General features: G+C 59.6%; 57 protein-coding genes, 2 tRNA genes and 1 pseudogene (1 of these 60 only partly in view). 34 read left to right on the forward strand and 26 right to left on the reverse strand.

Translation table 11 applies throughout. From position 1 onward, the window contains the following. The 4 genes from CKW19_RS16155 to CKW19_RS16170 form a co-directional block, all read left to right on the forward strand. Window positions 1–486, forward strand: the final stretch of a protein-coding gene (locus tag CKW19_RS16155; protein WP_095058744.1) for a colicin E3/pyocin S6 family cytotoxin. The gene continues 741 nt to the left of window position 1, outside the view; only the last 486 of its 1227 coding nucleotides appear in the window; its start codon lies off the left edge, out of view; its stop codon occupies window positions 484–486. A gap of 7 nt (window positions 487–493) precedes the next feature. Further along, on the forward strand, window positions 494–748 hold the full coding sequence (locus CKW19_RS16160; RefSeq protein ID WP_095058745.1) for a colicin E3-like toxin immunity protein: 255 nt from the start codon (window positions 494–496) through the stop codon (window positions 746–748). Between the two features lie 101 nt (window positions 749–849). Beyond that, a complete protein-coding gene (locus tag CKW19_RS29115) occupies window positions 850–903 on the forward strand; it encodes a hypothetical protein (protein ID WP_256580346.1) in 54 nt (17 codons plus the stop codon). Window positions 904–922: 19 nt separating this feature from the next. Next, window positions 923–1177, forward strand: a complete 255-nt coding sequence (locus CKW19_RS16170) for a pyocin S6 family toxin immunity protein (RefSeq protein ID WP_095058746.1) — start codon at window positions 923–925, stop codon at window positions 1175–1177. Between the two features lie 62 nt (window positions 1178–1239). Here the strand turns inward: CKW19_RS16170 and CKW19_RS16175 are convergent, their stop codons facing one another. Next, on the reverse strand, window positions 1240–1704 hold the full coding sequence (locus CKW19_RS16175; RefSeq protein ID WP_095058747.1) for a glycine zipper 2TM domain-containing protein: 465 nt from the start codon (window positions 1702–1704) through the stop codon (window positions 1240–1242). 167 nt (window positions 1705–1871) lie between these two features. On the opposite strand from CKW19_RS16175, the gene CKW19_RS16180 reads away from it, so the two are divergent. Then, window positions 1872–2108, forward strand: a complete 237-nt coding sequence (locus CKW19_RS16180) for a hypothetical protein (RefSeq protein ID WP_095058748.1) — start codon at window positions 1872–1874, stop codon at window positions 2106–2108. Window positions 2109–2113: 5 nt separating this feature from the next. Here the strand turns inward: CKW19_RS16180 and pdxH are convergent, their stop codons facing one another. The 5 genes from pdxH to dinG form a co-directional block, all read right to left on the reverse strand. Beyond that, on the reverse strand, window positions 2114–2761 hold the full coding sequence (gene pdxH, locus CKW19_RS16185) for a pyridoxamine 5'-phosphate oxidase (protein WP_095058749.1): 648 nt from the start codon (window positions 2759–2761) through the stop codon (window positions 2114–2116). Window positions 2762–2785: 24 nt separating this feature from the next. Next, window positions 2786–3865, reverse strand: a complete 1080-nt coding sequence (locus tag CKW19_RS16190; RefSeq protein ID WP_095058750.1) for an OmpA family protein — start codon at window positions 3863–3865, stop codon at window positions 2786–2788. 112 nt (window positions 3866–3977) lie between these two features. After that, entirely contained in the window at window positions 3978–5123 is a 1146-nt protein-coding gene (locus CKW19_RS16195) for a serine hydrolase domain-containing protein (protein ID WP_095058751.1), read from the reverse strand. A gap of 161 nt (window positions 5124–5284) precedes the next feature. Further along, window positions 5285–7768, reverse strand: coding sequence for a beta-galactosidase (locus CKW19_RS16200; protein ID WP_095058752.1), 2484 nt, complete (start codon window positions 7766–7768; stop codon window positions 5285–5287). 96 nt (window positions 7769–7864) lie between these two features. Further along, the gene (gene dinG, locus CKW19_RS16205; protein WP_095058753.1) at window positions 7865–10009 is read right to left on the reverse strand and encodes an ATP-dependent DNA helicase DinG; all 2145 of its coding nucleotides are present in this window, start codon (window positions 10007–10009) and stop codon (window positions 7865–7867) included. Between the two features lie 99 nt (window positions 10010–10108). Here dinG and CKW19_RS16210 point away from each other — a divergent pair, with 99 nt between their 5' ends. Beyond that, the gene (locus tag CKW19_RS16210; protein ID WP_095058754.1) at window positions 10109–10573 is read left to right on the forward strand and encodes a CopD family protein; all 465 of its coding nucleotides are present in this window, start codon (window positions 10109–10111) and stop codon (window positions 10571–10573) included. Between the two features lie 162 nt (window positions 10574–10735). Here the strand turns inward: CKW19_RS16210 and CKW19_RS16215 are convergent, their stop codons facing one another. The 4 genes from CKW19_RS16215 to CKW19_RS16230 form a co-directional block, all read right to left on the reverse strand. Then, complete coding sequence (locus CKW19_RS16215; RefSeq protein ID WP_095058755.1) at window positions 10736–11494, reverse strand: hypothetical protein; 759 nt, start codon at window positions 11492–11494, stop codon at window positions 10736–10738. Then, window positions 11487–11765, reverse strand: coding sequence for a DUF1145 domain-containing protein (locus CKW19_RS16220; RefSeq protein ID WP_095058756.1), 279 nt, complete (start codon window positions 11763–11765; stop codon window positions 11487–11489). Before CKW19_RS16220 ends, CKW19_RS16215 begins: the two co-directional genes overlap by 8 nt. Window positions 11766–11913: 148 nt before the next feature. Beyond that, window positions 11914–12636 (reverse strand): OmpA family protein, encoded by a 723-nt coding sequence (locus CKW19_RS16225; protein ID WP_095058757.1) that lies wholly within the window; start codon window positions 12634–12636, stop codon window positions 11914–11916. Between the two features lie 89 nt (window positions 12637–12725). Beyond that, window positions 12726–13412 carry an OmpA family protein gene (locus CKW19_RS16230; RefSeq protein ID WP_095058758.1) on the reverse strand — a complete coding sequence of 229 codons (687 nt, stop codon included), beginning with the start codon at window positions 13410–13412 and terminating at the stop codon, window positions 12726–12728. A 189-nt stretch (window positions 13413–13601) separates the two neighbouring features. Here CKW19_RS16230 and CKW19_RS16235 point away from each other — a divergent pair, with 189 nt between their 5' ends. From CKW19_RS16235 to CKW19_RS16250, 4 genes are read left to right on the forward strand one after another with little or no spacing between them, the layout of a single operon-like run. After that, a complete protein-coding gene (locus CKW19_RS16235; RefSeq protein ID WP_095058759.1) occupies window positions 13602–14099 on the forward strand; it encodes a DUF6231 family protein in 498 nt (165 codons plus the stop codon). Between the two features lie 4 nt (window positions 14100–14103). Next, complete coding sequence (locus tag CKW19_RS16240; protein ID WP_095058760.1) at window positions 14104–14580, forward strand: YchJ family protein; 477 nt, start codon at window positions 14104–14106, stop codon at window positions 14578–14580. A gap of 39 nt (window positions 14581–14619) precedes the next feature. Beyond that, complete coding sequence (locus tag CKW19_RS16245; protein ID WP_095058761.1) at window positions 14620–15105, forward strand: LEA type 2 family protein; 486 nt, start codon at window positions 14620–14622, stop codon at window positions 15103–15105. A gap of 5 nt (window positions 15106–15110) precedes the next feature. Then, window positions 15111–15323 (forward strand): SEC-C metal-binding domain-containing protein, encoded by a 213-nt coding sequence (locus tag CKW19_RS16250; protein WP_053155520.1) that lies wholly within the window; start codon window positions 15111–15113, stop codon window positions 15321–15323. A gap of 42 nt (window positions 15324–15365) precedes the next feature. Here CKW19_RS16250 and CKW19_RS16255 read toward each other — a convergent pair whose 3' ends face one another. Then, the gene (locus CKW19_RS16255; protein ID WP_095058762.1) at window positions 15366–15923 is read right to left on the reverse strand and encodes a cysteine hydrolase family protein; all 558 of its coding nucleotides are present in this window, start codon (window positions 15921–15923) and stop codon (window positions 15366–15368) included. A gap of 243 nt (window positions 15924–16166) precedes the next feature. Between CKW19_RS16255 and CKW19_RS16260 the strand changes: the two genes are divergently transcribed. From CKW19_RS16260 to CKW19_RS16285, 6 genes are all read left to right on the forward strand, one after another. Continuing rightward, the gene (locus tag CKW19_RS16260) at window positions 16167–18617 is read left to right on the forward strand and encodes a penicillin acylase family protein (protein WP_095058763.1); all 2451 of its coding nucleotides are present in this window, start codon (window positions 16167–16169) and stop codon (window positions 18615–18617) included. Window positions 18618–19031: 414 nt separating this feature from the next. Then, the gene (locus CKW19_RS16265) at window positions 19032–19814 is read left to right on the forward strand and encodes a transporter substrate-binding domain-containing protein (RefSeq protein WP_095058764.1); all 783 of its coding nucleotides are present in this window, start codon (window positions 19032–19034) and stop codon (window positions 19812–19814) included. A 56-nt stretch (window positions 19815–19870) separates the two neighbouring features. Continuing rightward, window positions 19871–20599: an ABC transporter permease gene (locus CKW19_RS16270; protein WP_095058765.1), complete on the forward strand. Its 729-nt coding sequence runs from the start codon at window positions 19871–19873 to the stop codon at window positions 20597–20599. Further along, a complete protein-coding gene (locus tag CKW19_RS16275) occupies window positions 20596–21306 on the forward strand; it encodes an ABC transporter permease (protein ID WP_095058766.1) in 711 nt (236 codons plus the stop codon). Before CKW19_RS16270 ends, CKW19_RS16275 begins: the two co-directional genes overlap by 4 nt. Window positions 21307–21318: 12 nt before the next feature. Continuing rightward, entirely contained in the window at window positions 21319–22437 is a 1119-nt protein-coding gene (locus CKW19_RS16280) for a succinylglutamate desuccinylase/aspartoacylase family protein (RefSeq protein WP_095058767.1), read from the forward strand. A 13-nt stretch (window positions 22438–22450) separates the two neighbouring features. Next, window positions 22451–23215 carry an ABC transporter ATP-binding protein gene (locus CKW19_RS16285; protein ID WP_095058768.1) on the forward strand — a complete coding sequence of 255 codons (765 nt, stop codon included), beginning with the start codon at window positions 22451–22453 and terminating at the stop codon, window positions 23213–23215. Window positions 23216–23345: 130 nt separating this feature from the next. Here the strand turns inward: CKW19_RS16285 and CKW19_RS16290 are convergent, their stop codons facing one another. Both CKW19_RS16290 and dcd read right to left on the reverse strand, forming a co-directional pair. After that, window positions 23346–23555 (reverse strand): hypothetical protein, encoded by a 210-nt coding sequence (locus CKW19_RS16290; protein WP_095058769.1) that lies wholly within the window; start codon window positions 23553–23555, stop codon window positions 23346–23348. 107 nt (window positions 23556–23662) lie between these two features. Further along, window positions 23663–24229, reverse strand: a complete 567-nt coding sequence (gene dcd / locus CKW19_RS16295; protein ID WP_007904652.1) for a dCTP deaminase — start codon at window positions 24227–24229, stop codon at window positions 23663–23665. Window positions 24230–24582: 353 nt separating this feature from the next. Between dcd and CKW19_RS16300 the strand changes: the two genes are divergently transcribed. Then, window positions 24583–24792: a cold-shock protein gene (locus tag CKW19_RS16300; RefSeq protein ID WP_002554837.1), complete on the forward strand. Its 210-nt coding sequence runs from the start codon at window positions 24583–24585 to the stop codon at window positions 24790–24792. 146 nt (window positions 24793–24938) lie between these two features. Here the strand turns inward: CKW19_RS16300 and CKW19_RS16305 are convergent, their stop codons facing one another. Further along, entirely contained in the window at window positions 24939–25946 is a 1008-nt protein-coding gene (locus CKW19_RS16305) for a DUF481 domain-containing protein (protein WP_095058827.1), read from the reverse strand. Window positions 25947–26107: 161 nt separating this feature from the next. On the opposite strand from CKW19_RS16305, the gene CKW19_RS16310 reads away from it, so the two are divergent. The 4 genes from CKW19_RS16310 to CKW19_RS16325 all read left to right on the forward strand — a co-directional run bounded on the left by CKW19_RS16310 (window position 26108) and on the right by CKW19_RS16325 (window position 30895). Further along, window positions 26108–26461 (forward strand): MGMT family protein, encoded by a 354-nt coding sequence (locus CKW19_RS16310; protein WP_095058770.1) that lies wholly within the window; start codon window positions 26108–26110, stop codon window positions 26459–26461. 44 nt (window positions 26462–26505) lie between these two features. Beyond that, window positions 26506–28065: an AmpG family muropeptide MFS transporter gene (locus tag CKW19_RS16315; protein WP_095058771.1), complete on the forward strand. Its 1560-nt coding sequence runs from the start codon at window positions 26506–26508 to the stop codon at window positions 28063–28065. Window positions 28066–28208: 143 nt separating this feature from the next. Next, window positions 28209–29924 carry a proline--tRNA ligase gene (locus CKW19_RS16320; protein WP_095058772.1) on the forward strand — a complete coding sequence of 572 codons (1716 nt, stop codon included), beginning with the start codon at window positions 28209–28211 and terminating at the stop codon, window positions 29922–29924. A gap of 17 nt (window positions 29925–29941) precedes the next feature. Further along, a complete protein-coding gene (locus CKW19_RS16325) occupies window positions 29942–30895 on the forward strand; it encodes a hypothetical protein (protein ID WP_095058773.1) in 954 nt (317 codons plus the stop codon). 95 nt (window positions 30896–30990) lie between these two features. Here the strand turns inward: CKW19_RS16325 and dinB are convergent, their stop codons facing one another. Then, window positions 30991–32052: a DNA polymerase IV gene (gene dinB, locus CKW19_RS16330; RefSeq protein WP_095058774.1), complete on the reverse strand. Its 1062-nt coding sequence runs from the start codon at window positions 32050–32052 to the stop codon at window positions 30991–30993. A gap of 299 nt (window positions 32053–32351) precedes the next feature. Here dinB and CKW19_RS16335 point away from each other — a divergent pair. The 4 genes from CKW19_RS16335 to CKW19_RS16350 all read left to right on the forward strand — a co-directional run bounded on the left by CKW19_RS16335 (window position 32352) and on the right by CKW19_RS16350 (window position 37091). Then, a tRNA-Met gene (locus tag CKW19_RS16335) sits at window positions 32352–32428 on the forward strand. Window positions 32429–32787: 359 nt separating this feature from the next. Next, window positions 32788–32864 (forward strand) — tRNA-Met (locus CKW19_RS16340). A 280-nt stretch (window positions 32865–33144) separates the two neighbouring features. After that, entirely contained in the window at window positions 33145–35787 is a 2643-nt protein-coding gene (mprF, locus tag CKW19_RS16345) for a bifunctional lysylphosphatidylglycerol flippase/synthetase MprF (protein ID WP_095058775.1), read from the forward strand. After that, on the forward strand, window positions 35787–37091 hold the full coding sequence (locus tag CKW19_RS16350) for a virulence factor family protein (protein ID WP_095058776.1): 1305 nt from the start codon (window positions 35787–35789) through the stop codon (window positions 37089–37091). Before mprF ends, CKW19_RS16350 begins: the two co-directional genes overlap by 1 nt. Window positions 37092–37237: 146 nt before the next feature. Here CKW19_RS16350 and CKW19_RS16355 read toward each other — a convergent pair whose 3' ends face one another. Continuing rightward, window positions 37238–39139, reverse strand: a complete 1902-nt coding sequence (locus CKW19_RS16355; protein ID WP_095058777.1) for a potassium transporter Kup — start codon at window positions 39137–39139, stop codon at window positions 37238–37240. A 291-nt stretch (window positions 39140–39430) separates the two neighbouring features. On the opposite strand from CKW19_RS16355, the gene rimO reads away from it, so the two are divergent. From rimO to CKW19_RS16385, 5 genes are all read left to right on the forward strand, one after another. Beyond that, complete coding sequence (gene rimO / locus CKW19_RS16365) at window positions 39431–40768, forward strand: 30S ribosomal protein S12 methylthiotransferase RimO (RefSeq protein ID WP_095058778.1); 1338 nt, start codon at window positions 39431–39433, stop codon at window positions 40766–40768. A 111-nt stretch (window positions 40769–40879) separates the two neighbouring features. Beyond that, window positions 40880–41353, forward strand: a complete 474-nt coding sequence (locus CKW19_RS16370; RefSeq protein ID WP_095058779.1) for a GNAT family N-acetyltransferase — start codon at window positions 40880–40882, stop codon at window positions 41351–41353. Between the two features lie 96 nt (window positions 41354–41449). Then, window positions 41450–42160: an rRNA pseudouridine synthase gene (locus CKW19_RS16375; RefSeq protein ID WP_095058780.1), complete on the forward strand. Its 711-nt coding sequence runs from the start codon at window positions 41450–41452 to the stop codon at window positions 42158–42160. A gap of 75 nt (window positions 42161–42235) precedes the next feature. After that, window positions 42236–42706 (forward strand): DUF1456 family protein, encoded by a 471-nt coding sequence (locus tag CKW19_RS16380; protein ID WP_095058781.1) that lies wholly within the window; start codon window positions 42236–42238, stop codon window positions 42704–42706. A gap of 177 nt (window positions 42707–42883) precedes the next feature. Continuing rightward, entirely contained in the window at window positions 42884–43654 is a 771-nt protein-coding gene (locus CKW19_RS16385) for an SDR family oxidoreductase (protein WP_095058782.1), read from the forward strand. Window positions 43655–43679: 25 nt separating this feature from the next. Here the strand turns inward: CKW19_RS16385 and CKW19_RS16390 are convergent, their stop codons facing one another. From CKW19_RS16390 to CKW19_RS16400, 3 genes are all read right to left on the reverse strand, one after another. Beyond that, a complete protein-coding gene (locus CKW19_RS16390; RefSeq protein WP_095058783.1) occupies window positions 43680–44915 on the reverse strand; it encodes an RNA polymerase sigma factor in 1236 nt (411 codons plus the stop codon). A 1-nt stretch (window position 44916) separates the two neighbouring features. Next, the gene (locus CKW19_RS16395; RefSeq protein WP_057713581.1) at window positions 44917–45261 is read right to left on the reverse strand and encodes a YciI family protein; all 345 of its coding nucleotides are present in this window, start codon (window positions 45259–45261) and stop codon (window positions 44917–44919) included. 78 nt (window positions 45262–45339) lie between these two features. Further along, window positions 45340–45765 (reverse strand): nuclear transport factor 2 family protein, encoded by a 426-nt coding sequence (locus CKW19_RS16400; protein WP_095058784.1) that lies wholly within the window; start codon window positions 45763–45765, stop codon window positions 45340–45342. A 141-nt stretch (window positions 45766–45906) separates the two neighbouring features. Between CKW19_RS16400 and CKW19_RS16405 the strand changes: the two genes are divergently transcribed. Further along, on the forward strand, window positions 45907–46392 hold the full coding sequence (locus tag CKW19_RS16405; RefSeq protein ID WP_095058785.1) for a GNAT family N-acetyltransferase: 486 nt from the start codon (window positions 45907–45909) through the stop codon (window positions 46390–46392). A gap of 28 nt (window positions 46393–46420) precedes the next feature. Here CKW19_RS16405 and CKW19_RS16410 read toward each other — a convergent pair whose 3' ends face one another. The 3 genes from CKW19_RS16410 to CKW19_RS16420 all read right to left on the reverse strand — a co-directional run bounded on the left by CKW19_RS16410 (window position 46421) and on the right by CKW19_RS16420 (window position 48221). Further along, window positions 46421–46909, reverse strand: a complete 489-nt coding sequence (locus CKW19_RS16410) for a GNAT family N-acetyltransferase (RefSeq protein ID WP_095058786.1) — start codon at window positions 46907–46909, stop codon at window positions 46421–46423. Window positions 46910–47006: 97 nt separating this feature from the next. Continuing rightward, complete coding sequence (locus tag CKW19_RS16415; RefSeq protein WP_095058787.1) at window positions 47007–47492, reverse strand: GyrI-like domain-containing protein; 486 nt, start codon at window positions 47490–47492, stop codon at window positions 47007–47009. Between the two features lie 66 nt (window positions 47493–47558). Beyond that, a complete protein-coding gene (locus CKW19_RS16420) occupies window positions 47559–48221 on the reverse strand; it encodes a LysE family translocator (protein ID WP_095058788.1) in 663 nt (220 codons plus the stop codon). A 139-nt stretch (window positions 48222–48360) separates the two neighbouring features. On the opposite strand from CKW19_RS16420, the gene alaC reads away from it, so the two are divergent. After that, window positions 48361–49578 carry an alanine transaminase gene (alaC, locus tag CKW19_RS16425; RefSeq protein ID WP_095058789.1) on the forward strand — a complete coding sequence of 406 codons (1218 nt, stop codon included), beginning with the start codon at window positions 48361–48363 and terminating at the stop codon, window positions 49576–49578. 155 nt (window positions 49579–49733) lie between these two features. Here alaC and CKW19_RS16430 read toward each other — a convergent pair whose 3' ends face one another. Together CKW19_RS16430 and CKW19_RS16435 are read right to left on the reverse strand one after the other, a co-directional pair. Further along, a complete protein-coding gene (locus tag CKW19_RS16430; protein ID WP_053155456.1) occupies window positions 49734–51086 on the reverse strand; it encodes a GntP family permease in 1353 nt (450 codons plus the stop codon). Between the two features lie 81 nt (window positions 51087–51167). Further along, entirely contained in the window at window positions 51168–51701 is a 534-nt protein-coding gene (locus tag CKW19_RS16435; protein WP_095058790.1) for a gluconokinase, read from the reverse strand. A 214-nt stretch (window positions 51702–51915) separates the two neighbouring features. Here CKW19_RS16435 and CKW19_RS16440 point away from each other — a divergent pair, with 214 nt between their 5' ends. Together CKW19_RS16440 and CKW19_RS16445 are read left to right on the forward strand one after the other, a co-directional pair. Beyond that, a complete protein-coding gene (locus tag CKW19_RS16440; protein ID WP_095058791.1) occupies window positions 51916–52947 on the forward strand; it encodes a LacI family DNA-binding transcriptional regulator in 1032 nt (343 codons plus the stop codon). A gap of 56 nt (window positions 52948–53003) precedes the next feature. Continuing rightward, window positions 53004–53639, forward strand: coding sequence for a glutathione S-transferase family protein (locus tag CKW19_RS16445; protein ID WP_095058792.1), 636 nt, complete (start codon window positions 53004–53006; stop codon window positions 53637–53639). 123 nt (window positions 53640–53762) lie between these two features. Here the strand turns inward: CKW19_RS16445 and CKW19_RS29540 are convergent, their stop codons facing one another. Together CKW19_RS29540 and CKW19_RS29545 are read right to left on the reverse strand one after the other, a co-directional pair. Then, the gene (locus CKW19_RS29540) at window positions 53763–54302 is read right to left on the reverse strand and encodes a methyl-accepting chemotaxis protein (RefSeq protein WP_371856350.1); all 540 of its coding nucleotides are present in this window, start codon (window positions 54300–54302) and stop codon (window positions 53763–53765) included. Between the two features lie 6 nt (window positions 54303–54308). Next, a pseudogene (locus tag CKW19_RS29545) lies at window positions 54309–55082 on the reverse strand (PAS domain-containing protein); the annotation flags it as partial. Between the last annotated feature and the right edge of the window lie 168 nt (window positions 55083–55250).

Genomic DNA, 55250 nt, shown 5'->3' on the forward strand with positions numbered 1-55250 from the left:
ACCAACACACTCGGCATCCCCGCCCTGCAAGCCGCCCCACAAGCGCCGCACATCTGGGTCTTCCCACCGACCAAATCGGCGGACGACATCATCGTCAACCCGGTGTATCCGCCTGACTACAAGGATTTCATTCTTGTGTTTCCGGTGGGGGCGGGGGTTCGGCCGGTTTATGTTGTGGTGAGTGTTTCTGGCAGAAAACTCCCTAATCCAGAACATGGATATCACCCAGCTCCGGAAACAGAAGAAATTACAGGTTTTTCAAGTCTGAAAAAGGTGAAAAACAAAACTCCCAAGCAAGGAGGTGCGGGTCTCCGAGAGCGCTGGACTGATGCCAAAGGTCGAAAAATCTACGAGTGGGACTCACAACATGGAGAACTGGAAGCCTATCGTGCGAGTGATGGAAGTCACCTAGGCTCTTTCGATCACTTAACAGGTAAACAAATCGATCCACCCAAGAAAGAACGCAACATCAAAAAGTATTTGTGAGGCAGCAATGGGACTGAAAGTCAGATTGGATTGGTATAACAGGGACACAGAAATAGCAGAAGGGCAGGAATACTCTGCGGACCTTGGCGACGATTTTTCAATTATCCAAACTTTAGGTCTGCTGGATGAAAAGGAAATCTATGATGGCGGATTTGATGTTTCGGCGGGTTGGGTGGTGGCACTTCAGTGTCTATTCAAGCATCGAATCGATATTTCCACCCATGACTACCAAGTAGCATTTCGTTATCGAAAACCATGGTAGCCGGGAGATTAAAATGCATTCTATAAACTCGCCCCAGACTCAAAAAGCGGCGCTGTTGAGCTTTACGACAATCAGGTATTCACCTAGGTGAGATCAATCACATAACCGGTGAGCAAACTAAAAAAGCGAAGCCCGGCAGAACGACACCAAAGTGACCACAGAAAGAGATCAAAAATGCGCTACCTATCCATCACTGGCTTTTACCCGGATGAGAAACAGGATGACTCATTGCAATTCGAGCTAACTATAAAAAACTACGAATTAAATCAAGCTCTGGCACAACTCACGGAATCGAAGACACTTGAGGAAATAGAGCCCGGAGAGTTAGAAATGACAAAAGTTCAGGTCAGGCAAGCTGCCAAGCTGCTCAATGTCGATTTTCCAGAAGACTTGGAATACTTCATAGGCGCCCGGAACGCCTCCAAATAACTCAAGATAAAAACCCCGACCAGTTACCTGATCGGGGTTTTGTTTTTCACCCTACCTTCCGCTTAGTGCGAAACGCGGCTGGTCCCGTCAACAGTGGAGATGCGTACGCGCTCGCCAACGCGGAACACTTCGTTTTCCTGAACCTGTTGCACGTAGGCGCGCATGCTGCCGTCGTCTTCGCGCACGGTGATTTCCACGCCCTGGGTACGGGTCAGGCCTTCTTCTGCGGCCGAGCCGATCAGGCCACCGGCGACTGCGCCGATGACCGCGGCGACGATGCTGCCACTGCCGCCGCCAATGGTGCTGCCACCAACGCCGCCCACCACTGCGCCTGCTGCACCGCCAATCGGGGTCTTGGTGCCTTCGATTTTGACAGGACGCAGGGCTTCGATGGTCCCCATGCGAATGGTCTGCACGCGACGTGCTTCGTCACGGGAATAGGAGTCACCGGTCAGGCTTGATTGGCAACCGGTGAGCAACATCGCCATCGTGGAAAAGACAGCAACCAGCAGAACAGACTTACGCATAGCATCAACTCCAAAGGACAGGTATTCATTAAACTCCGCAGCTTGACGCCTGTCACGGCACGGCCCGGATAAAGTTGTTTTGATTCAGGCTGTGTTAAGTCGCCTTCACGAACTCACCGCACAGTGCGGCAAAATCGAAAAACTGCGCCACTGGCCCAAGGATTCATATGGACTACTTTATCATTGTCGCCACAACCGTCGCCGGTCTGTACTTCCATTGGTGGTTGTACGTGCGGATCAAACGCTGGATGGACCGCGATCTGGCCCTGTCGTTGGCGGGTACAGACGAGCAGAAAAAAGTCTTCATGCTCGAACAGCTGGCAAACGCTCAGGCGCAGAAGATCAATCGTCGAGACCTGTCGAAGTGGCTTGAGGCCGCTGCGGCAGGTTATCCCGATCGGTAGACTGCTTAGGGTGCCAGACGTTCAAGAATCCAGTTGGAGTCTTGTAGACGGTAGTTGAGGCGGTCGTGCAAGCGGCTCGGGCGCCCCTGCCAGAACTCGATGCGCTCGGGTAACAGGCGGTAGCCGCCCCAGTGTTCCGGGCAATGGGGCTGGGCATCGCTGAAGCGTTGCTCGGTGTCCTTGAGCAATGCTTCCAGCTCGGCACGATCAGCGATGACACGACTTTGCGGTGAAGCCCAGGCGCCCAGACGGCTGCCCAGCGGGCGAACCTGATAATACGCGTCGGACTCCTGCGGCGTGACCTTCACCACCCGTCCTTCGATGCGCACCTGGCGTTCCAGGGCCGGCCAGAAAAAGGTCATGGCCGCGAACGGGTTCGCAAACAGGTGCTTGCCCTTGGCGCTGTCGTAATTGGTAAAGAAGGTGAAGCCCTGCTCGTCCAGGCCTTTGAGCAGCAGAATGCGACAGTGCGGTCGACCGTCGGGGTCAACCGTGGCCAGGGTCATGGCGTTGGCTTCCACCGGTGCCTGTTCGGTTTTCACCGCGTCGGCGAACCACTGGTGGAACAGCGCAAACGGCTCGGCCGGGGCTTGCGCCTCGGTCAGGCCATCACGGGTGTAGTCACGACGCATATCAGCCAGGCCCTGGGTCATGGCGCATTCCTTTTGGTTAACGAATCACTTCTTTGCAGTATCGGTGGTGGCGACTTTCTTGTCAGCCGCGGAGGCCTTGGCCGGGCTGGTCTTTTTCGCCGGGGTAGCAGTTTTGGCAGGGGTTTTCTTGGCCGGTGCCTTTTGTGCCGGGGCTTTTTTCGCCGCTGGGACGCTGGCTTTTTTAGCGGCAGGTGCCGGTGTCACAGGCTTGGCGACGGGTTTGATGTCCTGCGCAGCGACCAGCGTGACGGGGCTCGGTGCTGGCATGTTGTACTTGCTCAGCAACGCAACCATGGTGTTTTGCGGCGTCACCAACAGTTCCACACGGCGGTTCAGCGCACGCCCTTCCGCGCTGTCGTTGGCGGCGCGCGGCGCATCGCTGCCCATGCCACGCAACATCAGACGGTCACGTTGCAGGCCACTGAGACGGAAAATCGCGGCGATAGACCGGGCACGGTCCTGGCTGAGCTTGATGTTGGCCGGCGCTGAACCGGACGTGTCGCTGTGACCGAGGATCAACACCGCAGTTTTCGGATCGACTTCGAGGATTTTGGCGACGCGGGTGAACGGGCCGAGGGTGACCGGCAGCAACATGGCCGGGCGATCCGGATTGAATGAGCCTTCGACCGGCGCCGTCACGACCAGCACGTTTTCGCGGCGTTCGAGTTGCAGGTTGCTGCCCTTGATCGCTTCGCGCAGACGCGGTTCGTAGTCGTCCAACCAGGCCTGGGTAACTTTCGGATCAGGCATCGGCACGGCTTTAGCGGTGCTTTGCTCGCTACCACCGAACGGCCACCACCACTGGCTGCCGGTATCGGCTCCGGTCTTGGCCACGGTGACGGGCTTGGCTTCAGGTTTCACTTCGGCTTTGGTTGCCGGCTGGTCGGAACCGAACGGCCAGTACCACGGGCTGCTGGTGTCAGCCTTGGCCACCGGTGCGGTTGCCGCTGGTTTCAATGGCGCCGGGGCCGATTCTTTTGCTGCGACCTTGTCGGAGGAGCCGAACGACCACCAGCTACCGCCATCGGAATCTTTTTGTGGAGTCTGTGCGCAGCCGGTAATAGCGAAGCACAGGGCCAAGGCGAGGGTTTTATTGGATGACATTGGATATCCACAAAAATGAAGTCAAAAAACATCAGGCCACAGCGGCCCGCTAAACGGAGGTTTGAAACTGAAAAGACGTTCGGGTTCCAATCCTGGAACCCTTGAGCGATTCTTACAGACAGGTGGCCAGAACCCGCACCAGCTTTTGCGCACGCGGGTCCATCAAGACGTACGGTCCCAGGGTATTTGTCACAAAACCGAAGGCCACATCGTGCTCGGGGTCGGCAAAACCGATGGAGCCACCGGCACCCGGGTGACCAAAGGCCCGAGGACCCAGACCGAACGTTGCATTAGGCACGTCAGGTTGATCGAGCATGCAACCCAGGCCGAAACGGGTCCGGGTCAGTAAAGTCTTGTCTTCGCCGAGGCTGTGTTCGCGGGTCAGCTCGTCGAGCATCTCGCTTTCCAGCAGGCTGCCGTCGAGCAGTCCGGCGTAGAAGCTGGCAAGGCTACGGGCATTGCCATGACCATTGGCGGCCGGCTGCTGCATGCGTCGCCATTCCGGTTTGTTGGTGCTGGTCATGATCGACGGCGGATTGGTGAAAGCTCGGGTGGTCATGGCCGTCGGCTCACGCATGGTCACTTGCAGCAGGCGCTGGGCCGCCGCATCGCCGACGTTGCCTTTGCCGCGAGCGATGTGTGCCACGCGATGGAACTCCTCGTCAGCCAGACCAACGTGAAAATCCAGACCCAACGGTTTGGCAACCCGGGCCACAATGGACTCACCCGGCCCACGACCATCAGCACGTCGCAACAACTCGCCGATCAACCAGCCGTAAGTGATGGCCGCGTAGCCGTGGCCTTCACCCGGCGTCCACCACGGTGCTTCGGCGGCCAGCGCATCGACCATGGTTTGCCAATCGTAAAGCGCTTCAGGGGCCAGCAACTCGCGCAGCGCGGGCAATCCGGCCTGGTGGCAAAGCAGTTGGCGCAGGGTGACGGATTCTTTGCCGGCAGCGGCGAATTCCGGCCAGTAGCGCGCAACCGGCGCATCCAGTTGCAGCTTGCCTTCAGCCACCAGTTGCAACGCGGTAACGGCGGTAAAGGTTTTGGTGCAGGAGAACAGGTTGGCGATGGTATCGCTGTGCCAGGCTTCGGCACCGTCCTTGTCAGCGGTGCCGGACCAGAGGTCGAGGACGGTTTCGCCGCCGACCTGGATGCACAACGCCGCGCCACGCTCCTGAGGATCGTCGAACAGCGCCGCGAACGCCTCACGCACCGGCTCGAACTTAAGCTCGTAATGACCCTGAATCTGCACCCGTAACTCCCCGGATTAACGCTCTACAAAGTGGCGGGCATTGTTCCAGCCCTTGAGGGTTTTGGGAACAGGGTTGGGCTGGATGGTCAATTGAGGGCCAAGATCGAAAGATCGCAGCTTGCGGCAGCTCCTCCAGGTGCTGCCGCAGGCTGCAAACGGGATCAATGGCCTTTGCCGGAATGTCCACCCGCGCCCTTCCCCGGTCCTTTGCCGGCATCGGCTTTACGCCCGCCCTCGGCATCGTGGCTGGCTTTGTCGGCCTCGGTCGCCGCTTTCTCGGCTTCTTTACCCATTTTATCGACCGTCGCCAGATTGCTTTTGCGCACACTGTCGACGAAGCCCTGGAACGGCAGGTCGGTGATCCCCACCAGACCGAAGTGGCCGTTTTCCCCATCAAGCAGGCGACCGGTCACCGGTTGGTCGAGGTACTGGAACCAATGCACGCCGACAATCGACGGCTCGCTCATCGCTTGCTTTAGGAAGTTCGCATAGGCCGGGCCACGGTCCTCTTCTTTCGCCAATTGCGTGACACCACCCCAGAACGGACCACGATCAGCCGAACCGAAATTGAACTCGGTAATCAGCACCGGTTTGTCGAGGCTGCGCAATTTGGCGAAGTCATAACCATCCTGGGGTTGCAGCGTGTACATGTTGAAACTCAACACATCGCAATACTGGGCGCAGGATTCGACTGCTTCCGGCGTGGTGATGGCGAAACGGCCGCCGAGCAATAACTGGTTCGGCGCGTGCCACTTGAGCGAATCGGAAATGGTCTTGAAGTAAGCGTCGGCGAAGACCTTCTGGAAGTATTTGAAGTCGGCTTCGATTTCCGGATATTCGGCGCTTGGCATCGGTGGCACGAAACCCGGGTCTTCCATCAATTCCCACGCGGGCAAATCGATGCCCCACGCTTTCGACAGGCCGGCCTGGTTGCGGTACTTATCGCGCAATTGCTTGAGGAACGCACGCTTGGCCGGGACGTCGGTGGTCATTTTCAAGGTGCCGTAGGCCAAGGCATAACGGTCTTTCGGATCATCGCCAGGACCGGCCCAGGCCAGTTCATTGTCGGCGTAATAACCGATCAGCCATGGGTCGTCGCGGTGATCGCGAGCGGCAATGGCCACGGCGCGTTCCGTGGCCATGGCGAAGCGCGGGTCGAACGGATCAGGCATGCCACCCCACCAATCGCTGCCAGTGCTGATGCTGGCGTAATCACCGACGATCGATAACGGCAAGGTGTACGGCACGCGATCGGCATTACCCAGCGCCGGCGCACTCCAGTTTCCGATCGTGTTGAAGCCCCAGGCTTGCAGGCGATCGAGTGTGTGGCGGGCCCAGCGCTGCTCGTCAAAAACCGCCTTGCAAGGCTCGACAGCAATTGGCGCTGGCGCTTTCGCTTCAGTTTGGGCAGCTTCAGCGACACCGGCTTCAGGGCTCGGCGGCACAACCGCTGGTTCAACGGCTTTCTCTGCCGTGGCCTCAACTGCATCAGCCTTGGCCGCAGCAGCGACGCCCGCCTTGGTGTCACTGCCCAGTGCGCAAGGGTCGCCATACAAACGCTGCAAGTTGGCCCCGTAAAAATCGTACCAGCGCCCGGCGTTGTAGCCGCGTCCCAAGTCAGCACCGTTGCCGCCCCGGTTGTCGCCTTCGCCAAAGTGGCTGGCCAGGTTTTCGTCAGCCTTGGGCAGGGATTCGAACATCCACTCGCGACCGGCCACGTAGGTCTGGTTGACGTCCGGGGTGACGGTGTTGACGCCCAGCGAATAGAACGGATGGCCCTCCGGCGTCACCAGATACCAGCGACCGTCGCGCTTCTCGGTGCGGAAAAAGCCGCTAGCCTTGAACGATTGACCTTTGTTCAAGCCGCCAAATTTGTCCAGGGACGACTTTTCGCGCTCGGCCAGCCAGGTTTTCAGTTGTTGCTGTTCCTTGGCGGCGGCGCTTTTCAGCTGCTCGTCAGTGCTGATTTTTTCCGGCCACTTGGCCCGCGTCGATTGACCGTAAGCATCGACCAATCCGCCATACACGGTTTGGGTCACCGACTCGCCGTCCTGCACGCCAAAGCGTTCCAGCAAAATACTTTGCGCGACGTTCGGCTGATCCATCGACACACTCACCGACACCACTTGGCCACGGTCCAGCGCGCCAGCACTGCTGGCCAACAACACACGCTGGCCGTCGATCGTCATCGGCATTGGCGGGCCGGCCTTCATGCCCAGGCTCAACGGTGAAGTCGGTTGCAATGGCACCAACAGCGTTTGCGCGGGGCCGGCCGGCAGGTCGACGCGGCTGACCAGCGTCTTGCCGTCATTGCTCTGGATCGTCACGTACAGGGTCAGGGCCCAGTCCATCGCACTCTGGACCCGCAAGCTCATGAAACCCGATTGCGACCAGTCCCAGGCACCGCTCTGCGGACTCAGGCGCAAGGTCGGCCGCGCGACCGGGTTGAACGTTACCCGCCGCAGCACTTCGCCCTCGGGGGTTTGCTCGGCGTTGGATTGCGGCAGGCTGGCGTCCTGAGTCGCCACCTGAACCACGTCGGCGGGGCGCACAAAGTTGAACAGCGTTTGCTGACCGGCGGGAGCGGCCAGCAAAGGTGTTGCGAACAACAGGGCAAAAACAGCGGGCAACGAACGGCGAATCATGAGAACGAAATTCTCCCTAACGACCTTCAATGGGCCTGTGGAAAAGCGATGGCTGAAAGATAGACAACGCAGTGGGCGAAACCGCCCACCGGAGTCTCAGGAAATTTCGCGGCGGAAAGGAGGCAATGCATTGAGGATCGCCTTGCCATAACGCTGGGTGACCAGGCGTCGATCGAGCAAGGTGATGGTGCCGCGGTCTTCTTCGGTACGCAGCAAGCGTCCGCAGGCTTGAACCAGTTTCAGCGAGGCGTCCGGTACGGAGATTTCCATGAACGGATTACCACCACGGGCTTCGATCCATTCGGCCAGCGCGGCTTCGACCGGGTCATCCGGTACCGAGAACGGAATCTTGGCGATGACCACGTGCTCGCAATAGGCGCCGGGCAAGTCGACCCCTTCGGCGAAACTCGCCAGGCCGAACAGCACGCTCGAATCCCCGCCATCGACCCGCGCTTTGTGCTTGTTCAGGGTTTCCTGTTTCGACAGGTTGCCTTGAATGAACACTTGCTTGCGCCAGTCGCGGTCGAGTCCGTCGAACACGTCCTGCATCTGTTTGCGCGAGGAGAACAGCACCAACGTGCCCCGCGAGCCTTCGACCAGTTCCGGCAAGTCACGAATGATCGCGGCGGTGTGCGCGGCGGCGTCACGGGGGTCGGCGTTCAGGTTCGGCACCCGCAGCACGCCGGCATCGGCATGGTGGAACGGGCTCGGGACCACGGCGGTCACGGCTTTTTTCGGCAGCCCGGCGCGCATGCGGAAGCGGTCGAAAGTGCCGAGTGCAGTCAGGGTCGCCGACGTGACGAGACAGCCATAGGCCACGTTCCACAAATTGCGCCGGAGCATTTCCGCCGCGAGGATCGGGCTGGCGTTGACCTCAATGTCGAACAGCGAACCGCTTTCGGCCAGGGTCAGCCAACGGGCCATGGGCGGGTTGTCCTCCGGGTCTTCAACGGTGAAGGCGGTCCACAATTCCCAGTTGCCCGAAGAGCGGGACAACAGGCTGCCGAACAGTGGATACCATTCTTCGGCCTGATTGCTGGCGATGCCGATGTTGACCTCGCCGTCCATGCCTTCCTTGAGCAATTCGGTGAGGCGCGTGAACAGGTCGGTCAGGCGCGCGAAGCCTTTCTTCAGCTCGATGCCCATTTCACGCATGTGATCGGGAATCACCCCGCCGACAAACCGGTGACGTGGCCGCTCGCGACCTTCGACGTCTTCGCCGGGTTTGAAATCGGCGATCTGCTCGCAGGCCGTGAACATGAATTGCTGCTGGGTCTTGATCTCTCGCGCCAGCTCCGGCACCTGCTCGAGCAACTTGCCCAAGTCGCCCGGCAAGGGATGCTGGGCCAGCAACTTGGTGAGGTTCTTCGCGGTGGTTTCCAGCCAGTCGGCCGTGGAGCGCAGGCGGGTGTAATGGGCGAAATGGCCGATGGCCTTGTCCGGCAGGTGATGACCTTCGTCGAATACATAAATGGTGTCGCGCGGATCCGGCAGCACCGCGCCGCCGCCCAGGGCCAGGTCGGCCAGGACCATGTCGTGGTTGGTGACGATCACGTCGACCTTGCCCATGCCTTCGCGGGCCTTGTAAAAGGCGCACTGGCCGAAATTCGGGCAATGACGGTTGGTGCACTGGCTGTGGTCGGTGGTCAGGCGCGCCCAATCGGCGTCTTCCAGCGCGGTGGACCAACTGTCGCGGTCGCCGTCCCACTTATTGCCGGCGAGCTTCTCGATCATGCTGGTGAACAGCTTCTGACTGGCTTCGTCGACTTCGATCTTGAAGCCTTCTTCTTCGAACAACTGAGCGGTGGCGGTTTGCGCGTGACCTTCCTGGAGCAACATGTCGAGCTTGGACAGGCACATGTAGCGCCCACGCCCCTTCGCCAGGGCGAAGCTGAAATTCAGCCCGCTGTTGCGCATCAAGTCAGGCAGGTCCTTGTAGACGATCTGCTCCTGCAACGCGACGGTCGCAGTGGCGATCACCAGGCGCTTGCCGGCGGCCTTCGCCGTCGGAATCGCCGCCAGGCTGTAGGCCACGGTCTTGCCGGTACCGGTGCCGGCTTCCACCGCGACAATCGCGGGGTCGCCACTGCGCCGGCCTTCGTCGTCGGTGTCGATATCACCGAGGACTTTGGCGACTTCGGCGATCATCAGGCGTTGGCCGTAGCGCGGCTTGAGGCTCTTGGCTTCGAGAAAACGCGAGTAGGCGCCCTGGATCGTGGTTTTGAGTTCAGTGCTGATCATGGATTGTCGGGCGCAAAAAACGCTGGATAAATTTTCAGTGGTTCGGTTCGGCGGCTATCATACCCCGCTAATGAATCCCGCGCAGAACGGAGTACCTCAATGACACCTTTTAGCCTCATTTATAGCCTGCATGTCGTTGCCTCACTGGTGTGGGTCGGCGGCATGTTTTTCGCCTGGATGGTCCTGCGCCCCGCAGCGGTGACGGCACTGGAAGGCCCTGCCCGGCTAAAGCTGTGGGTAGAAGTGTTTCAAGGTTTTTTCCGTTGGGTCTGGGTGGCGGTCGTGCTGTTGCCGGTCAGCGGCGTGGGCATGCTGCACATGCACTTCGGTGGCTTTGAGACTGCGCCACGTTATGTGCAGGTGATGATGGGTTTGTATGTGGTGATGACGGCGTTGTTTATCCGGATTCAGGCGCTGATGCTGCCGGAACTGCGCACGGCCGTGGCCGAGCAGGATTGGCCCGCGGGTGCAGCGGTGCTGGGGCGGATCCGCAAGCTGGTGGGGATCAATCTGCTGGTGGGGTTGGTCGTGGTGGCGATTGGTGCGGCACGGCCGATGTTTTGAATCTATCGAGCGTTTGTGGCGAGGGAGCTTGCTCCCGCTCGGCTGCGAAGCAGCCGTAAACCGGTGAACGCGCTCATCCTGAAAAAAATACATTATCCGGATTCGGGGCTGCTTCGCGCCCCAGCGGGAGCAAGCTCCCTCGCCACAGAGTCCTGGCTGGATTTACAACCGCTGCACAGTCACCGAGCCCGCCGCGCCTTCCGGTCCTGGCTGACCATCCGCTCCAGGTTTGCCGCCCTTGCCGCCGTCGGCCTCGTAAACGAGGCAACCCTTGGCTTTGCCACCCGCCCCCGGTTTGCCGCCAGGGCCGGCCAGGCCACCAGCACCACCGGCCACCTGAACCTTGATCCGATCGGCCGGGTAGTCGCGCGGCAATGTCAGTTTGACCAGTGCCCCCGGCGCGCCGGCCTGACCATTACTGCCGTCGCTGCCATCGGCACCACGACCGGCCTGGCCCCAAGTGCAGCCCGGATCCTGACCGTTGGCCCCGTCGAGGCCCACAAACCCCGGAGCTCCTGCGCCACCGCGAGCGTCCACCTGAAGTTGCGATGCATTCAGGGTCTTGATCTGTAAATCCAGGTTTCGTCCGGAACGGGCAGCCTTCTGATACGTCCCCGGCGCACCGCGCGCCGTGATCTGGCTACCCTCGGACAAATCAGCCCGATGGACCTTCAACGCCAACGTCTGTTCGCCGGGCACAATCGCAATGCGTGCGTCACGCCCCAAACGCAGTTCGCCCACGGAGACTTCGGTCACGTTCGAGGGGATCAGCAAAGTGCCGTAATCGGCGACGTCCAGGCGTTCGAGTTGCAGGGTGCTGGCGGTGTTGGGCAACCGCATCAGCGAGTTGGTTTCGACGCTCACCACCTGTGCGCAGGCCAATGGACTGATGAATACGGCGAGCAGACAGAGTTTACGCATGGGAAGCCTTCGGTGCGGTGGGGGCAGGAATGGTTTGCAGATGGAAAACGCCGAAAATGACAATCTTCAGGCGATCGCGCCAAGGGTGGGCGCGTCCTTTGAGGCTGCGATTGCACAGCAGCACTTCAAGCAGATGAAAGAATGCCAGGAGGCCACCGGCCAGATTGACCAGATGGTGCAGCGGAAATACAAACGGCATGAGCAGATTGAACAGCACCACCAGCCAGAACATCAGGGTCAGTAACTTCCCCAGCCCCCATAACGCCTTCATACGCCCCCCCGATGAGAATTATTATTTGCACGCACAGTAACGGCTTCCACGCAGGATAAGCCAGAGGGCAATAGAAAATTCTTCATGAAGGCCGCCAAATGGCCGTCGCGACGCTCAAAAATATCGTCCGACGGCTCTATTTCAAGGCTCAGCGGTTGACGTGAAGTTCTACGCGACGGTTCTTCGCGCGCCCCTCCTCGGTTTCGTTATCGGCAATCGGCTCGCTCTCACCTTTGCCTTCGCTGGTAACTTTGTTCGGCGCCACACCCTGGCTCAACAGGTATTCCGCCACGCTGGTGGCACGTCGCTCCGACAAGGCCTGGTTATAGGCATCCGCACCCACGCTGTCGGTGTGGCCAACCACTTTCACGCTCACCACGCTGGCGTCCTCCAGCTTGCCCATGATCGCATCCAGCTGGCTCTTTGCCGTAGGGGTCAGATCGGCCTGGTTGAACGCAAACAACACTTCGCCGGCATCGCTCAGGGTGATGACTTCAGATTGCGCAGGAGTGGGGGCGGGAGTCTCGCTAACTGCGTTCTGCGGCAACGGACAACCGCGATGATCGACCGTGGTATTGGCAGGAGTATCGGCACAGCGGTCACGTCGATCGAAAACGCCATCGCTGTCTTCGTCGCCATCCTGTGCATAGCAGATCAAGCCACCGGCCAAGATGCCCAGCGCAGCTCCACCACCGGCCCAGCCGGCACTTTCGATTGCACCAAGGCCTCCACCGACCAGCCCGCCAATAAGACTGCAGATCGGCCAGGTTCGTTGATTGAGGGGGGCAGTGCCATCACTGTGAGTGGCGCAGCCCGTCAACAGGCTGCCAAGTAGCAGAACCGGCAATACGGTCCTTGTGAGAAAGATCATGTTGAAAGCTCCTGTGTCACCGGCCAATACCGGTTACACAGGAGTAAAGACCCGCATCCGCGACTGCACAAGGCGCGGATGCGAAGGGATTAACGCTGGATTTTGATTTCCGTGCGACGGTTCTGTGCACGACCGTCATCGGTTGAGTTGTCCGCTACCGGCTGGCTTTCACCGGCACCGACAACCGACACGAAGTTGCTGCGAGGTACGCCTTGCTCGATGAGGTATTCAACCACCGAGTGAGCGCGTTTATCCGACAGTTTCTCGTTGTAGGTGTCGCTGCCCACGCTGTCCGTATGGCCGGTGACAGTCAATTGAGCAGTCGGAGCTTCGGCTTTCAGGCGAGTGGCTATCTTGTCGAGTACCGCTTTGTCAGACTCGGTCAGTGTGGCCTTATCAAACTGGAAGTGAACATCGCGAATGACGATGGTTTCTTCCTTGACTACAACCACTTCTTCAACCACTGGTGCAGGTGGGCAACCGTCAGCGTCGACCTGTACGCCTTTAGGCGTGCCCGGGCACTTGTCGCGGCTATCCGGCACACCGTCGCCGTCTTCGTCGCCATCACCGTGAACCCAGCAATAAGCCGCTGCCGTACCGCCGACAAGCAGAGCACCATACCCTGCCCATGCCGAACTTTCGGTCGCACCGAGACCGGCGCCCACGACACCACCAACTGCCGCACAGGTCGGCCAGTCGGTTTTCTGCAAACCTGCGCAACCAGTCAACAGACTGGTTAGCAGGACCAAGGGTAATGCTGTCCGAACTATGCTCATCGAGTTTTCTCCTGAAGGATCGGCTTAGAACCGATTCAGCTAGTAAAGACCCGAGTTTTAAACTCCGCCAGCAATGGACCACGCTGTTTATTCTTGTATTAACGAGAGGTTGGCGCATTTGTCGTCAAGCCGCTCTAGGCCCGAACGTTCGAGCAGGCTAGTCTTGACGGATCTGATTGAGGAACTTCGATGATTGCAGGTATTTCTTCACGCACGCCCCAGCAGGCACTGGCCGCTCTACTTGACCGATATGCCCCCGCGCGCCTGTTGCTGATCGGCGCCAGCGAGTTCCCGGCGCTGGCAGCGTTCAAAGCGGCCCACCCGGACAGCTGCGTCGCGTTCGCCGCACCGGGGCCATTGCCTGCCGAGCTGGCGGCACGGCGTTTTGACCTGGCCCTGGTGGTCGATTGCCTGGAGCATCTGCCCAAGCGCGAGGGTCTGAACCTGTTGGGCGGCATCCGCAACCTCAACGCCAGTCGCATAGCGGTATTGGCGGACCTGACGGCCTGCGGCTGGCAGGAAACGGACTTTTTCTCCCTGGCGCTGCAAGCCAGCGAGCGCTTTGCCCGTGACGAACAGGTATTGACCCTGTTCACCTACGATCTGCTTGAATACAAACAAGTGCCCGACTGGCTCAATTCACGCTTTTGGGCCAATCCGGAAAACTTCGGGAAATACTGGTGGTAATGCAATGAGTACATCCATTTGTCCCTGCGGCAGCGGCACCCTGCTCGACGCCTGTTGCGGTCATTATCATACCGGTCACCCTGCCCCCGGCGCCGAAGCCTTGATGCGTTCGCGTTACAGCGCCTATGTGCTGGGCTTGATCGATTATCTGGTGGCCACGACCTTGCCGGCGCAACAGGCAGGCCTTGATCGTCAGGCAATCAGTGACTGGAGCGCCCAAAGCACCTGGCTGGGGCTTGAAGTGGAAAGTTCGGAAGTCCTGGGCGGCCAGCCCGAACATGCCTTCGTGACGTTCACCGCGCGCTGGCATGACAGTCATGGCGAGCACAGCCACCGCGAGCGCTCCTCGTTCGTGCAGAACACCGGGCGCTGGTATTTCATCGACCCCACTGTGCCGCTCAAAACCGGGCGCAATGATGCCTGTCCATGTGACAGCGGACAGAAGTTCAAGAAGTGCTGTGCAGGTTACTTCGGCGCATGAGATGAAGGGACTAGACTGGCCTTAAGGGAGAACCTCGACATGACCAGTCACAGACGTTTCTTGCAGACCTTCACGCTGTTTTTGTTCCTCGGGCTCGGGGGCTGTGCGTCCTGGTTCAGCAGCGACGAGCCGGATCCCGAGGTCCACCTGGTAAAAGTCGAAGTCGTGCGGGCCAGGCTGCTTGATCAGAAATTCATCCTGCACTTTCGCGTCGACAACCCCAACGACAGCGACCTGACGGTGCGCGGCCTGGAATATCGCATTCACCTGGCGGACATCTTGCTGGCCGAAGGCGAGCATGAACAGTGGTTTACGGTCCGCCCCAAACACAGCGTCTACTTCAAGGTGCCAATCCGCACCAACCTGTGGCCCAGGGTCAAGGATCTGGTCAAACAACTCAAAAACCCCAAGCAAGGCATCCCCTATCGTCTGGAAGGTGAAATGGAAACCGGTTTATTCATCGCCCACTACGTGCACCTGACGCGTAATGGCGTGATAATCCCCGCCGATTTAATTCCGGAGTAACCCCGATGACCCAGCAACCCCACGTCCATGGCCCTGACTGCAACCACGATCATGACCATCACCAGCATGATCATGATCACGACCATGGCCATGTCCACGGTCCGAACTGCGGCCATGCCCACCAGGAGCCGGTGCGCAACGCCCTGAAAGACGTCGGCCGCAACGACCCTTGCCCATGCGGCAACGGCAAGAAATTCAAGAAGTGCCACGGCGCTTGATGCCGTCCCTGTAGGAGCGAGCTTGCTCGCTCCTACAAGTGCTTAGTCGGCTGACAGGATCTGCACGCTGCTTGCAACCGTTGCGTATTCGCCATGCAGATTGCCAAGCGACATCGCATGCACCTCCTCGGCTGAATGGGCATGGCCATAGAAGTCAGCCTTGTCGAAGGTAAAGCACGCATCCTCCACCACCCACGCATCAAACCCCAGATTTCCAGCCGAGCGCGCCGTGGACTCCACCGAGTTGTGCGTCGCGACGCCGACGATCACCAATTGCCCGATCCCCGCTTCGCGCAACCCTGACGCCAGCTCAGTTGAACAAAACGCATCCGGCACCTGTTTCTGGATCAATCGCTCACCTGCACCCGGCTGAAAACGCTCCTGAAACTCCACTCCCGATTGCTGCGGCCAGAACACCGAATCCTCTGACCGGGACAGGTGTTGCACATGGATCACCGGCCGACCGGTGCGTCGCCAATGGCTCAGCAACTCCAGCATGCGCTCTTCAGCCTGGGGATTATTCCTGCGACCGAGTCTGGGGTGAAGGATGCCTTTCTGTTGATCGATGATGATCAGTGCTGCGTTTGTCTTGAGCTCCATGCCGACTGTTCTCCAGGATATTGTGCCTGCTGCACTTCAGCATCACCGGTTACAGGCTGGCAAGTCACTTGAGAATCAAAAGATCGCAGCCTTCGGCAGCGCCTACGCGAGATCGGCGTATCACTGCCGAAGGCTGCGATCTTTGACAAATCCAGAAATAACCTCTTGCCCCGCTTGCGCGGCCATCGCCTGCTCACTAACGTAGCGGCTTTATTGCGCCACCACCCCCGCAGGAGCTTTGCCATGGCCTCGCCAGCCCTTACTCATTTTCTACCCCAGTTCGGCGTTGCCGCAGCAGTGGCCGGCGTTTTGAGCCTGACCGGTTGTCAGACTTTCAACGCCCAGGACACCCTCCCGCCGACCTCTGGCATGCAGCCGCTCAAGGGTCTGGCGCAAAACGTTTCCGTGCGACGCAATGCCATGGGCATGCCGCTGATCGAAAGCAACAGTTTCCACGACGCACTGTTCGCCCTCGGTTATGTGCACGCCAGCGACCGCATCACGCAAATGGCCACCCTGCGCCTGCTTGCTCAGGGCCGCCTCTCCGAAATGCACGGCGCGGAACTGCTGGATGCCGACCGCTACATGCGCGCCGTCAACCTGAAGAAAAATGCCGGTGAGTTGTACAAAGCGTCTTCGCCGCGGCTCAAGCGCTTCTTTGAAGTCTATGCGCGCGGGGTCAATGCTTACCTGTTCCGCTACCGCGACAAGTTGCCGGCAGACCTTGCCGCCACCGGTTACAAGCCTGAATACTGGCAGCCGGAAGACTCGGCGCTGATTTTCTGCCTGCTGAACTTCAGTCAGTCGGCCAACTTGCCGGAAGAAATCTCCTCGTTGGTGCTGGCGCAAACGGTGACCACCGACAAACTCGCGTGGCTGTCGCCGTCCGCGCCCGACGAAAAACTGCCTGCGGCCGAAAGCGAAAAGCTGCAAGGCCTCAAGCTCAACGGACAAATCCCGGGGCTGGCGCAAATCAGCAAGGCCACCGCACAACTGTCTGACCTGAACCTGCTGGGCGCCACTTCGTCGAACAACTGGGCCATCGCCCCACAACGCAGCCGCAGCGGTAAAAGCCTGCTGGCCAGCGACAGCCACGGCCCGCTGGGCGTCCCGTCATTGTTCAGTTACGTGCAGATCCGCGCGCCGAAGTATCAGGCATCCGGTGTGACCATCGCCGGCTTGCCGATGGTACTGGGTGGTTTCAACGGCAAAGTGGCGTGGAGCATGACGTCCGTCATGGGTGACAACCAGGATCTGTTCCTGGAGAAAATCAAACGCCAGGGCAACGCCATCACCTACGAAAACGCCGGCAAGTGGCAGCCAGTGATCGTGCGCAACGAGACCTATTTCGTCAAAGGCCAGCGACCGATTCGCGAAGCGGTCTACGAAACCCGCCATGGTCCGCTGCTCAACAGCGCCCAAGGCACCACGCTGGCCAATGGTTTTGGCCTGGCCTTGCAGACGCCAAGCTTCACCGATGACAAAACCCTGGATGCGTTCTTCGACCTGACCCGCGCCCAGAGCGTCGAGAAAGCCTCGGACGCCAGTCGCGAAATCCGCGCCATCGCGTTGAATCTGGTGTTTGCCGATGCCAGCAACATTGGCTGGCAAGTCACCGGCCGCTACCCGAACCGGCGCGAAGGCGAAGGCCTGCTGCCCTCGCCGGGTTGGGAAGGTCGTTACGACTGGGACGGTTATGCCGACCCGATGCTGCACCCCTACGACCAGGACCCGGCCCAAGGCTGGCTCGGCACCGCCAACCAGCGGGTTATCCCCCATGGTTACGGCATGCAACTGTCCAACTCATGGTCGGCACCGGAACGTGGCGAGCGCTTGGCTGAACTGGCCGGCGCAGGCAAACACGACAGCCGCAGCATGATCGCCATGCAGTACGACCAGACCACCACCTTCGCCGCCAAACTGAAGAAAATGTTCGAGGCGCCGGGCATGTCCCAGCCACTCAAGCAAGCCATCGACGCGCTGCCGGTGGCCGATCGCGCCAAGGCACACGAAGCCTTCAGCCGCTTGATGGCCTTCGACGGCAAACTGGGCCCGGCGTCCACCGACGCGGCGATCTACCAGCTGTTCCTGCAAGAAAGCACCCGGCAGATTTTCCTCGATGAACTGGGCCCGGAAAGCAGCCCGGCGTGGAAAGCCTTTGTCGCAGATGGCAAGTTGTCCTACGCGGCGCAAGCGGATCACCTGCTGGGCCGCGAAGACAGCCCGTTCTGGGATGACGCACGCACCGCGCAGAAAGAAGACAAACCGGCGATCCTCGCGCGCAGCCTTGCGGCAGCGATCAGCGCGGGCGACAGCCAGTTGGGCGGTAATCACAAGGCCTGGCAGTGGGGCAAACTGCATCGCTATGAATGGAAGAACGCCGGCGGCCAGACCGTGCGTGGCCCTGCTCCGGCGGGCGGCGATCACACCACCCTCAACACCGCCGCGTTCGCCTGGGGCCAGGACTTCAATACCACGCTGGCACCGGCCATGCGCCTGATCGTCGACTTCGGCCAGTCCGAACCACTGATGGCCCAGAACGGCACCGGCCAGTCTGGCAATCCGGTCAGCCCGAACTACCTCAACAGCGTCGATCCGTGGCTCAAGGGCCAGTACATGAGCCTGCCGATGCAGCCGCAAAACTTCGACAATGCCTATGGCAAGTCGCGGTTGACCCTTACCCCCGGGAAATAACCTCCGCCCTTAGTGGGAGCGAGCCTGCTCGCTCCTACAGGGGACGGTGATGGGTCCCGAAGATGTGTACTGCCCCATCGGGGATTTCTACATCGACCCGCGGCGACCGGTCGAACGCTCGGTGATCACCCGGTTTCACCGCTGGTAGAGGGTTACAGCGGGTTCGACCTGCAGGATCTGCTCGGATAAGCCTTTGGCCCACTTCGGATTCGATTCTTTTCGTGCCAATCCGGTGCGGCCATTTCCTTGCGCCCGTTTTCGTGCATAAATCGTGCTCCGGCCGTTCGTCGCGCACCTTTTAAAACGCTCGTTCGCCACTCTGGTTCGGAAATTGCTACTTTCTTAAGGTCTTACGCGTTCCAGTAACAATAATTCTGCGCCACAAGCGCTCATATTGGTTTTAGGGATTGAATAATGAAAAAAGCATTGCTGACCCTTTCTGCACTGGCGTTGTGCGTGGCTGGTGGCTCCGCCATGGCGAAGGAGTACAAAGAATTGCGTTTCGGCGTTGACCCTTCCTACGCACCGTTCGAGTCGAAAGCGGCCGACGGCAACCTGGTGGGCTTCGACATCGATCTGGGGAACGCAATCTGCGCCGAGCTGAAGGTCAAGTGCAAATGGGTCGAAAGCGATTTCGACGGCATGATTCCAGGCCTCAAAGCCAATAAATTCGACGGCGTTATCTCGTCGATGACCGTGACCCCGGCCCGCGAAAAAGTCATCGACTTCTCCAGCGAGCTGTTCTCCGGTCCAACCGCTTACGTGTCCAAGAAAGGCTCCGGCATCACCGCCGACGTCGCGTCGCTCAAGGGTAAAACCGTAGGCTACGAACAAGGCACCATCCAGGAAGCCTACGCCAAAGCCGTGCTCGACAAGGCGGGCGTGAAAACCCAGGCCTATCAGAACCAGGACCAGGTGTATTCCGACCTGACTTCCGGCCGTCTCGACGCCGGGATCCAGGACATGCTGCAAGCTGAACTGGGCTTCCTGAAGTCGCCAAATGGCGCCGGTTACGATATCAGCGAGCCTGTCGACAGCGAACTGCTGCCAGCCAAAACTGCGATCGGTATTAAGAAAGGTAACACCGAGCTGAAAGCACTTTTGGATAAAGGTATCAAAGCGTTACATGATGACGGCACCTACGCCACCATTCAGAAGAAACACTTTGGCGATCTGAATCTGTACAGCGGCAAGTAATGCCCGGCGCCCATCTCGCGATGGGCGCTTTTTTTATCCGATCAGGTTGCTGATTTATGTTCGAAAACCTCTTACAAAATCTGGGGCTCTCCGCCTTCAGCCTCAAGGGCTTCGGTCCGCTGTTGCTGGAAGGCACCTGGATGACGATCAAATTATCGGCGATGTCGCTGCTGGTGGCCGTGTTGCTCGGCCTGCTCGGCGCCAGTGCCAAACTGTCAAAAGTCAAACTGCTGCGCCTGGTTGCCCAGTGCTACACCACGTTGATTCGCGGCGTGCCCGATCTGGTGCTGATGCTGCTGATCTTCTACAGCCTGCAAACCTGGCTGACGTCGTTCACTGACTACATGGAATGGGAATACATCGAAATCAACCCGTTCAGTGCCGGGGTCATCACCCTGGGCTTTATCTACGGCGCCTACTTCACCGAAACGTTCCGCGGTGCGATCCTCGCCGTCCCGCGGGGCCAGGTCGAAGCTGCCACGGCCTATGGCCTCAAGCGCGGTCAGCGTTTCTGGATCGTGGTGTTTCCGCAAATGATGCGTTTCGCCCTGCCGGGCATCGGCAATAACTGGATGGTGATGCTCAAGGCCACGGCGCTGGTCTCGATCATCGGCCTGGCCGATCTGGTCAAAGCCGCCCAGGACGCCGGTAAAAGCACTTACCAGCTGTTTTATTTCCTGGTGCTTGCCGCAGTGATCTATCTGCTGATCACCAGCGCCTCGAACTTCATCCTGCGCTGGCTCGAACGTCGCTACTCCGCCGGAACCCGGGAGGCCGTACGATGATCGAGCTTCTTCAGGAATACTGGCGCCCCTTTCTTTACAGCGACGGCAACAACATCACCGGCCTTGCCATGACGATGTGGCTGCTGAGTGCTTCGATTTTCATTGGCTTTCTGGTGTCGATCCCGCTGTCTATCGCACGAGTGTCGCCGCACCGCTACATCCGCTGGCCGGTGCAGTTCTACACTTACCTGTTCCGTGGTACGCCGCTGTATATCCAGCTGTTGATCTGCTACACGGGGATCTACAGCCTGGCCGCCATTCGCGCCCAACCGGTACTCGATGCATTTTTTCGCGATGCGATGAATTGCACGATCCTGGCCTTCGCCCTGAATACCTGCGCCTACACCACGGAGATTTTCGCCGGGGCGATTCGCAGCATGAACCATGGCGAAGTCGAAGCCGCCAAGGCGTATGGTCTGACCGGCTGGAAGCTGTATGCCTACGTGATCATGCCGTCAGCCCTGCGTCGTTCGTTGCCCTACTACAGCAACGAAGTGATTCTGATGCTGCACTCGACCACCGTGGCTTTCACCGCGACCATCCCTGACGTGCTCAAAGTCGCTCGGGACGCCAACTCGGCGACATTCCTGACCTTCCAGTCGTTCGGTATCGCCGCGCTGATCTACCTGACCGTCACCTTTGCGCTGGTCGGCCTGTTCCGTCTCGCCGAACGCCGCTGGCTGGCCTTTCTCGGGCCGACCCACTAGGACAACTTGCAAATGCGCCACCAGATTCACGATCTGCTGGCCCCGCTGCCGGGGACCGCACGACAGATCCACAGCTTTCACTTCGGCCCACAGCCGAGCCACCGCAAGATCTACATCCAGGCCTCCCTTCACGCCGACGAGATGCCCGGCATGCTGGTCGCCTGGCACCTCAAGCAACGCCTGACAGAACTGGAGGCCGCCGGTCGCCTGCACAGCGAAATCGTGCTGGTGCCCATCGCCAACCCGGTCGGGCTGGAACAGATGTTGATGGATGTGCCGCTCGGCCGTTACGAGTTGGAAAGCGGCCAGAACTTCAACCGCTGGTTTGTCGACCTCAGTGAAGAAGTCGGTAACGAGATCGAGGGCAAGCTCGGCGACGATCCGCAGCACAACCTGCAACTGATTCGCAGCTGCCTGCGCGATGCGCTGGCCCGACAGAGCGCCGACACCCAACTGCAATCCCAGCGCCTGATCCTGCAACGACTGGCCTGCGATGCGGATATGGTGCTGGACCTGCATTGCGATTTCGAAGCGGTCGCGCACCTGTACACCACGCCTGAAGCCTGGCCGCAGGTTGAGCCGCTGGCCCGGTACATCGGGGCCGAGGCCAGCCTGTTGGCCACCGATTCCGGCGGCCAGTCGTTCGACGAATGCTTCACCCTGCTCTGGTGGCAGTTGAAGGAACGCTTCGGCGAGCACTTCGACATTCCGCCGGGCAGTTTTTCGGTAACCGTCGAACTGCGCGGCCAGGGCGACGTCAATCACCCGCTGGCCAGCATCGATTGCCAGGCGCTGATCGATTATTTGATCCATTACGGCGCGATTGCCGGTGAACCTGCGCCCCTGCCCGACCTGCCTTACCCGGCGACGCCGCTGGCCGGTGTCGAGCCGGTGACCACTCCCGTGGGCGGACTGCTGGTGTTCGCCGCGCTGCCGGGGGAATACCTGGAAGCCGGGCAATTGATCGCCGAAATCATTGACCCGATCATCGATCGCGTCACCCCTGTTCATTGCTCCGCCGCCGGGCTGATGTACGCCCGCTCGCTGCGCCGCATGGCCACCGCCGGCATGGTGATCGCCCATGTCGCGGGCGCCGAAGCCTATCGCAGCGGCTACCTACTTTCGCCTTGAGGATGCATGCCCCATGTACAAATTGACCATCGAAGGCCTGCATAAAAGCTACGGCGATCATGAAGTCCTCAAAGGTGTTTCGCTAAAGGCCAAGACCGGCGACGTCATCAGCCTGATCGGCGCCAGCGGCTCGGGTAAAAGTACCTTTTTGCGCTGCATCAACTTTCTCGAACAGCCCAATGACGGTGCCATGAGCCTGGACGGCCAGAACATCCGCATGATCAAGGATCGTCAAGGCATGCACGTGGCTGACGCCGATGAACTGCAACGGATCCGCACCCGGCTGGCCATGGTGTTTCAGCATTTCAACCTGTGGAGCCACATGACGGTGCTGGAAAACATCACCATGGCCCCGCGCCGGGTGCTGGGCTGCGACAAAAAAGAAGCCGAAGACCGCGCCCGACGCTATCTCGACAAGGTGGGCCTGGCGTCCCGGGTGGCGGACCAGTACCCGGCATTCCTGTCCGGTGGTCAGCAACAGCGGGTAGCGATTGCGCGCGCACTGGCCATGGAGCCGGAGGTCATGCTGTTTGACGAACCGACCTCGGCACTGGACCCGGAGTTGGTGGGTGAAGTGCTCAAGGTGATCCAGGGCCTGGCCGAGGAAGGCCGGACCATGATCATGGTGACCCACGAAATGAGCTTCGCCCGCAAAGTATCGAGCCAGGTGCTGTTTCTGCATCAGGGGCTGGTGGAGGAAGAAGGCGCGCCGGAAGACGTGCTGGGCAATCCAAAGAGCGAACGGTTGAAGCAGTTCCTCAGCGGCAACCTGAAGTAAAACAGCCGGTGACGTCCTGCAGGAGCTACGAGGCAGCGATCTTTTGATCTTCAATGGTTAAAAAAACATCAAGATCAAAAGATCGCAGCCTGCGGCAGCTCCTACAGGTTCGGATTCACTTCAGACAGCCTCAGGCCACAGGCGCAGGCGGCGGCTCATCCGGCAGCGTTGGCTCGCCCGGTTCGTTTGGCTGTTCGTTCGGGGTATCGGGATCAGGCTGGCCCGGAATGCCACCGGCCATGCTGATGGGCGGGTGTGCCAACAATGACCAGGCCAGCACGCCAACCTGATTGGGCTCAAGCCTTGCCAGTTCGGCACTGATTCGCGGGTCGATCTTCATAACGCACTCCTGAGCGATGGCCCGGTCCGCCTTGCGCGGATCGGAGCAGTACACCCCATAGAGTGTACGCTCGCTCAAGAATTCCCACGGTTTGTCAGACGGCTGACTCAGGTCCGCGGCAGGGTCACGCCACGTTGGCCCTGGTACTTGCCGCCACGGTCCTTGTAGGACACTTCACATTCTTCGTCAGACTCGAGGAACAGCATCTGCGCCACGCCTTCGTTGGCGTAGATCTTCGCCGGCAGGTTGGTGGTGTTGGAGAATTCCAGGGTTACGTGACCTTCCCACTCAGGTTCAAGCGGCGTGACGTTGACGATGATGCCGCAGCGCGCGTAAGTGCTTTTACCCAGGCAAATGGTCAATACATTGCGCGGAATACGGAAGTATTCGACGGTGCTGGCCAGGGCGAAGGAGTTCGGCGGAATGATGCACACGTCGCTATGGATGTCGACGAAGCTGCCGGCATCGAAGTTTTTCGGATCGACGATGGCCGAATTGATGTTGGTGAACACCTTGAAATGATTGGTGCAACGCACATCGTAGCCATAGCTCGACACGCCGTAGGAGATCACACGGCTATCGTCGCTGCCGCGCACCTGGCGCTCGACGAAAGGTTCGATCATGCCGTGCTCTTGCGCCATGCGGCGAATCCACTTGTCCGATTTGATGCTCATGGCGGTGTCCTGAATAGCGAGGTGGAGAAAATCTGTCCGGCATCTTACCGGGGCGCGCCGCCGGGTTCAAAGCGCCGCTCGCAATTCTCGACGATCCGGCCGGATTTAGGGCCCTTCGCAGCAAAACACTGCACCGTCAGTCACTAAAACAGAGAAACCTTCGCAAGAAGCATTGGCACGTTCCGGAAAAAGGGTTAAGGTGGCGCCACTGTGCTGCTTGTGTCACTGAGAATCTCTACACGATATGTTGAATTTCGATCCAACCATCTACAAGAATTTTTCCTGCTCTTTGCACTCAGTCTCGGCCAGGGTTCTTCCTGAGTCGCAGTTATCTTTGTTCAAGGAGTTACACCATGTCTAATCGCCAAACCGGTACCGTTAAGTGGTTCAACGATGAAAAAGGCTTCGGCTTCATCACTCCACAATCCGGTGACGACCTGTTCGTTCACTTCAAAGCTATCCAATCCGACGGCTTCAAAAGCCTGAAAGAAGGCCAACAGGTTTCTTTCATCGCTACCCGCGGTCAGAAAGGCATGCAAGCTGAAGAAGTTCAAGTTATCTAACTTGTACTTGCTTTAGTAAAAAGCCCCGCCCTTAAAAGCGGGGCTTTTTTGTGGGCGAATGTTTTTACCCGCGCCAAAAAAGATCGTAGCCTTCGGCAGCGCCTACAAAGTCATCCGAAGGCTGCGATCTTTTGAGCTTCTGGCGTTTACCAGGTCACGCCAAACCCGGCTGTGTAGCGGGTCTTGTCCAGATCGGCATCGTCGGTGCCGTCGATGATATTGCGTTCCGCCTTCAGATTGAGCGATGCCCAGTCGGTCACCTTGTAGCGCAGGCCTATCTCTGTATCCAGCGCGTAATTGGCCACATCTGTCAGCGGCTTGCCCACCTCGCCGTTAGTGAAGAACTCCACTTTCTTGCCCACCAGGTAACGGTTGTAATCCCACTTCATGGCCACGGAATAGAAGTTCTCCTTGCTGCCGTCGGCGAACTCATAGTCCGTGCGGTTGACCAACGAACCGAGAGAGAACGCGCCCAGCTCATTGTCCCAGAACTGATAACCAGGACCGGTACCGGCCGTGCGCTGGCGGGAAAGATCTTCAACCTTGTCACGCTTGTAGACCAGGCGACCTTGCCAGAACCACTTGTCAGTGAGGAAACGGTCAAGGGAATATTCGCCGCGCCAGTTGTCTGTCGTGACCACGTCATCCTGGAACTCCCGGTTGTACTCGCCTTCGGCGATGTGCCGCCAGCGACCATGGCGCGCAGAAGTCCTGAAGTCGATATCGTAATCGTCGGTGTCATTGTCGGCGCGCTGGTAATCCAGAGCAGCGTCAATGCTGCCCTTCCAGACCAGATCTTCGACCACTGGCTTGGGCTTGAGCATCTGCTGGATGCTCGCGAGCGCGACCGTCTTGGGCGCATCACCATTGACCAGGGTCACCTTGCCATCCTCCGCGGCGTGCAGCGACTTGGTCACCTCCCCGGTGTAGGCATCCTGTTTGACCAACAAGTGCTGGTCACTCTCAAGGGTTTTCACCTTGCTCCAGTCGATCGGTACCGCACCGGCGTACTCGGTCTGGACCAACAACTTTCCGCCATCGAACAGAATGATCTTGCCACTCAACTTGTCACCGTTCTTCAACCAGACGGTATCAGCGAGCAAGGGCATAGAAGCACTGACGACAGCGAGACACAGCAGGGTTCTGGACAACATAAACAGATAGAGGCTCTGGAATTCGAAAAAAGTCGGCATTATCCGTAGGAATAGTGCACTAGCAAGGACTGACCCGACGATTTCTATTGAGTTCATTTCTCAATTGGCGATCCAGGATTTACTCTACAAACGGTACTGTGCATTTTTCAGGAACTCTGGACGTGACCGAATCCACCCCCGAACCCGAGAGCGCCGCGCAAATCCGACGCACGGCGCTGTATCTGACCCTCGCGCAAGTGCCCGAAGGTAAAGTTGTGAGCTACGGTCACTTGGCCGAGCTCGCGGGACTGGGTCGCGCTGCCCGCTGGGTGGGGCGCACCCTCAGCCAATTGCCGGGCGACAGCAAATTACCCTGGCATCGTGTGCTGGGCGCAGGTGGCCGCCTGAGCCTGCCGGCCGGGAGCCCTTCGGGAGACGAACAGCGTGCCCGACTGCGCATGGAAGGGATCAGTGTCCTGAATAATCGTGTTGATATTCAGCGCCATGGCTGGCGTCCGGTAGAGCACAGCGGTTAGAGTGCGCGCTTTGTTTCCGTATTTCTTGAGGCAGACTTCAGCCCATGCCCCGTAAAACCTGGCGCGCCGCGCTCGCCGCTTATGCCAGCCCATCGACACTTGTGCTGTTGTTGCTTGGTTTCGCCGCCGGCCTGCCCTACATGCTGGTGTTTTCGACGCTTTCGGTCTGGTTGCGTGAAGCCGGTGTGGCTCGCGAAACCATTGGCTACGCAAGCCTGATCGGACTGGCCTACGCCTTCAAGTGGGTCTGGTCCCCCCTGCTCGACCAATGGCGCCTGCCACTGCTGGGCAAACTCGGTCGACGACGATCCTGGCTGGTGCTGTCACAGGCACTGGTGATCCTCGGCCTGGTCGGGATGGGCTTCTGCGACCCGCAAAAGCATCTGTCCTGGCTGATCGCCATCGCTGTTGTGGTGGCCTTTGCTTCGGCCACGCAAGACATCGCGGTGGATGCCTATCGCCTGGAAATTGCCGACGACAGCCGTCAGGCCGCCCTGGCCGCCAGTTACATGTCCGGGTATCGGATAGCCGCCCTGCTGGCCACGGCCGGCGCCCTGTTCTTCGCGGAAGGTTTTGGTTCCACAGGTTTCAATTACAAGCATTCGGCATGGGCCGGTACGTATCTGCTGTTCGGCGCCTTGATGGTTCCCGCCCTGCTGACCTCGCTGTTCATGCGCGAACCACCAGTGCCGCTGCGCACACAACTGCAGGCCGGGCGCTACAGCTTTGTGCATCAACTGGCTTCGGTGTTTGTCCTGATCGTGCTGCTGGTGTCTGTACCCGCCATGTTCACCCAGCTCTACAACACCGATTTCGCCAGCGTGCTGTTCGAAGGCGCGAGCGTGCTCGACCTGCTGCTCGAGGACCGCGCCTTCCTGCGGGCGATCCTCTACACACTCTTTACCGCTCTGTGCCTGTCAGCCATGGGACGCCGTGGTCTGGCGCCGGTGCTGACGCCGGTCAACGACTTCATCCTGCGTTACCGCTGGCAAGCGCTACTGCTGCTCGGGCTGATCGCCACCTATCGGATGTCTGACACGGTCATGGGCGTGATGGCCAACGTGTTTTACATCGACCAGGGCTTCACCAAGGACCAGATCGCCAGTGTCAGCAAAATTTTCGGCCTGATCATGACCCTCGTGGGCGCCGGCATGGGTGGCCTGCTGATCGTGCGATTCGGCATTCTGCCGATCCTTTTCATCGGCGGCGTCGCCTCGGCGGGCACCAACATCCTGTTCCTGATGCTCGCCGACATGGGCGCCAACCTGAACATGTTGATCCTGACCATTTCCCTGGACAACTTCAGTTCCGGCCTGGCCACTTCGGCGTTCGTCGCCTATCTGTCGAGCCTGACCAACCTCAAGTTCTCCGCCACCCAGTACGCCCTGCTCAGTTCGATCATGCTGCTGCTGCCGCGGCTGATCGGCGGTTATTCAGGCGTCATGGTGGAAAAATTCGGTTACCACAATTTTTTCCTGATCACCGCCCTGCTGGGCGTCCCGACACTGCTGCTGATCGCCCTGCACTGGTTCCAGGAGAACCGTCGCGCAGGCCCGACCCCAAGGCAGGAACCGGTGCCGACCCAGGTCGCGGAAGAATCGTAAGAAGCTTTTTGCAGGAACCTTTGCAGCGGGCGGCGTGAAATCCGCCCGCCGCCACACCACCGACCGCACGCCTGTACGCCAGCGGATCTCGCCCGTACAATGCTCCGTCATATTTCGTCATCAGCAAGCGATAACGGCCAACCATGCGCACCAGTCAATTTTTGCTCGCCACACAGAAAGAAACGCCTTCCGACGCGGTCGTGATCAGCCACCAGCTGATGCTGCGCGCCGGCATGATCCGCAAACTCGCTTCGGGCCTGTACACCTGGCTGCCGATGGGCCTGCGGGTAATGCGCAAGGTCGAAGCTGTCGTTCGTGAAGAAATGAACGCCGCCGGCTCTCTCGAAGTGTTGATGCCGAGCACTCAACCGGCTGAGCTGTGGCAGGAATCCGGTCGCTGGGAAGAATACGGCCCTGAATTGCTGCGCTTCAAGGATCGCCATGGCCGCGACTTCTGCGCCGGCCCGACCCACGAAGAAGTTATCACCGACCTGATGCGCAACGAATTGAGCAGCTACAAGCAGCTGCCAATCAACCTGTATCAGATCCAGACCAAATTCCGTGACGAAATCCGTCCTCGCTTCGGTTTGATGCGCGGCCGCGAATTCATCATGAAGGACGCCTACTCGTTCCATGCTGACCAGCCGTCGCTACAGGTCACCTACGACCGCATGCACCAGGCTTACTGCAACGTATTTACTCGCCTGGGCCTGAAGTTCCGCCCGGTAGAAGCCGACAACGGCTCCATCGGCGGCGCCGGCTCCCATGAGTTCCACGTACTGGCCGAATCCGGCGAAGACGACATCGTCTTCAGCAACGGTTCCGACTACGCGGCGAACATCGAGAAAGCCGAGGCTGTACCGCGCGAAACCTCCCGCGCCGCGCCGAGCGAAGAGCTGCGCCTGATCGACACCCCGAACGCCAAGACCATTGCGCAACTGGTCGAAGGCTTCAACCTGCCGATCGAGAAAACCATCAAGACCCTCGTGGTTCACGCTGAAGAGTCAGGCAAGCTGATTGCCTTGATCATCCGTGGCGACCATGAGCTGAACGAAATCAAGGCAGGCAACCAGCCTGGTGTCGCCAGCCCGCTGGTCATGGCCTCCGAAAGCGAACTTCGCGACGCCATCGGCGCCGGTGCCGGCTCCCTCGGCCCGCTGAACCTGCCGCTGCCGATCATCATCGACCGTTCGGTCGAGCTGATGAGCGACTTCGGCATTGGTGCCAACATCGACGACAAGCACTACTTCGGCGTGAACTGGGAGCGCGACCTGCCCGTTCCAACCGTGGCTGACCTGCGCAATGTCGTTGCCGGCGATCCAAGCCCGGATGGCAAAGGCACCCTGGAAATCAAGCGCGGTATCGAAGTCGGACACATCTTCCAGCTGGGCAACAAGTACAGCAAGGCGATGAAGTGCGAAGTTCTGGGCGAAAACGGCAAGCCGGTCACCCTGGAAATGGGTTGCTACGGCATCGGCGTGTCCCGCGTAGTGGCTGCGGCCATTGAGCAGAACAACGACGAAAAAGGGATCATCTGGAGCGACACCCTCGCACCTTTCCAGATTGCCCTGGTGCCATTGCGCTACGAAACCGAACAAGTTCGCGAAGCGACCGACAAGCTCTATGCGGAACTGACCGCAGCCGGCTTCGAAGTGCTGCTGGACGACCGCGACAAGAAAACCAGCCCGGGCATCAAGTTCGCAGACATGGAACTGATCGGCATTCCGCACCGGATCGTGGTCAGTGACCGCGGCCTCGCCGAAGGCAACCTGGAATACAAGAGCCGCACCGAGGCCGAGGCGCAAGCGCTGCCGGTCGCAGACGTGTTGTCTTTCCTTCAGGCCCGTATCCGCCGCTGAATCCAGATAGAGACGTCATGTTCAAGCGAAACACCTTAGGCCTCGGTGGCGCCGCCTTGTGCGGCGCCCTGCTGGTCAGCGGCTGTGCCAACCACATGTCACAACGCAGCGAGCACGAGGAACGTGTCGAGCGCAAATTGCTCGATCACAGCCTGCAGATCGATGTTGGTGAGCCCAAGGTGCTTGAGCTGCCGCAACGGCGGGTGAAGATCCACGAGCAGAAGACCTTCGAAGTCACCGAGTTCGAAGTCACGCGCCATTACGATCGCTATACACCGTACCAACCCTGGCGGGAGGTTTACGAAATCCCGCTGGGCGCGGTGGCGGTGGTGGCGGGTGTCGGTGCCAACGTGGTCAATGTGTTCACCCTCGGCAATCTGCCGGACAGCGTGACCAAGGACTGGCTCAGCTATGGTTTCGCCGGTCTCAACCCGTTCATGAACGTGCAGTCTCACGGCCGCGCGCAGCAAAACCTGGCCGGCATCGACGAGGTTCAGCGCGACAAGCGCACGGAATACTCAAGCCTGCCCTGGAGCGAACGCCCGGTCGAGGTCAAGGCCGGCAAGCAAACGTTCGAACTGAGCACCGACAAGAACGGCGTGTTGCGCCTGAACTTGCTGGACAGCCCGTTTGCCGAACATGACATCAATCATCTGAGCCGACTGCTGATCAAGGTCGAAGATGCCCAGGACGACGTGCACACCGACTCGTCCCTGGCCGTCAGCAGCACCTTGCGCAGCAAACTGTTCGAAGCCCACGGGTTGATTTATGACGACCTTGAAGGCGACGAAGTGAACCAGTGGGTACATCGGGTCAAGCGGCTGTCGGAACTGGGTCTTGAAGAAGAAGCCAGCGAACTGGAACAGAGCCTGATCGAACTGACGCGCAATGATCCGGAGTTGCAGGATGAGTTCCTGAAGTCCTTGGCCAAGGATGGCAAGCGTCTGGTGGCAACACCCCGACCGAATTAAAGCCAAAAAAAGATCACAGCCTTCGGCTGCTCCTACATCGGAATGCATTTCCCTGTAGGAGCTGCCGCAGGCGGCGATCTTTTGCTTTACATGACTTAACGCTCAAACAACTCCATCTGCTCGAACCCACCCCGCAAATCCTCCAGTCGCACCCCAACGCCCAACAACCGCACCGGTTTACCGCCGCGATTGAACGCCTGGGTCAGCATCAGCTGATAACTCCCCAGATCCCGCCCTGCCCCGGCCTGTTCAAGCGTGGTCTGGGTAAAGTCGTGGAATTTCACTTTGACGAAAGGCTTGCCCGGCCGATAGCTGCTGTCGATTCGCGCCATGCGACCTGCCAGGGTGTCCAGCAACTCAGGCAATTTATCCAGGCAACTTTTCAGATCCGGCAGATCCGCGTCGTAGGTGTTTTCGACACTGACCGACTGACGACGGCTGTCGTTATGCACTACCCGGTCATCAATCCCGCGGGCCAGACTCCAGAGTCGCTCACCAAAACTGCCAAATTCGCGCACCAGCGCCAATTTGTCCCACTCGCGCAACTGCGAGCAATCGGCGATCCCGAGCTTGCCAAGCTTGTCAGCCGTGACTTTGCCAACACCGTGAAGCTTGCTCACCGGCAAACCACTGACAAATTCTTCGACCTGATCCGGCGTGATCACGAATAAACCGTTGGGCTTTTTCCAGTCACTGGCGATCTTGGCGAGAAACTTGTTCGGCGCCACCCCGGCAGACACGGTGATGTGCAACTGATTGGAAACGCGGCGCCGGATGTCCTGGGCGATACGTGTCGCACTACCCGCGAAATGCGCGCTGTCCGACACGTCGAGATACGCTTCATCAAGGGAAAGGGGTTCGATGATGTCGGTGTAATCGCGAAAGATCGTATGAATTTCCTTCGAGGCTTCCCGATAGGCCTCCATGCGCGGCTTGACGATGGTCAGGTCCGGGCACAGTTTAAGGGCATGCCCCGAAGACATGGCCGAACGCACACCATAGGCTCGCGCCTCATAATTGCAGGTAGCAATGACCCCACGGCGATCCGCCGAGCCGCCCACCGCCAGTGGCTTACCCGCCAACTGTGGATCGTCGCGCATTTCGATGGCGGCATAGAAGCAGTCGCAATCGACGTGAATGATCTTTCGCTGGGTCATGTCGAAGCAGTGTTCATGGCAGAAAAAGGGGTCATGGTGTGTCGGATAAACAGTATCTCACTGACCCCTGTATATAGCACCAGTAGTCTGAATGTTCTTTTCCCCTTGTAGGAAAACACGCTGATGAATTTATTTTTTCAATCAGAAAGCTCACCACAATAGAGCCACAGCCCTTGCCCTGCCTCACTCTCAGCCCTTTCAATCACCCACAAAACGACCTAAGCGATTGAAGATGAACAGGTTTTATCAGAATTGAAGGTTGACACCCGAGCGCATCTCTATAGAATGAGCCACACAGACGCGGGATGGAGCAGTCTGGTAGCTCGTCGGGCTCATAACCCGAAGGTCGTCGGTTCAAATCCGGCTCCCGCAACCAAACATCAAAAAAGGCTACTCGAAAGAGTGGCCTTTTTTGTGCGCGCGTATTTCCTGCTAGACGCCAGCGAAGGTGGCCTTTGCTCCACCGCCAGACTCCCGACGTCTTTTCCTCTAGGAGCTCGCTTGCCAGCGAAGCAAGTCTTCCTGTTGATGCGACATTCAATAACGCCTTCGCCGGCAAGCCGGGCTCCTACAAATGAAGGCAGACGCCCCGGCCATTCAGAAATGAGAAATCCTTCAGATTCCAAAACTTAAGCCAACCCTGCGACCGTTTACCGCTGTTTTACGTTTATTTGACCCAACTCGGTATTAACGGTTGACACCCCGGCGTTTCTCTATAGAATGCCGCCACACAGACGCGGGATGGAGCAGTCTGGTAGCTCGTCGGGCTCATAACCCGAAGGTCGTCGGTTCAAATCCGGCTCCCGCAACCAAACATCAAAGAAGGCTACTCGAAAGAGTGGCCTTTTTTGTATCTGCTGAAAAAGTCCTTTCGCAACAATGATCTGTCACTGTGTAGCGAGCCGTTAGGGTCGCCCAACGCGCCGAGTTCAGGCTATGCTCACTCGCAGGCTGAAAACCTCTACTTCTGATAATGAATCGCCCCCCCGGCATCCGATGATGGACGCCCGTATTTGAGATTATTTTTTCTACAGGGATTGGTAACTTGGCTGGATACCTCCATCCTGTCGCGCACAATCCAAGAGGTGATTGATGCTCGCCAACTCGTCTGACCCAAAAGACACTGTCACAGCAACACAACCGATCAAGGCCGAGCGCCTGCGCCTGCTTGACCGGATCAGCAAATACCGCCAACCCATCGGTCTGGCGGTCACGTTGTTGCTGTTCACGATCGCGCTGATTGCCTGTCGCCACCTGTTGAGCGAACTCGACCTCGACGCCCTGCACGACTCGATCCTCGAAGTGCCGCAACCGGCCTTGCTCGGCGCTTTGGCCGCAACCGTGGCAGGTTTCATCATTCTGCTGGGTTACGAGTGGTCCGCCAGTCGGTATGCCGGCGTGAGCCTGGCACCGCGCACCATGGCGCTGGGCGGCTTCACGGCATTTGCCATCGGCAACGCCATCGGTCTTTCGATGCTGTCGGGCGGTTCGGTTCGCTACCGCTTATATGCCCGCGATGGTGTGGGAGCGGCCGAAGTCGCCCGCATGACATTGTTTGCCAGCCTCTCGCTGGGTTGCGCCCTGCCCCCGCTGGCCGCGCTGGCAACCCTGAGCAACCTGCCTGCGGCTTCTGCCGCCCTGGGACTCTCCGCGACCTTGCTGGGCGCCATTGCGGTGGCCGTTCTGCTGCTGTTCTCGGTCCTGGCGATCGGGATCTACCGCCGTCGCCTTCCGGAACAGCCTGTGCCGGACAATCTGCTGGTGAAGATCGGACGCCGCACGTTGCGCCTGCCGGGGCGGCGCCTGACCTTCCTGCAATTGATCATCACCGCCCTGGACGTCGCCGCCGCCGCGACCGTGCTGTATCTCTTGTTGCCCGAAGCGCCACCGTTCGGCGCCTTCCTGCTGGTGTACTTGCTGGCCCTGGCCGCCGGCGTGCTCAGCCATGTGCCGGGTGGCGTCGGCGTGTTCGAGGCGATCCTGCTGGCCGCTTTCTCCGACACCCTCGGCGCCGCACCACTGGCCGCGGCCCTGCTGCTCTATCGCTTGATCTATGTCGTGCTGCCGCTGCTGGTGGCTTGCTTGCTGCTGTTGATCAACGAAGGCCAACGCCTGTTCCAGACGCGCCAGACCCTGCGTGCAGCTTCTGGCCTGGCTGCACCGATCCTGGCGGTACTGGTGTTCCTGTCCGGCGTGGTACTGCTGTTCTCCGGGGCCACCCCGGAAATCGACACGCGCCTGGAACACATCGGCTTTCTGATCCCTCATCGCCTGGTCGATGCCTCGCACTTTGGCGCCAGCCTGATCGGCGTGCTGTGCCTGCTGCTGGCCCAAGGCTTGCGCCGTCGCCTCTCGGCTGCGTGGATGCTGACCACCATTCTGTTGCTGGTAGGCGCCCTGCTCTCGCTGCTCAAAGGTTTTGACTGGGAGGAAGCCAGCCTGATGGTGCTGACGGCGAGCCTGCTGGGCGTTTTCCGGCGTTCGTTCTATCGCCCGAGCCGCCTGACCGAACTGCCCTTCTCGCCGTTGTATCTGGTGGCCAGCCTGTGCGTGCTCGGCGCCTCGATGTGGTTGCTGTTGTTTGCCTACCAGGACGTCCCCTACAGCCATCAGCTGTGGTGGCAGTTCACCCTCGACGCCGATGCCCCGCGCGGCTTGCGCTCGTTGCTCGGCGCGGCAGTGCTGCTGGTGGTGGTGTCCCTGACCTGGCTGCTGCGTACCGCGCGCCCGGTGATCCATCTGCCGACACCTGAAGAGCTGGAGCGAGCGAGCAAGATCCTCATGGCCTCCGCGCAACCGGATGGTGGCCTCGCATTGACCGGTGACAAGGCGTTGCTGTTTCACCCTAACGACGAGGCGTTCCTGATGTACGCCCGCCGTGGCCGCAGCCTGGTGGCGCTGTATGACCCGATCGGGCCGGGTCAGCAACGGGCCGAAATGATCTGGCAGTTCCGCGACCTGTGCGATCTCCACCACGCCCGCCCTGTGTTCTATCAAGTGCGTGCAGAGAACCTGCCGTATTACATGGACATCGGCCTGACCGCGATCAAGCTTGGCGAAGAAGCCCGGGTCGACCTCCAGCGTTTTGATCTCGAAGCCAAGGGCAAAGAGATGAAGGACCTGCGCTACACCTGGAACCGCGGCACCCGTGACGGCCTGTCGCTGGAAATCCATGAACCGGGCCAGGCGCCGATGGAAGAGCTCAGGGTAATTTCCGATGCCTGGCTGACCGGCAAGAATGTCCGCGAAAAAGGTTTTTCGCTGGGCCGCTTCAGCGATGACTACCTCAAGCATTTCCGCATCGCGGTGATTCGTTTCGAAGGACGCCCGGTGGCGTTCGCCAACCTGCTCGAGACCTACAGCCACGACCTGGCCAGCCTCGACCTGATGCGCGCACACCCGGAGGCCCCGAAGCTGACCATGGAATTCATGATGGTCGGCCTGATTCAACATTATAAAAACCATGGATACGCGCGCTTCAGCCTGGGCATGGTGCCGTTGTCGGGGCTGCAACCCCGTCGCGGTGCACCGTTGACCCAGCGCCTGGGCTCGATGGTATTCCGCCGTGGTGAGCAGCTGTACAACTTCCAAGGTTTGCGCCGCTTCAAAGACAAGTTCCAGCCTGACTGGGAACCCCGTTATATGGCCGTGCCCGCCGGACTCGATCCGCTGGTCGCCCTGGCCGATACTGCCGCCCTGATCGCGGGCGGCTTGACTGGATTGGTGAAACGCTGATGATTCAACGCTCCCTGAAGTACATCCTGGCCGTACTGATTGTGTTGGCCGTGATTCTCGGTGGCGGTTTCTGGTACCTCAAACGCCCGGCACCGGAACCGACCCTGGAACAGCTCACACCGGCCGATGGCGCCGCCATGACCCGCGTCACCCCCGGCACGACGCCGAAGGCTCAGGTGCTGGTGGTGGTCAACGACGACCAGAAGCTTAACGACAAGCAACTGACCACCCTGAGCCGCAGCGCTTCGGCGCAAATCGTCCAGGTGATCCTGCCCAAGGAATGTTTGCTGCAAAGTCGCGCCTTGCAAGCGGGCCTGCGTGAACTGAAAGGCCCCGCCACGCTGGTCAGCGGTATCGGCCCGGGCGCCGTGCTGGCCTGGCGCTGGTTGTCGGAACAGAAGAACGACAAGGCCCAGGCCATTTCGGTAGACCTGGCCCTGGAAAGACCCGGTGGATGCACTCACCTGTTGCCGAAAAGCGCCGCCCACGGCCATTGGCTGGTGGCGTGGAACGACAACCCGGACGACACCAGTGCCGGCTTCGTACGTGACCAGCCCAACGCCGAAACCAGCATCAGCGACTACGACATCAACCTGCCGCAAGTGCTGAACAACGAACTGCGCAAGATCCTCGTCGGCGGCGACAAAGCCGCTGGCGGCCTGCAGATCCCGGTGGTCGAAGTACCGGCAGGCCAGGCCAAGGACACCGTGACCCTGTTCCTGTCCGGTGACGGCGGCTGGCGCGACCTCGACCGCGACGTGGCGGGAGAAATGGCGAAGATCGGCTATCCGGTAGTCGGCATCGACACCCTGCGCTACTACTGGCAGCACAAGAGCCCTGAGCAAAGCGCGCTGGACCTGGCCGAACTGATGCAGCACTACCGCCAGAAATGGGGCACCAAGCGCTTCATCCTGACCGGCTATTCGTTTGGCGCCGATGTCCTGCCGGCGATCTACAACCGTCTGGAAGCTTCCGAGCAACAGCGCGTCGATGCCATTATCCTGCTGGCCTTCGCCCGCACCGGCAGCTTCGAAATCGAAGTCGAAGGCTGGCTCGGCAACGCTGGCAAAGAAGCCGCCACCGGCCCGGAAATGGCCAAGCTGCCAGCCGCTAAAGTGGTGTGCATCTACGGTGAAGAAGAAGTCGACGAAAGTGGCTGCACCGACAAGAGCGTCGTGGGCGAAGTCATCAAGTTGCCGGGCGGTCACCACTTCGACGAGAACTACCCCGCGCTGGCACAGCGTTTGGTGGATGTGATCGTGAAGCGTCAGGCGAAGGAAGCCGAAGCGAGCGCTCAAGAGTGATCTGATAGAGCCTCCCAAAAGATCGCAGCCTTCGGCAGCTCCTACATGACGCGGCGTACGCCCCGCAGGAGCTGCCGAAGGCTGCGATCATTGAACACAAAAAAGCCCCCGCTGCCTTCATGGCAACGGGGGCTTTTTGCTGGGGCTTACATCTCCACCTGCGTCCCCAGCTCAATCACCCGGTTCAGCGGCAGATTGAAGAAGCGCAGGTTGCCGTTGGCGTTTTGCAACATGAACGCAAACAGCGCCTCGCGCCAGCGGGACATGCCTTCGAGCTTGGAGGCGATGACCGTTTCGCGGCTGAGGAAATACGTGGTGCGCATCGGGCTGAAGTCCAGCTCATCGAGATGACACAGCTTCAGCGCTTTCGGTACGTCCGGCTCGTCGGTGAAACCGAAGTGCAGGATGACCCGGAAGAAGCCTTCACCGTAGGAATCGACCTTGAAGCGCCGGGTCGGTGGCACCCGCGGGATGTCTTCGTACACCACCGTCAGTAACACCACTTGCTCGTGCAGCACCTGGTTGTGCAACAGGTTGTGCAACAGCGCATGGGGCACGGCATCCGGTCGCGCCGTCAGGAACACGGCAGTGCCCTGAACACGGTGTGGCGGTTGTACGGCGATACTGCTGATGAAAATCGGCAGCGGCAATCCACCTTCATCAATCCGGTCGACCAGCAACTGCTTGCCACGCTTCCAGGTGGTCATCAGCACGAACAGCGCGAGACCGGCGATCACCGGGAACGCACCGCCCTGAACGATTTTCGGCACATTGGCGGCGAAGTACAAACCGTCGACCAACACGAAGCCCAACAGAACCGGCACCACCAGAACTGGCGGCCACTTCCACAGCAGCAGAATCACTGCCGACACCAGAATGCTGGTCATCAGCATGGTCCCGGTCACGGCTACGCCATAAGCCGAAGCCAGGGCGCCAGAGGATTCAAAGCCCAGCACCAGCAGGACCACGCCGACCATCAGCGCCCAGTTCACCGCACCGATGTAGATCTGGCCCTGTTCGGCGCTTGAGGTGTGCTGGATGTGCATCCGCGGAATGTAACCGAGCTGGATCGCCTGACGGGTCAGGGAGAACGCACCGGAAATGACGGCTTGCGAGGCAATGACCGTCGCCAGGGTCGACAGCCCCACCAGCGGGATCAACGCCCAGCTTGGCGCCAGCAGATAGAACGGGTTGCGGGCCGCTTCCGGATCACCGAGCAGCAAGGCACCCTGACCGAAATAGTTCAGCACCAGCGCCGGCAGCACGAGGATGAACCACGCACGGGCAATCGGTTTGCGGCCGAAGTGGCCCATGTCCGCGTACAGCGCTTCGGCACCGGTCAATGCCAGCACCACGGCACCGAGAATCGCCACGCCCATGCCAGGATGCACGATGAAGAAGCGCACGCCCCACACCGGGTTCATCGCTTGCAACACTTCCGGGTGCTGAATGATGCCGTAGACGCCCAGTGCGCCCAGCACCAGAAACCAGGTGACCATGATCGGCCCGAACAGAATGCCGATCCGCGCCGTGCCGTGACGCTGGATCAGAAACAGCGCGACCAGCACCACCAATGACAGCGGCACCACCCAATGATCGATGCCATCGAATGCCAGCCCCAGGCCTTCAATCGCCGATAGAACGGAAATCGCCGGGGTGATCATGCTGTCGCCATAGAACAGCGCCGCGCCGATCAGCCCGCAAACCACCAGAAAGCCGCGCAATTTGGCATGCCCCGCCGCCGCCCGCCGGGCCAGCGCGGTCAAGGCCATGATCCCGCCTTCGCCCTGGTTGTCGGCACGCAGCACAAACATCATGTACTTGATCGACACGACCCAGATCAGCGACCAGAAAATCAGTGCCAGAATCCCCAACACGCCGTCATGGTTGACCGGCACGCCATAGGCGCCGGAAAACACTTCCTTGAGGGTGTACAACGGACTGGTGCCGATGTCGCCATATACCACCCCGACTGCAGCGACCAGCATGCCGATCGGTTTTGCCGCCGAATGCTCGGCCCCCGCCGCCTGACTACTTGCCTGACCCATCCACCCCCCCTACTACCCAGACCCGGGCTTCTTTGAAAGAAGCACTATGCTTTGACGCGCAGCATGCGCTGTTTTACTTCACGTTACAGACGATTTGTTGACAGTAAAAAATCAGTAAAGGCCAACGGCGCGAAGCATAGCGCAGCACTCGTCGTATTTCCCTGCATAAAGCTGGTCAAGTGAACGACTCATCGCTAGAATTGCGCACTTTTTGATCAGAGGCGCACTTCAAGCGCCCGTCCGTCGGTTTGCCCTACGCGGCAGCGGCGTCACAAAACACCGAGGTTAGACATGTCCACCACTCCTGCGCCGGCCAATCCAAAGGTTGGCTTCGTATCCCTGGGTTGCCCCAAAGCACTGGTCGACTCCGAGCGCATCCTGACCCAGCTGCGCATGGAAGGTTATGACGTGGTGTCCACCTATCAGGACGCCGACGTCGTGGTGGTCAACACCTGCGGTTTCATCGATTCGGCCAAGGCCGAGTCCCTGGAAGTGATCGGCGAAGCCATCAAGGAAAACGGCAAGGTCATCGTGACCGGCTGCATGGGCGTCGAAGAAGGCAACATTCGCAACGTACACCCGAGCGTGCTGGCCGTGACCGGTCCGCAGCAGTACGAGCAAGTGGTCAATGCCGTGCACGAAGTCGTGCCGCCGCGTAAGGATCACAACCCGTTGATCGACCTGGTGCCGCCACAAGGGATCAAACTGACCCCGCGCCACTACGCCTACCTGAAGATTTCCGAAGGCTGCAACCACAGCTGCAGCTTCTGCATCATCCCGTCGATGCGCGGCAAACTGGTCAGCCGTCCGGTCGGTGACGTACTCGACGAGGCCCAGCGCCTGGTCAAGTCCGGCGTCAAAGAGTTGCTGGTGATTTCGCAAGACACCAGCGCCTACGGCGTCGACGTGAAATACCGCACCGGTTTCTGGAACGGCGCGCCGGTGAAGACCCGCATGACCGAACTCTGCGAAGCCTTGAGCACCCTCGGCGTCTGGGTTCGTCTGCACTACGTTTACCCATACCCGCACGTTGACGAGCTGATCCCGCTGATGGCCGCCGGCAAGATCCTGCCGTACCTGGACATCCCGTTCCAGCACGCCAGCCCGAAAGTGCTGAAGTCGATGAAGCGCCCGGCCTTCGAAGACAAGACCCTGGCGCGCATCAAGAACTGGCGCGAGATCTGCCCGGACCTGATCATCCGTTCGACCTTCATCGTCGGCTTCCCCGGCGAAACCGAAGAAGACTTCCAGTACCTGCTGAACTGGCTGACCGAAGCGCAACTCGACCGCGTTGGCTGCTTCCAGTACTCGCCGGTAGAAGGCGCTCCGGCCAATGATCTGGACCTGGAAGTCGTCCCGGATGACGTCAAGCAGGACCGTTGGGACCGCTTCATGGCGCACCAGCAAGCCATCAGCTCGGCGCGCCTGCAAATGCGCATCGGCCGTGAGATCGAAGTGCTGGTCGATGAAGTCGACGAGCAAGGCGCCGTTGGCCGCTGCTTCTTCGATGCCCCGGAAATCGACGGTAACGTGTTCATCGACAACGGCAGCAACCTCAAGCCAGGCGACAAAGTCTGGTGCAAGGTGACCGACGCCGACGAGTACGATCTGTGGGCTGAACAGATCTAAACGAAAAAAACACGAAAAGCCCCGCTCTATTGACGAGATGCGGGGCTTTTTTACGGCTATCGTTTGAGGTGGAAAGGACTCTCATCACTCACGCATAAAGGGCAGACAGGCATGCGCCAGCATTCGGTCATCCACACGCCGAAACAAAGCGATTACGAAGAACTGACCCGGGTCTGGGAGGCTTCGGTGCGCGCCACCCACGACTTCCTGCCAGACAGCTACATCAAGCTGCTGAAAGACCTGGTGCTGACCCATTACCTCGATTCGGTGATGTTGATCTGCACCAAAGATTCGAGCCAACGCATCACCGGGTTTGCCGGGGTTGCGGCGGGCAAGATCGAAATGCTCTTCATCGACCCGGCGTATCGCGGCCAGGGCCTTGGCAAGCGCTTGTTGCGCTATGCCCTGGAAAACCTCAACGCCGATGAACTGGACGTCAACGAACAGAACCCCCAAGCCCTCGGTTTTTACTTCAAACAGGGCTTCGAGGTCATCGGTCGCTCTGAAGTCGATGGCATGGGCCAGCCGTATCCGTTGTTGCACATGCGTATGCGCCAGCCGCAACTATTGACGCGCAATGGCTGACACGCACCTACAAAAAACTCTACGGTGCAAATGGAACCGGGATTAACCGGCGCCAGGCAGGTACAATGCCCACCCCCTTTTTGTTACGGCCCTGACATGACTGACCCGATTCGTCTCTCCAAACGCCTCATCGAACTCGTCGGCTGTTCCCGTCGGGAGGCTGAGCTGTTCATTGAGGGCGGCTGGGTCACCGTCGACGGCGAGGTCATCGACGAACCGCAGTTCAAGGTCGACAACCAGAAAGTCGAACTGGACCCGGAGGCCAAGGCCACTGCACCGGAACCGGTGACCCTGCTGCTCAACGTGCCTGCCGGCATGGACGCAGACACCGCCATGGCCAGCATCAGCGCCGAGACCCTCAGCGAAGAGCACCGCTACGGCAAACGTCCACTCAAGGGCCACTTCCTGCGCCTGACCGCCAGCACCGACCTGCAGGCCAATGCCAGCGGTTTGCTGGTGTTCACCCAGGACTGGAAAATCCTGCGCAAACTCACCGCCGACTCGAACAAGATCGAGCAGGAGTACGTGGTCGAAGTCGAAGGCGAAATGGTGGCTCACGGCCTCAACCGCTTGAACCACGGCCTGACCTACAAGGGCAAGGAGCTGCCGGCGGTCAAAGCCAGTTGGCAAAACGAAAACCGTCTGCGCTTCGCCATGAAAAATCCGCAGCCGGGCATCATTGCCCTGCTCTGCCAGGCTGTCGGCCTGAAGGTCATCGGTATCCGCCGCATTCGCATCGGCGGCGTGTCCATCGGCAAAGTGCCGCTGGGACAATGGCGCTACCTGTCCGGCAAAGAGAAGTTCTAAGGCTGCTCTTGCCGCCACACATTTCGGCGCCGTGCCTGGCCGCGACGCCCACAGCTGAATATCAGGACTGCCCACATGATTCATAACGACGTACTGCGCAGCGTGCGCTACATGCTCGACATCAGCGACAAGAAAGTCATCGAGATCATCAAGCAAGGCGGCATGGACGTGACCCTGCCGGACCTGCTGACCTACCTCGACAAGAAAGAGGAAGACGAGGAAGGCTTCGTACGTTGCCCGGACGAAGTCATGGCGCATTTCCTCGACGGCCTGGTGATCTTCAAGCGCGGCAAGGACGAAAGCCGTCCGCCGCAGCCGATCGAAGTCCCGGTGACCAACAACATCATCCTGAAGAAGCTGCGCGTCGCCTTCGAACTGAAGGAAGACGACATGCACGCGATCCTCAAGGCAGCCGAATTCCCGGTGTCCAAGCCTGAGTTGAGCGCGCTGTTCCGCAAGTTCGGCCACACCAACTATCGCCCGTGCGGCGATCAGTTGCTGCGCAACTTCCTCAAGGGCCTGACCCTGCGCGTTCGCCCGCAGTAATCGCCCATCCCTTGTAGGAGCCGGCTTGCTGGCGATGGCAATTCTCAAAACGCCATCGCCAGCAAGCCGGCGCCGACAAGGGCGGCTGTATGAATCCCCATTCCGCGCAAAAATAGTGGCTCCGCTTCCGACGACTGACGGCTAGGGTGTAATAACCATCAGCTCTCAGGACTTGCCATGCACCCCTACTTTTCCCTGCAAGGCCGCACCGCCCTGGTGACCGGCGGCACTCGTGGTATCGGCAAAATGATCGCCAAGGCCTATGTCGAAGCCGGCGCGACCGTGTACGTCTGTGCCCGTGATGCCGAAGCCTGTCAGCAAACGGCCGATGAACTCGGTGCACTCGGACGCTGCCACGCCATAGCGGCCAACCTGGCGACAGAAGAAGGCGTGCAGCAGTTGGCCACGCGCTTAGGCGAACAGATCACCCACCTCGACATTCTGGTGAACAACGCCGGCACCACGTGGGGCGCGCCGCTGGAGAGTTACCCGATCAAGGGCTGGGAAAAGGTCATGCAGCTCAACGTGACGTCGGTATTCAACTGCATCCAGCAGTTCTTGCCATTGATGCGCAAGGCCGGTTGCGAAGCCAACCCGGCGCGGATCATCAACATTGGTTCGGTGGCCGGGATTTCATCCTTCGGCGAACAGGCTTATGCCTACGGCCCGAGCAAGGCCGCCCTGCATCAACTGTCGCGGATTCTGGCGCGAGAGCTGGTCGGCCAGCACATCAACGTCAACGTCATCGCCCCGGGGCGCTTTCCGAGCAAAATGACCCAGCACATCGGCGATGATGAGCAAGCGCTGGCGCAGGATACGGCGCTGATTCCGATGAAGCGCTGGGGTCGAGAGGAGGAAATGGCTGCGCTGGCAATTAGCCTGGCGAGCACGGCGGGGGCCTACATGACTGGCAACATCATTCCGCTGGACGGAGGGTTCAGTCTCTAGCGGCGATGAGGCGGCTTGAGCCAGGTCACTCCAGTGTCTTGAGCCGCCCTTCGATAAACCGCCGCTCGGGTGCCTGCTGAGTCAACTCCAGCGCCCGCTCCCACGCCGCCCGCGCCTCGTCGAAACGCCCCAGTTGCCGACAAAACTCCGCCCGCGCCGAATGCGCCAGGTGGTAATCCTGTAAATCTCCCCGAGCCAGAATCCGCTCGACCAGCGTCAGGCCCGCCAATGGCCCATCACGCCGCGCCAAAGCCGCCGCCCGGTTCAACTCGACGACCGGTGACGGCACCGCTCGCAGCAGCACGTCATACAGACCGACGATCTGCGGCCAGTCGGTTTGCTCAGCCGTCGATGCTTCGGCATGCACTGCCGCAATCGCTGCCTGCAGGCAGTACGGCCCAAAACGCCCAAGGGTCAGCGCCCGTTCGATCAGCGCGCAGCCTTCGGCAATCAGTTCGGCGCTCCATAACGATCGGTCTTGTTCGTCCAGCACAATCAGCTCGCCACTGGCGGAGGTTCTGGCCGGCCGCCGCGATTCGTGCAGTAGCATCAACGCCAGCAACCCCATCACTTCAGGCTCCGGCAGCAACTCCATCAACAATCGGCCTAGACGGATGGCTTCGCGGGTCAGATCCTCGCGAATCAACGTCTCGCCGACAGACGCCGAATACCCCTCGTTGAACACCAGGTAAATCACCCGCAACACGTTGTCGAGGCGCTCGGGCAGTTCGGCGAGGCTGGGGACCTGATAAGGGATTTTCGCGTCGCGGATCTTCGCCTTGGCGCGCACGATGCGCTGGGCAATGGTGGCCGGCGCCGACAGAAACGCCCGGGCGATTTCTTCTGTCGTCAGGTCGCAGACTTCCCGCAACGTCAGCGGCACTTGCGCATCCGAGGCCAGGGCCGGGTGACAGCAGGTGAAGATCAAACGCAGTCGATCGTCTTCCACGTCTTCTTCACTCCAGTCGGCCTGCTCCAGCGCTTCCAGTTGCGCCACCAGCAACGGTTGCGACGCGGTAAAACGTGCGCGTCGGCGCAAGGCATCAATGGCCTTGAAGCGCCCGGTGGAGACCAGCCAGGCGCGGGGATTGGCCGGCACGCCGTCGCGCTGCCAGCGCTCGACCGCGATGAAAAACGCCTCGTGCAAGGCCTCTTCCGCAAGGTCGAAATCACCCAGCAAACGAATCAGGGTCGCCAGAATGCGCCGCGACTCTTCGCGGTAGACCCGCTCGACCTGCGCCTGAACCGGCAGCCCTGGCATTTTAAGGATTCAACTGCCGAACGGGGCGCACTTCGACACTGCCGACCCGGGCCGCCGGAATGTTCCCGGCGACCTGGATCGCTTCGTTGAGGTCCTTGGCATCGATCAGGTAAAAACCGGCCAACTGCTCCTTGGTTTCAGCGAATGGGCCATCGGTGATCGACATCTTGCCGTTGCGCATACGCACCGTGGTAGCGGTCTGCACCGACTCCAGCGCTTCGGCGGCGACCATCCGGCCGCTGCCCTGGATCGACTCGGCATAGGCCATGCACTCCTCGTCCTTCGGGCTTTCCGGCAGCGAATGCAGCAGGCGCTCATCGCTGTAGACCAGGCATAAATACTTCATGAACGTCTCCTGATTCGAACGGATCAACTATGGGCGTGGATTGGCCATTTGGCGCGGCGCCCCGACAAATAACATCGATCAGGGTTTCAGATCGAACAGGACGGTGCCGCTCATCATGTCGAACGGCGCCGACCAGTGCTCATGGACGATCTGCCACAACCCGCCTTCCTGGCGATAGCACGCACTGCCGCGCATCCAGCAGGCCTGGGTTTCGCCCTTGTCGTTGGTGCCGCCGCAATGGGCCAGCCAATGGGCGAAGGCGATCTCCTGGGACGCCTCGATGCGGATGTCCTGGAACTCGAAAATGTGCGGGCCGGGGCACATTTTCATGCAATCTTCCCAATGCGCGCGATACGCCTCTTTGCCCTTGAATTGCAACGCCTTGACCGCGTCGAAGGAGACGATGTCGTCGGCATACAGGGTCATGATTTTATCGACGTCCTTGGCCATCATGGCCTGACGATAGGTTTCGATCAGGTTCTGGATCTGGGTGTGCGAGTTCATGGTGGTTCTCCGTGGTTTTTATTGGAAGACACCCTTAGTCGTCTGGCGATCCGGCGAATCGACAGAAGAAATAAAAATAATCCATATCGCCAGACTCGCTAGAATCCGAGACTCATTTTCCGTTGGAAACAGGACACGCCAGTGACAGCCCGACTCGTGCCTTATGAAAGCCTGAACACGCTGCAGCGCCAACAGGTCGAGGCCATCGAAGTGCATTCGGAACAGATCAAATTCTCCGGCGACATCCACGGTGCGTTGCACACGTTGTTGTCCAAACCCGGCCCGGGGGTCAAGGGGTTCGCCTTGCTGGCCGAAGACGTTCCCGTGGCGTTCCTGCTGCTCAAGCGCCCGCCAGTGCTGCCAGCCTGGGCCGATGAACACAGCGCGACCCTGCATGCGCTGCAAGTCGATCAACGCGCTCAGGGCCAAGGCTTCGGCAAGGCCTGCCTGCAAGCACTGCCCGAGGTAGCGCGCCAGGCCTGGCCGGAAATCAAAGGGCTGGAGCTGTCGGTGGATGCGGATAACGCTGCGGCGATTGCGCTGTATGCCAAGTATGGTTTTGTCGACAGCGGCGAAGCGTACAAGGGCCGGATCGGTTATGAGCGGCGGATGGGGTTGTTATTTTAATTGCGCGCCGATGAACCTTCGTAGGAGATTACAGCGTCAAAACCATCTCATGCCACGCCATGCCGCCATGGTCGGATGCTGACGGTTTGATGTAGGCAAAACCAAACCCGGCATACAACGGAATATGCCGTTCCTTGCACATCAAATGGATGGTTGCCTTGTTCATCCCGCGCATACGCTCGATGAATTCACCCATCAAACGCTTGGCCAAACCCTGCCCCTGGTAATCCGGGTGCACCACCACCGACATGATCACCACGTTCGGCCCGGCCGGGTCGTGGCCGATAAGCTCCTTGAACGCTTCGTCCGACATTTCCACCTGAAACGCCGCACCGGAATTGATGAAACCGGCTACAACGCCGTCCACTTCGGCCACGATAAAGCCTTCGGGCCAGGTGGCGATGCGGGTGGCGATTTTCTCGCGGGTGGCGGCTTCGTCGCCTTCGTAGGCAACGGTTTCGATGGCGTAGCAACGGTCCAGATCAGCAGACGTGACGTGGCGGATGACGGTGTTCATGGCAGCTCGGGGTCAGCGTGGGAAAGGCGTGAATCATAAATCAGCCGCTGTGTGACATCGAGAAACGAATCGAGCGATCCGTCTCTCGATGCGGGGCTCAAGCCTTGAGCGGCAGCCAGATTTCCAGCTTGCCGGTATTGAGCTTTGGGTTGAAGTCTTCGCTGTAACGCTCAAACTCCGGGGCGTTGAGCAGTTCACGCCCGGACTGCGGCAGCCATGTGCCATGGATGTATTGGAAGGTTTGCGCCAAGGTGTCCAATGAGCCTTTGTGCTCGAACACCACGTATTGCTGCGGCTGAATCTCGACCCAGCGGTACGTCTCCGGCAAATCGTCGAGTTTGCTGATCTCGACCCCGGCGATGTAATCAAAGCCGCCCTGGCCGTCGAAATTGCAGCAGACGCCGTAGGTCACTTCGCCTTTTTGACCCGGGACATGGCCGATGTGGGGCACGAACTTTTCCCAGAGCTCGGGAATGCCTTTTACGGTTTGTTGGGTAAATTTGCCGCCAAGCCCTGCAATCAGCAGGAAGTGTCCATGTACAAACCGTGGCTCGGACACCTCAACGCGTGTTTGCTCATCCATGACTCGACTCCTGGAACTAAAAATGGGTTCGGCTGGGAGTATAGAAGCCAAACCCGATTCGCCCAATTACAGGGCGTGCAACTGCTCGACGGCGCCCGCCCCCACAAACTCGTTGTAACCCGATAGGATCACGTAGATCGCGAAATAGCAGAAGATCGCAGCCGATGCCATATAGGAATAACGCAACAACTTATCGCCCAGCAACTTGCCGCCGTGGCTCGCGGCGAAGCACAGGCCGGCTGACCAGAGCAAACCCGCGCAGAGGAAACCGCCGAGAAACAGTGCCGAGCTGAGCGGGCCACCACCGCCGGAACGGGCGATCAGCGTGCCGCCAACGGCCGCGAACCAGAGAATCGCGCTGGGGGAGGACATGGCGAGAAAAATACCGCGCAAGAACTCCTTGCGATGGGAGTTGTTTCCCACCTCCGCCGTCTGGGCGAGCACTGCCTCGTGGTGAATCGCCGAATAGATCATCTTCGCCGCGAAGTACACCAGCAGCGCCGAACCACCGATCCACAGCACCCAACGCACGGTTTCGTACTGCAGCAACACCGTCATGCCGGCCAGCGCCAGCACGGCGTAGATCAGGTCACCCACACAAGTCCCCAACCCCAGCGCAAAGCCTTGAAAATAGCCGCGCTGCATGGCCAGCGTGATCATCGCAATATTGGCCACGCCAATGTCCAGACACAGCGACAGGCTCAACAAGAAGCCACTGGTAAATTCCATCGAACCCTATCCTTCGGACACATTTGTTTGATTTGAGGCTGGACAGTCTGCCACAGCTGACCGTACATTCCGCCACAGGTCACCGCAGTGACCAGCGTCGCTCGGACGGTTCCGGGCGCTTACGTTATCCGAGGCAACAATGGCCGAACAAGGTTCGCCGCGCCGCTTTGCGCGCATAGATCGACTCCCCCCTTACGTTTTCAACATCACTGCCGAGCTGAAGATGGCCGCCCGTCGTCGTGGCGAAGACATCATCGACTTGAGCATGGGCAACCCCGACGGCCCCACGCCGCCGCACATCGTCGAAAAACTTGTGCAGGTCGCTCAGCGCGAAGACACCCACGGTTACTCCACGTCCAAGGGCATTCCGCGCCTGCGCCGGGCGATTTCCAACTGGTACAAGGAACGCTACGAGGTCGACATCGACCCGGAAAACGAAGCCATTGTCACCATCGGTTCCAAGGAAGGCCTGGCGCATTTGATGCTGGCCACCCTCGACCAGGGCGACACCGTGCTGGTGCCCAACCCGAGCTACCCGATTCACATCTACGGTGCCGTGATTGCCGGCGCCCAGGTGCGGTCGGTGCCGCTGGTGCCGGGTGTGGATTTCTTCGCGGAACTGGAGCGAGCCATTCGCGGGTCGATTCCGAAGCCGAAGATGATGATCCTCGGTTTCCCGTCCAACCCGACCGCACAGTGCGTGGAGCTGGATTTCTTCGAGCGTGTCATCGCCCTCGCCAAGCAATACGACGTGCTGGTGGTGCACGACCTGGCCTACGCCGACATCGTCTACGACGGCTGGAAAGCCCCGTCGATCATGCAGGTGCCAGGCGCCAAAGACATTGCGGTGGAGTTTTTCACCCTGTCCAAAAGCTACAACATGGCCGGCTGGCGCATCGGCTTCATGGTCGGCAACCCGGAACTGGTCAACGCCCTGGCGCGGATCAAGAGCTACCACGACTACGGCACCTTCACCCCGCTGCAAGTCGCGGCGATCGCGGCGCTGGAAGGCGATCAACAATGCGTGCGCGACATCGCCGAGCAGTATCGCCAACGCCGCAACGTGCTGGTCAAAGGCCTGCATGAGCTGGGCTGGATGGTGGAAAACCCGAAGGCATCGATGTACGTCTGGGCCAAGATTCCCGAGGCTTACGCGCATTTGGGCTCGCTGGAGTTCGCCAAGAAACTGCTGGCCGAGGCCAAGGTTTGCGTCTCACCGGGTGTTGGGTTTGGTGAGTATGGCGATGATCACGTGCGATTCGCCCTGATCGAAAACCAGGACCGGATCCGCCAGGCCGTACGTGGGATTCGCGGGATGTTCCGGGCAGATGGCCTGGCCACCAAGTCCACCACCTGACCTGGCTTGTAGGAGCCGGCTTGCTGGCGATGCAGGCGACTCGGTTTAACGTATAACCGCGTCGATGCGATCGCCAGCAAGCCGGCTCCTACAGGGGTTTGCATCAGACACAAAAAAACCGCATCGCTGCGGTTTTTTTGTGCCTGTCGATTCGCTTAAACGAACAGCGACAACAACAGAATAAAGCCCAGGGCCACCACGGAGAGGATGGTTTCCATCGCAGTCCAGGTCTTGAAGGTTTCAGCCACGGTCATGTTGAAGTACTGCTTGACCAGCCAGAAACCGGCGTCATTCACGTGCGACAGGATCAACGAACCGGCACCGGTGGCCAGCACCAGTAGCTCACGGTTCACACCCGGAATCATCCCCACCACCGGCACCACGATGCCGGCACCCGTGATAGTCGCCACGGTCGCCGAACCGGTGGCGATACGGATCACCGCCGCCACCAGCCAGGCCAGCAGGATCGGCGAGATCTGTGCGTTCACTGCCATGTGGCCGATCACGTCGCCCACACCGCTGGTCACCAGCATCTGTTTGAAGCCACCACCGGCACCGATGATCAGGATGATCGCGGCGGTCGGCGCGAGGCTCGCATCCAGCCATTTCATCATTTGGCTGGAACCGATGCCCTGCTTGTAGCCGAAGGTATACAGCGACAGCAGCAATGCCAGCAGCAACGCCGAAATCGGGTGACCGATCAGGTCCATAAAGGCGCGGAAAATGTTGCCGTCCGGCAGCACCACGTCGGCAAAGGTTTTTAGCAGCATCAGGAACACCGGCAGCAGCACGGTCACCAGGGTGATGCCGAAGCTCGGCAGCTCAGCCGAATCGGTTTCGCGCGCCAGTTGATCCACCAGTTCCTGGTTCGGGTGACCGGGAATGTGCTTGGCGATGAACGTACCGAAGATCGGGCCGGCAATGATGGCGGTTGGCAGCGCTACGATCAGGCCGTACAGAATGGTTTTACCGATGTCGGCACCGAACACGCCGATGGCCAGCAGCGGCCCCGGGTGCGGCGGCACCAGGCCATGTACGGCGGACAGACCGGCCAGCAGCGGGATACCGATCTTGATGATCGACACGCCGGTACGGCGGGCCACGATGAACACCAAAGGAATCAGCAACACGAAGCCGATTTCGAAGAACAGCGGAATGCCGACCAGGAACGCGGCGAACATCATTGCCCACTGCACCTTGTCCTTGCCGAAGGCGCGGATCAACGTCTGTGCAATCTGATCCGCACCACCTGATTCGGCCATCATTTTGCCGAGCATCGTACCCAGCGCCAGGATGATGCCGACGAAACCAAGCACGCCACCGAAGCCGTCCTGGAACGCCTTGATGATGGTGCCGATCGGCATGCCGGAGGTCAGGCCGAGGAAGGCAGCGGCGATGATCAGTGCGAGGAACGGGTGCAACTTGAACTTGGTGATCAGGACGATAAGCCCGATCACCGTGACCACTGCATCGAGCAGCAGGAACGTCTCGTGGGACATGCCAAACATTGGGGGTGTCTCCTGGTTGTTGTTGTTATTAAAGCGGGTTAATCAGAAGTGGTGAGGACAGCGCTGTCTTTGCAAGCACAGTCATACCGCCTGTTTCAGGCCGTTCGCCTGCCACCACGCATGAGCCTGCGCCGCCAGTTGCCCGACACTGTTGGTCGAAGCATCCAGCGCCAGGGTCAACGGCTCGCCCACAGGCGATTCGAGGGTGGCGAACTGGCTGTCGATCAGGGTCGACGGCATGAAATGACCCGGCCGATGGGAGACGCGGTCGGCAGCGACTTCAGGGGTCAACTCAAGAAACACGAAACCCAGGCCCGGCAAGGCACTGCGCAGACGTTCGCGATAAATGTGTTTGAGGGCCGAACAGGTCAACACCGGGCGCTCGCCCCTGGCATCGATACGACGCAGTTCATCGCACAGGCTGTCGAGCCAGCCGGCACGGTCTTCGTCGTTCAGGGGGGTACCCGCGCTCATCTTTTCAATGTTGGCGGCAGGGTGAAAGGAGTCGCCTTCAATGGCAGTGGCGCCGCTCAGATGGCACAGGGCCTCGCTGACGCACGTCTTGCCGCAACCGGCAACGCCCATGATGACCAGGGCGGTGATGGGATGATTCATGTAACACCTCAGCGCGCAGACAGCGCTACCTTTGCCGGTTATGACACTCGATCAAAAGCAGAAGTTGCCGACGCCTTTCTTGTCATTTTGTGGGTTGCAGCTGGTTAAGTCCCGACGCCAAAAAGCGAGGATCAGGCGAACCCTCGCTCACGCATTGCAGCTGCATCGAGACAGCGCTACCTTAGTGCCTTGAATTTTGTTTGGCAAGCCGTCGATGACCCCAACTAAAAACGATAAAAATACCCGCACCACTGGCCGCCCTACCCTGAACGAAGTGGCGCGACTGGCTGGCGTCAGCCCGATCACCGCTTCCCGCGCCCTGCGCGGGGTCAGCACGGTGGCCACCGAACTGGTGGAAAAAGTCCAGAAGGCCGCGCTGGAACTCAATTACGTGGTCAATCCTGCCGCCCGCGCCCTGGCCTCGGCCCAGAGCCATTCGGTGGTGGTATTGGTGCCGTCGTTGTCCAACCTGTTGTTCATCGACACCCTGGAAGCCATTCATCAGGTTTTGCGCCCCAAGGGCTTCGAAGTGCTGATCGGCAACTTCCATTACTCGCGCGATGAAGAAGAAAACCTGCTGCGCAATTACATGGCGTATCAGCCGCGCGGCCTGTTGCTGACCGGTTTCGACCGCACCGAAAGTTCGCGTCGGATGATCGAAGCCAGCAACATTCCGTGTGTGTACATGATGGAACTGGACAGCGCCGCCGGGCTCAATTGCGTCGGTTTCTCGCAGTTGGCGGCCGGTGAAACGGCGGCCGAGCATTTACTGTCACGCGGGCGCAAGCGCCTGGCTTACATCGGCGCGCAGCTGGATCAACGCACGTTGCTGCGCGGCGAAGGTTTCCGCAAAGCGCTGAAAAAGGCCGGCCTGTATGACCCGGATCTGGAAGTGCTGACGCCCCGCGCCTCCTCCGTCGGCCTCGGCGGCGAGCTGTTCCTGCAACTGCTGGCCAGTCAGCCGGATGTCGATGCGATCTTTTTCGGCAACGACGACCTGGCCCAGGGAGCTTTGCTCGAAGCCATGCGCTGCGGGATCAAGATTCCGGAACAGGTGGCGATTCTGGGTTTCAACGATTTGCCGATGTCAGAACACATGGTTCCGCGCCTCAGCAGCATCAACACCCCCCGCGAAGCCATTGGTCGTCGAGCGGCGGAGCAGATGCTGACGCTGATGGCCGGCAACACCGTGGCCAAACCGGTGCAGGACATGGGGTTTGAGTTGATGGTGCGCGAGAGCACATAGTTTCCCCGTCGCAGCTCCTACACTTGCATATACGCCATTCTCGATGGAGTAGCCCAATGGAACATGCACTGAAGATTCTCGGCAAAGCCTCGTCCATCAACGTCCGAAAAGTGCTGTGGACCTGTGAGGAACTGGGTATTGCCTACGAACGCGAGGACTGGGGCAGTGGTTTTGCATCCACCCACAGCCCCGAGTTCCTGCGCTTCAATCCCAACGCACAGGTGCCGGTGATCATCGATGAGGCTGGCGTGTTGTGGGAATCCAATACCATCTGCCGCTATCTGGCCGGCAAATACCAACACCAGCATGAGCTGCTGCCTGGCGAACCGGCGGCACGCGCCCGGGTTGAACAGTGGATGGACTGGCAAGCCATCGAGCTCAATGCGTCATGGAGTTACGCGTTCATGGCATTGGTGCGCAAGGATCCGGAATTCCAGGACGCGCATCGTACCGACGTCAGCGTGCGTGGCTGGAACCAGAAGATGGGAATCCTTGAACATCAACTCGCAACCACCAAGGCCTACGTGGCCGGTCCACGATTCACCCTGGCGGATATTGTCATCGGTTTGTCGGTCAATCGCTGGCTGATGACGCCGATTGACCGCCCTGATTACCCGGCAGTCGATGAGTATTTCCAACGCCTGGCGCAGCGCCCCGGATTCCTCAAATACGGCTGCAACGGCTTGCCGTGAACGGAAACGAACCCCCTGTGGCGAGGGAGCTTGCTCCCGCTGGGCAGCGAAGCGGCCCCCAAAAAGGAACTGCTGCGCAGTTCAACGGGAGCAAGCTCCCTCGCCACAGGTTCAGCGTTGCGGCTAGTTCAGCTGCAACGTCGAGTTGAACTGGCTGATCGCATCCACCACATGGCGCGAGCCCTGCTGGATTTCCAGAATCACCTCCCCCGCCTCGTTCGCCAACTCCACACCGAGCCCGGTTCGACTCAAACTTGACTGCATGCTCGACACCGCACTCAACGACAAATCGTGGTTCTTGCGCACCACCTCGACAATTTCCAGCGTCGCCTGGCTGGTGCGCGCCGCAAGACTGCGCACTTCATCGGCCACCACCGCAAACCCTCGTCCGTGCTCCCCGGCGCGAGCCGCTTCGATGGCTGCGTTGAGTGCCAGCAAGTTGGTCTGATCGGCAATGCCGCGGATCGTCTGCACAATGGTGCCGATGATGTCGGACTGCTTGCTGACAGCGTCGATGCTCACTGCCGCTTCGTTCAAGTCCTTGGAAATGTCCTGGATGATCTGCACCGTTTGCTGCACCACCTCGGACCCTTTGCGCGCACAAACATCGTTTTGCACGGAGGTGCTGTGGGCCGATTCAGCGGCGGTTTGCAGGGTCGTCATCTGGTGAGTGATGTCGCTGGCAAACTTGACGACTTTGTACAGGCGGCCCTTCGCGTCGAACAACGGGTTGTAGGAGGCTTCGAGAAAGATCGTCTGACCTTGCTTGTTTTTGCGCTCGAAACGATGGGAGTGATATTCGCCGCGATTGAGCGAAGCCCAAAAATTCTTGTAACCCTGGGACTCGGCTTCAGCACGATGACAAAACAGACTGTGGTGTTGCCCCACCACTTCGTTGAGCGTGTACTGCATGGTTTTCAGGAAGTTTTCATTGGCGGTGATCACGCGGCCCTCAGGGGTGAACTCAATCACCGCCATCGAGCGTCCGATCGCTGCAAGCATGCTTTGGTTTTCATGTTCCTTGTTGACCCTGGCAGTGACCTCGGTCGCGACTTTGATCACGCTCCTGACCTGGCGATCGGGGCCCATCACCGGCATGTAACTGGCTTCGAGCCAGATTTCCCTGCCGGCCTTGTCCAACCGCAAAAACGTGCCGCTCAGCGGCTCGCCACGCGCCAGATCACGCCACAACTTGGTGTAGGCGTCGCTGCGGTAATACTGTTCTTCACAAAAAATGCGGTGATGCTTGCCGCGCACTTCATCGGCGCTGTAACCCATGGCGCTGCAGAAATTCTCATTGGCCTCGATCACGAAGCCATCCGGGGTGAATTCAATCATCGCCATCGAACGACTGACCGCCGCCAACTTGGCATTGGCCTCGGTCAGTGCACAACTGAATCGTTCGATTTCCAGCAGGTCAGCCTTGTGATGTAGGTTGAACATAGTCGTATCACCTTCGGCGCGTTCTTTTGATTAATGAAAGTTGCTGGTCTTTCACATCCACCACTACGTTCCACGGAACAGGCACACGCGTTCCTCCAATAAGAAGGAATTGTCAGGTGATAAATGATGATCAATCGGAGGGTCCCTATACCGGCACTCTCATCAAGA

The sequence above is a fragment of the Pseudomonas sp. Irchel s3f7 genome (genome assembly GCF_900187615.1).
In the GTDB taxonomy this organism is placed as follows: Bacteria; Pseudomonadota; Gammaproteobacteria; order Pseudomonadales; family Pseudomonadaceae; genus Aquipseudomonas.

Bases quoted from the DNA above. Each gene is read 5' to 3' on its own strand.
- CKW19_RS16175 (WP_095058747.1), bottom strand. From the start codon at position 1,704: ATGCGTAAGTCTGTTCTGCTGGTTGCTGTCTTTTCCACGATGGCGATG.
- CKW19_RS16305 (WP_095058827.1), bottom strand. From the start codon at position 25,946: ATGTTGTCCAGAACCCTGCTGTGTCTCGCTGTCGTCAGTGCTTCTATG.
- CKW19_RS16440 (WP_095058791.1), top strand. From the start codon at position 51,916: ATGACCCCAACTAAAAACGATAAAAATACCCGCACCACTGGCCGCCCT.
- dcd (WP_007904652.1), bottom strand. From the start codon at position 24,229: ATGAGCATCAAATCGGACAAGTGGATTCGCCGCATGGCGCAAGAGCAC.
- CKW19_RS16270 (WP_095058765.1), top strand. From the start codon at position 19,871: ATGTTCGAAAACCTCTTACAAAATCTGGGGCTCTCCGCCTTCAGCCTC.
- CKW19_RS16265 (WP_095058764.1), top strand. From the start codon at position 19,032: ATGAAAAAAGCATTGCTGACCCTTTCTGCACTGGCGTTGTGCGTGGCT.
- CKW19_RS16170 (WP_095058746.1), top strand. From the start codon at position 923: ATGCGCTACCTATCCATCACTGGCTTTTACCCGGATGAGAAACAGGAT.
- CKW19_RS16210 (WP_095058754.1), top strand. From the start codon at position 10,109: ATGACACCTTTTAGCCTCATTTATAGCCTGCATGTCGTTGCCTCACTG.
- alaC (WP_095058789.1), top strand. From the start codon at position 48,361: ATGGCCGAACAAGGTTCGCCGCGCCGCTTTGCGCGCATAGATCGACTC.
- CKW19_RS16350 (WP_095058776.1), top strand. From the start codon at position 35,787: ATGATTCAACGCTCCCTGAAGTACATCCTGGCCGTACTGATTGTGTTG.
- CKW19_RS16435 (WP_095058790.1), bottom strand. From the start codon at position 51,701: ATGAATCATCCCATCACCGCCCTGGTCATCATGGGCGTTGCCGGTTGC.
- CKW19_RS16300 (WP_002554837.1), top strand. From the start codon at position 24,583: ATGTCTAATCGCCAAACCGGTACCGTTAAGTGGTTCAACGATGAAAAA.
- mprF (WP_095058775.1), top strand. From the start codon at position 33,145: ATGCTCGCCAACTCGTCTGACCCAAAAGACACTGTCACAGCAACACAA.
- CKW19_RS16280 (WP_095058767.1), top strand. From the start codon at position 21,319: ATGCGCCACCAGATTCACGATCTGCTGGCCCCGCTGCCGGGGACCGCA.
- CKW19_RS16370 (WP_095058779.1), top strand. From the start codon at position 40,880: ATGCGCCAGCATTCGGTCATCCACACGCCGAAACAAAGCGATTACGAA.
- CKW19_RS16215 (WP_095058755.1), bottom strand. From the start codon at position 11,494: ATGCGTAAACTCTGTCTGCTCGCCGTATTCATCAGTCCATTGGCCTGC.
- CKW19_RS16275 (WP_095058766.1), top strand. From the start codon at position 20,596: ATGATCGAGCTTCTTCAGGAATACTGGCGCCCCTTTCTTTACAGCGAC.
- CKW19_RS16320 (WP_095058772.1), top strand. From the start codon at position 28,209: ATGCGCACCAGTCAATTTTTGCTCGCCACACAGAAAGAAACGCCTTCC.
- CKW19_RS16390 (WP_095058783.1), bottom strand. From the start codon at position 44,915: ATGCCAGGGCTGCCGGTTCAGGCGCAGGTCGAGCGGGTCTACCGCGAA.
- CKW19_RS16380 (WP_095058781.1), top strand. From the start codon at position 42,236: ATGATTCATAACGACGTACTGCGCAGCGTGCGCTACATGCTCGACATC.
- CKW19_RS16410 (WP_095058786.1), bottom strand. From the start codon at position 46,909: ATGAACACCGTCATCCGCCACGTCACGTCTGCTGATCTGGACCGTTGC.
- CKW19_RS16290 (WP_095058769.1), bottom strand. From the start codon at position 23,555: ATGAAGATCGACCCGCGAATCAGTGCCGAACTGGCAAGGCTTGAGCCC.
- CKW19_RS16385 (WP_095058782.1), top strand. From the start codon at position 42,884: ATGCACCCCTACTTTTCCCTGCAAGGCCGCACCGCCCTGGTGACCGGC.
- CKW19_RS16420 (WP_095058788.1), bottom strand. From the start codon at position 48,221: ATGGAATTTACCAGTGGCTTCTTGTTGAGCCTGTCGCTGTGTCTGGAC.
- CKW19_RS16240 (WP_095058760.1), top strand. From the start codon at position 14,104: ATGAGTACATCCATTTGTCCCTGCGGCAGCGGCACCCTGCTCGACGCC.
- CKW19_RS16160 (WP_095058745.1), top strand. From the start codon at position 494: ATGGGACTGAAAGTCAGATTGGATTGGTATAACAGGGACACAGAAATA.
- CKW19_RS16415 (WP_095058787.1), bottom strand. From the start codon at position 47,492: ATGGATGAGCAAACACGCGTTGAGGTGTCCGAGCCACGGTTTGTACAT.
- CKW19_RS16400 (WP_095058784.1), bottom strand. From the start codon at position 45,765: ATGAACTCGCACACCCAGATCCAGAACCTGATCGAAACCTATCGTCAG.
- CKW19_RS16180 (WP_095058748.1), top strand. From the start codon at position 1,872: ATGGACTACTTTATCATTGTCGCCACAACCGTCGCCGGTCTGTACTTC.
- CKW19_RS16430 (WP_053155456.1), bottom strand. From the start codon at position 51,086: ATGTTTGGCATGTCCCACGAGACGTTCCTGCTGCTCGATGCAGTGGTC.
- CKW19_RS16315 (WP_095058771.1), top strand. From the start codon at position 26,506: ATGCCCCGTAAAACCTGGCGCGCCGCGCTCGCCGCTTATGCCAGCCCA.
- CKW19_RS16325 (WP_095058773.1), top strand. From the start codon at position 29,942: ATGTTCAAGCGAAACACCTTAGGCCTCGGTGGCGCCGCCTTGTGCGGC.
- CKW19_RS29540 (WP_371856350.1), bottom strand. From the start codon at position 54,302: ATGACGACCCTGCAAACCGCCGCTGAATCGGCCCACAGCACCTCCGTG.
- CKW19_RS16245 (WP_095058761.1), top strand. From the start codon at position 14,620: ATGACCAGTCACAGACGTTTCTTGCAGACCTTCACGCTGTTTTTGTTC.
- dinG (WP_095058753.1), bottom strand. From the start codon at position 10,009: ATGATCAGCACTGAACTCAAAACCACGATCCAGGGCGCCTACTCGCGT.
- rimO (WP_095058778.1), top strand. From the start codon at position 39,431: ATGTCCACCACTCCTGCGCCGGCCAATCCAAAGGTTGGCTTCGTATCC.
- CKW19_RS16355 (WP_095058777.1), bottom strand. From the start codon at position 39,139: ATGGGTCAGGCAAGTAGTCAGGCGGCGGGGGCCGAGCATTCGGCGGCA.
- CKW19_RS16255 (WP_095058762.1), bottom strand. From the start codon at position 15,923: ATGGAGCTCAAGACAAACGCAGCACTGATCATCATCGATCAACAGAAA.
- CKW19_RS16200 (WP_095058752.1), bottom strand. From the start codon at position 7,768: ATGATTCGCCGTTCGTTGCCCGCTGTTTTTGCCCTGTTGTTCGCAACA.
- CKW19_RS16375 (WP_095058780.1), top strand. From the start codon at position 41,450: ATGACTGACCCGATTCGTCTCTCCAAACGCCTCATCGAACTCGTCGGC.
- CKW19_RS16285 (WP_095058768.1), top strand. From the start codon at position 22,451: ATGTACAAATTGACCATCGAAGGCCTGCATAAAAGCTACGGCGATCAT.
- CKW19_RS16395 (WP_057713581.1), bottom strand. From the start codon at position 45,261: ATGAAGTATTTATGCCTGGTCTACAGCGATGAGCGCCTGCTGCATTCG.
- CKW19_RS16235 (WP_095058759.1), top strand. From the start codon at position 13,602: ATGATTGCAGGTATTTCTTCACGCACGCCCCAGCAGGCACTGGCCGCT.
- CKW19_RS16230 (WP_095058758.1), bottom strand. From the start codon at position 13,412: ATGAGCATAGTTCGGACAGCATTACCCTTGGTCCTGCTAACCAGTCTG.
- dinB (WP_095058774.1), bottom strand. From the start codon at position 32,052: ATGACCCAGCGAAAGATCATTCACGTCGATTGCGACTGCTTCTATGCC.
- CKW19_RS16225 (WP_095058757.1), bottom strand. From the start codon at position 12,636: ATGATCTTTCTCACAAGGACCGTATTGCCGGTTCTGCTACTTGGCAGC.
- CKW19_RS16250 (WP_053155520.1), top strand. From the start codon at position 15,111: ATGACCCAGCAACCCCACGTCCATGGCCCTGACTGCAACCACGATCAT.
- CKW19_RS16190 (WP_095058750.1), bottom strand. From the start codon at position 3,865: ATGTCATCCAATAAAACCCTCGCCTTGGCCCTGTGCTTCGCTATTACC.
- CKW19_RS16445 (WP_095058792.1), top strand. From the start codon at position 53,004: ATGGAACATGCACTGAAGATTCTCGGCAAAGCCTCGTCCATCAACGTC.
- CKW19_RS16220 (WP_095058756.1), bottom strand. From the start codon at position 11,765: ATGAAGGCGTTATGGGGGCTGGGGAAGTTACTGACCCTGATGTTCTGG.
- pdxH (WP_095058749.1), bottom strand. From the start codon at position 2,761: ATGACCCAGGGCCTGGCTGATATGCGTCGTGACTACACCCGTGATGGC.
- CKW19_RS16260 (WP_095058763.1), top strand. From the start codon at position 16,167: ATGGCCTCGCCAGCCCTTACTCATTTTCTACCCCAGTTCGGCGTTGCC.